This is a genomic window from Rahnella sp. RcJ3 (genome assembly GCF_009498575.1).
Classification (GTDB): Bacteria; Pseudomonadota; Gammaproteobacteria; order Enterobacterales; family Enterobacteriaceae; genus Rahnella; species Rahnella aceris.
In genome coordinates this window covers 458536-516206 of sequence record NZ_QSNX01000001.1, presented here as the reverse complement: position 1 = coordinate 516206, position 57671 = coordinate 458536, and the positions used below count along the sequence as shown (strand labels likewise).

The 57671-nt window shown below is 51.1% G+C and carries 56 protein-coding genes and 4 tRNA genes (2 of these 60 only partly in view); 30 read left to right on the top strand and 30 right to left on the bottom strand.

Going from position 1 to position 57671, the window contains the following annotated elements; genetic code table 11:
* The 3 genes from bssS to DXU84_RS25055 all read left to right on the top strand — a co-directional run.
* Nucleotides 1-125: the end of a biofilm formation regulator BssS gene (gene bssS / locus DXU84_RS02465; RefSeq protein WP_013576258.1), read on the top strand. 130 nt of this gene lie to the left of the window's left edge; only the last 125 of its 255 coding nucleotides appear in the window; its start codon lies off the left edge, out of view; it ends in the stop codon at nt 123-125.
* 144 nt (nt 126-269) lie between these two features.
* Entirely contained in the window at nt 270-1385 is a 1116-nt protein-coding gene (gene solA / locus DXU84_RS02460) for an N-methyl-L-tryptophan oxidase (RefSeq protein ID WP_126124998.1), read from the top strand.
* Nucleotides 1386-1948: 563 nt separating this feature from the next.
* The gene (locus DXU84_RS25055) at nt 1949-2254 is read left to right on the top strand and encodes a helix-turn-helix transcriptional regulator (RefSeq protein WP_228388934.1); all 306 of its coding nucleotides are present in this window, start codon (nt 1949-1951) and stop codon (nt 2252-2254) included.
* Nucleotides 2255-2533: 279 nt separating this feature from the next.
* On the opposite strand, the gene DXU84_RS02450 is transcribed toward DXU84_RS25055, so the two are convergent.
* From DXU84_RS02450 to DXU84_RS02440, 3 genes are read right to left on the bottom strand one after another with little or no spacing between them, the layout of a single operon-like run.
* Nucleotides 2534-3577 (bottom strand): AI-2E family transporter, encoded by a 1044-nt coding sequence (locus tag DXU84_RS02450; protein ID WP_131638052.1) that lies wholly within the window; start codon nt 3575-3577, stop codon nt 2534-2536.
* A gap of 29 nt (nt 3578-3606) precedes the next feature.
* The gene (locus DXU84_RS02445) at nt 3607-6702 is read right to left on the bottom strand and encodes an efflux RND transporter permease subunit (protein ID WP_153374697.1); all 3096 of its coding nucleotides are present in this window, start codon (nt 6700-6702) and stop codon (nt 3607-3609) included.
* A gap of 9 nt (nt 6703-6711) precedes the next feature.
* A complete protein-coding gene (locus tag DXU84_RS02440) occupies nt 6712-7854 on the bottom strand; it encodes an efflux RND transporter periplasmic adaptor subunit (RefSeq protein ID WP_153374695.1) in 1143 nt (380 codons plus the stop codon).
* A gap of 554 nt (nt 7855-8408) precedes the next feature.
* On the opposite strand from DXU84_RS02440, the gene DXU84_RS02435 reads away from it, so the two are divergent.
* Together DXU84_RS02435 and DXU84_RS02430 are read left to right on the top strand one after the other, a co-directional pair.
* A complete protein-coding gene (locus DXU84_RS02435) occupies nt 8409-8954 on the top strand; it encodes a cytochrome b (RefSeq protein WP_153374693.1) in 546 nt (181 codons plus the stop codon).
* 64 nt (nt 8955-9018) lie between these two features.
* Complete coding sequence (locus tag DXU84_RS02430) at nt 9019-9594, top strand: YceI family protein (RefSeq protein WP_015690191.1); 576 nt, start codon at nt 9019-9021, stop codon at nt 9592-9594.
* A gap of 67 nt (nt 9595-9661) precedes the next feature.
* Here the strand turns inward: DXU84_RS02430 and DXU84_RS02425 are convergent, their stop codons facing one another.
* The gene (locus DXU84_RS02425; protein ID WP_013576267.1) at nt 9662-10717 is read right to left on the bottom strand and encodes a rhodanese-related sulfurtransferase; all 1056 of its coding nucleotides are present in this window, start codon (nt 10715-10717) and stop codon (nt 9662-9664) included.
* A 228-nt stretch (nt 10718-10945) separates the two neighbouring features.
* Here DXU84_RS02425 and DXU84_RS02420 point away from each other — a divergent pair, with 228 nt between their 5' ends.
* The 4 genes from DXU84_RS02420 to mdtG all read left to right on the top strand — a co-directional run bounded on the left by DXU84_RS02420 (nt 10946) and on the right by mdtG (nt 15504).
* Nucleotides 10946-12043, top strand: coding sequence for an NADH:flavin oxidoreductase/NADH oxidase (locus DXU84_RS02420; protein ID WP_013576268.1), 1098 nt, complete (start codon nt 10946-10948; stop codon nt 12041-12043).
* 376 nt (nt 12044-12419) lie between these two features.
* Entirely contained in the window at nt 12420-13355 is a 936-nt protein-coding gene (locus DXU84_RS02415; protein ID WP_013576269.1) for a Kdo(2)-lipid IV(A) acyltransferase, read from the top strand.
* 211 nt (nt 13356-13566) lie between these two features.
* Entirely contained in the window at nt 13567-14001 is a 435-nt protein-coding gene (locus DXU84_RS02410; RefSeq protein ID WP_013576270.1) for a DoxX family protein, read from the top strand.
* Between the two features lie 264 nt (nt 14002-14265).
* Complete coding sequence (gene mdtG / locus DXU84_RS02405; protein WP_013576271.1) at nt 14266-15504, top strand: multidrug efflux MFS transporter MdtG; 1239 nt, start codon at nt 14266-14268, stop codon at nt 15502-15504.
* Between the two features lie 25 nt (nt 15505-15529).
* On the opposite strand, the gene DXU84_RS02400 is transcribed toward mdtG, so the two are convergent.
* Nucleotides 15530-15886, bottom strand: a complete 357-nt coding sequence (locus DXU84_RS02400; RefSeq protein WP_153374691.1) for a hypothetical protein — start codon at nt 15884-15886, stop codon at nt 15530-15532.
* A 130-nt stretch (nt 15887-16016) separates the two neighbouring features.
* The gene (locus DXU84_RS02395) at nt 16017-16415 is read right to left on the bottom strand and encodes a VOC family protein (protein ID WP_112151615.1); all 399 of its coding nucleotides are present in this window, start codon (nt 16413-16415) and stop codon (nt 16017-16019) included.
* Nucleotides 16416-16629: 214 nt separating this feature from the next.
* Between DXU84_RS02395 and DXU84_RS02390 the strand changes: the two genes are divergently transcribed.
* Complete coding sequence (locus DXU84_RS02390; RefSeq protein ID WP_013576274.1) at nt 16630-17037, top strand: MysB family protein; 408 nt, start codon at nt 16630-16632, stop codon at nt 17035-17037.
* Between the two features lie 6 nt (nt 17038-17043).
* On the opposite strand, the gene DXU84_RS02385 is transcribed toward DXU84_RS02390, so the two are convergent.
* The 3 genes from DXU84_RS02385 to DXU84_RS02375 all read right to left on the bottom strand — a co-directional run bounded on the left by DXU84_RS02385 (nt 17044) and on the right by DXU84_RS02375 (nt 21608).
* Nucleotides 17044-17289 carry a YceK/YidQ family lipoprotein gene (locus DXU84_RS02385; protein WP_013576275.1) on the bottom strand — a complete coding sequence of 82 codons (246 nt, stop codon included), beginning with the start codon at nt 17287-17289 and terminating at the stop codon, nt 17044-17046.
* A gap of 208 nt (nt 17290-17497) precedes the next feature.
* Nucleotides 17498-20080 carry a glucans biosynthesis glucosyltransferase MdoH gene (mdoH, locus tag DXU84_RS02380; protein WP_112151616.1) on the bottom strand — a complete coding sequence of 861 codons (2583 nt, stop codon included), beginning with the start codon at nt 20078-20080 and terminating at the stop codon, nt 17498-17500.
* On the bottom strand, nt 20073-21608 hold the full coding sequence (locus tag DXU84_RS02375; protein WP_013576277.1) for a glucan biosynthesis protein G: 1536 nt from the start codon (nt 21606-21608) through the stop codon (nt 20073-20075). Before DXU84_RS02375 ends, mdoH begins: the two co-directional genes overlap by 8 nt.
* 332 nt (nt 21609-21940) lie before the next feature.
* Between DXU84_RS02375 and mdoC the strand changes: the two genes are divergently transcribed.
* A complete protein-coding gene (gene mdoC, locus DXU84_RS02370; RefSeq protein WP_153374689.1) occupies nt 21941-23125 on the top strand; it encodes a glucans biosynthesis protein MdoC in 1185 nt (394 codons plus the stop codon).
* Nucleotides 23126-23208: 83 nt separating this feature from the next.
* Here the strand turns inward: mdoC and DXU84_RS02365 are convergent, their stop codons facing one another.
* Both DXU84_RS02365 and DXU84_RS02360 read right to left on the bottom strand, forming a co-directional pair.
* Nucleotides 23209-24243: an HlyD family secretion protein gene (locus DXU84_RS02365; protein WP_037037276.1), complete on the bottom strand. Its 1035-nt coding sequence runs from the start codon at nt 24241-24243 to the stop codon at nt 23209-23211.
* A gap of 58 nt (nt 24244-24301) precedes the next feature.
* Entirely contained in the window at nt 24302-25903 is a 1602-nt protein-coding gene (locus tag DXU84_RS02360; RefSeq protein ID WP_131638057.1) for an MFS transporter, read from the bottom strand.
* A 248-nt stretch (nt 25904-26151) separates the two neighbouring features.
* On the opposite strand from DXU84_RS02360, the gene DXU84_RS02355 reads away from it, so the two are divergent.
* Complete coding sequence (locus DXU84_RS02355; RefSeq protein ID WP_013576281.1) at nt 26152-26946, top strand: IclR family transcriptional regulator; 795 nt, start codon at nt 26152-26154, stop codon at nt 26944-26946.
* A 17-nt stretch (nt 26947-26963) separates the two neighbouring features.
* Nucleotides 26964-27410, top strand: a complete 447-nt coding sequence (locus tag DXU84_RS02350) for a universal stress protein (RefSeq protein ID WP_013576282.1) — start codon at nt 26964-26966, stop codon at nt 27408-27410.
* A gap of 77 nt (nt 27411-27487) precedes the next feature.
* Here the strand turns inward: DXU84_RS02350 and DXU84_RS02345 are convergent, their stop codons facing one another.
* From DXU84_RS02345 to DXU84_RS25300, 3 genes are all read right to left on the bottom strand, one after another.
* Nucleotides 27488-27772 (bottom strand): hypothetical protein, encoded by a 285-nt coding sequence (locus tag DXU84_RS02345; protein ID WP_015690197.1) that lies wholly within the window; start codon nt 27770-27772, stop codon nt 27488-27490.
* A 375-nt stretch (nt 27773-28147) separates the two neighbouring features.
* Nucleotides 28148-28510 (bottom strand): DUF2502 domain-containing protein, encoded by a 363-nt coding sequence (locus tag DXU84_RS02340; protein WP_013576284.1) that lies wholly within the window; start codon nt 28508-28510, stop codon nt 28148-28150.
* Between the two features lie 251 nt (nt 28511-28761).
* Entirely contained in the window at nt 28762-28893 is a 132-nt protein-coding gene (locus tag DXU84_RS25300; protein WP_013576285.1) for a hypothetical protein, read from the bottom strand.
* Between the two features lie 185 nt (nt 28894-29078).
* Here DXU84_RS25300 and DXU84_RS02335 point away from each other — a divergent pair, with 185 nt between their 5' ends.
* Nucleotides 29079-29291 (top strand): YccJ family protein, encoded by a 213-nt coding sequence (locus tag DXU84_RS02335; RefSeq protein WP_013576286.1) that lies wholly within the window; start codon nt 29079-29081, stop codon nt 29289-29291.
* A 76-nt stretch (nt 29292-29367) separates the two neighbouring features.
* Here the strand turns inward: DXU84_RS02335 and DXU84_RS02330 are convergent, their stop codons facing one another.
* The 3 genes from DXU84_RS02330 to DXU84_RS02320 all read right to left on the bottom strand — a co-directional run bounded on the left by DXU84_RS02330 (nt 29368) and on the right by DXU84_RS02320 (nt 30589).
* Nucleotides 29368-29631: a hypothetical protein gene (locus DXU84_RS02330; protein ID WP_015690199.1), complete on the bottom strand. Its 264-nt coding sequence runs from the start codon at nt 29629-29631 to the stop codon at nt 29368-29370.
* Between the two features lie 48 nt (nt 29632-29679).
* Nucleotides 29680-29955, bottom strand: coding sequence for a hypothetical protein (locus DXU84_RS02325; protein ID WP_013576288.1), 276 nt, complete (start codon nt 29953-29955; stop codon nt 29680-29682).
* Between the two features lie 124 nt (nt 29956-30079).
* A complete protein-coding gene (locus DXU84_RS02320; RefSeq protein ID WP_013576289.1) occupies nt 30080-30589 on the bottom strand; it encodes a YlaC family protein in 510 nt (169 codons plus the stop codon).
* 177 nt (nt 30590-30766) lie between these two features.
* Between DXU84_RS02320 and DXU84_RS02315 the strand changes: the two genes are divergently transcribed.
* A complete protein-coding gene (locus DXU84_RS02315) occupies nt 30767-31243 on the top strand; it encodes a GyrI-like domain-containing protein (RefSeq protein WP_013576290.1) in 477 nt (158 codons plus the stop codon).
* Between the two features lie 4 nt (nt 31244-31247).
* On the opposite strand, the gene deoR is transcribed toward DXU84_RS02315, so the two are convergent.
* Both deoR and DXU84_RS02305 read right to left on the bottom strand, forming a co-directional pair.
* Nucleotides 31248-32012: a DNA-binding transcriptional repressor DeoR gene (gene deoR, locus DXU84_RS02310; protein WP_112198566.1), complete on the bottom strand. Its 765-nt coding sequence runs from the start codon at nt 32010-32012 to the stop codon at nt 31248-31250.
* A gap of 84 nt (nt 32013-32096) precedes the next feature.
* Nucleotides 32097-32756 carry a metallophosphoesterase gene (locus DXU84_RS02305; protein WP_112151619.1) on the bottom strand — a complete coding sequence of 220 codons (660 nt, stop codon included), beginning with the start codon at nt 32754-32756 and terminating at the stop codon, nt 32097-32099.
* Nucleotides 32757-32979: 223 nt separating this feature from the next.
* Between DXU84_RS02305 and DXU84_RS02300 the strand changes: the two genes are divergently transcribed.
* On the top strand, nt 32980-33246 hold the full coding sequence (locus DXU84_RS02300) for a hypothetical protein (RefSeq protein WP_013576293.1): 267 nt from the start codon (nt 32980-32982) through the stop codon (nt 33244-33246).
* A 267-nt stretch (nt 33247-33513) separates the two neighbouring features.
* On the opposite strand, the gene DXU84_RS02295 is transcribed toward DXU84_RS02300, so the two are convergent.
* The 6 genes from DXU84_RS02295 to uvrY form a co-directional block, all read right to left on the bottom strand.
* Nucleotides 33514-33599, bottom strand: a tRNA-Leu gene (locus DXU84_RS02295).
* An 11-nt stretch (nt 33600-33610) separates the two neighbouring features.
* Nucleotides 33611-33684: transfer RNA gene (locus tag DXU84_RS02290), tRNA-Cys, on the bottom strand.
* A gap of 58 nt (nt 33685-33742) precedes the next feature.
* Nucleotides 33743-33818, bottom strand: a tRNA-Gly gene (locus DXU84_RS02285).
* A 148-nt stretch (nt 33819-33966) separates the two neighbouring features.
* Entirely contained in the window at nt 33967-34515 is a 549-nt protein-coding gene (gene pgsA / locus DXU84_RS02280; protein ID WP_013576294.1) for a CDP-diacylglycerol--glycerol-3-phosphate 3-phosphatidyltransferase, read from the bottom strand.
* A 56-nt stretch (nt 34516-34571) separates the two neighbouring features.
* Complete coding sequence (gene uvrC, locus DXU84_RS02275; RefSeq protein WP_013576295.1) at nt 34572-36407, bottom strand: excinuclease ABC subunit UvrC; 1836 nt, start codon at nt 36405-36407, stop codon at nt 34572-34574.
* Nucleotides 36400-37056, bottom strand: coding sequence for a UvrY/SirA/GacA family response regulator transcription factor (gene uvrY / locus DXU84_RS02270; protein ID WP_013576296.1), 657 nt, complete (start codon nt 37054-37056; stop codon nt 36400-36402). The genes uvrC and uvrY overlap by 8 nt, the downstream gene beginning before the upstream one ends.
* Before the next feature lie 739 nt (nt 37057-37795).
* On the opposite strand from uvrY, the gene DXU84_RS02265 reads away from it, so the two are divergent.
* From DXU84_RS02265 to DXU84_RS02260, 3 genes are read left to right on the top strand one after another with little or no spacing between them, the layout of a single operon-like run.
* Nucleotides 37796-38020, top strand: coding sequence for a DUF2594 family protein (locus tag DXU84_RS02265; protein ID WP_013576297.1), 225 nt, complete (start codon nt 37796-37798; stop codon nt 38018-38020).
* Nucleotides 38004-38303 (top strand): hypothetical protein, encoded by a 300-nt coding sequence (locus DXU84_RS24980; RefSeq protein WP_148271877.1) that lies wholly within the window; start codon nt 38004-38006, stop codon nt 38301-38303. The genes DXU84_RS02265 and DXU84_RS24980 overlap by 17 nt, the downstream gene beginning before the upstream one ends.
* A 3-nt stretch (nt 38304-38306) precedes the next feature.
* The gene (locus DXU84_RS02260; RefSeq protein ID WP_112151624.1) at nt 38307-39065 is read left to right on the top strand and encodes a helix-turn-helix transcriptional regulator; all 759 of its coding nucleotides are present in this window, start codon (nt 38307-38309) and stop codon (nt 39063-39065) included.
* Here the strand turns inward: DXU84_RS02260 and leuA are convergent.
* Both leuA and DXU84_RS02250 read right to left on the bottom strand, forming a co-directional pair.
* Entirely contained in the window at nt 39052-40722 is a 1671-nt protein-coding gene (gene leuA / locus DXU84_RS02255) for a 2-isopropylmalate synthase (RefSeq protein ID WP_013576300.1), read from the bottom strand. The genes DXU84_RS02260 and leuA overlap by 14 nt on opposite strands.
* A gap of 161 nt (nt 40723-40883) precedes the next feature.
* Nucleotides 40884-41303, bottom strand: a complete 420-nt coding sequence (locus DXU84_RS02250; RefSeq protein WP_013576301.1) for a hypothetical protein — start codon at nt 41301-41303, stop codon at nt 40884-40886.
* 227 nt (nt 41304-41530) lie between these two features.
* Here DXU84_RS02250 and DXU84_RS02245 point away from each other — a divergent pair, with 227 nt between their 5' ends.
* The gene (locus DXU84_RS02245) at nt 41531-41779 is read left to right on the top strand and encodes a hypothetical protein (RefSeq protein ID WP_013576302.1); all 249 of its coding nucleotides are present in this window, start codon (nt 41531-41533) and stop codon (nt 41777-41779) included.
* A gap of 255 nt (nt 41780-42034) precedes the next feature.
* Here the strand turns inward: DXU84_RS02245 and DXU84_RS02240 are convergent.
* Nucleotides 42035-42110: transfer RNA gene (locus DXU84_RS02240), tRNA-Lys, on the bottom strand.
* Between the two features lie 371 nt (nt 42111-42481).
* Between DXU84_RS02240 and cycA the strand changes: the two genes are divergently transcribed.
* Together cycA and DXU84_RS02230 are read left to right on the top strand one after the other, a co-directional pair.
* Nucleotides 42482-43876, top strand: coding sequence for a D-serine/D-alanine/glycine transporter (cycA, locus tag DXU84_RS02235; RefSeq protein ID WP_015690203.1), 1395 nt, complete (start codon nt 42482-42484; stop codon nt 43874-43876).
* 404 nt (nt 43877-44280) lie between these two features.
* The gene (locus DXU84_RS02230; RefSeq protein ID WP_228388932.1) at nt 44281-49011 is read left to right on the top strand and encodes a glucoamylase family protein; all 4731 of its coding nucleotides are present in this window, start codon (nt 44281-44283) and stop codon (nt 49009-49011) included.
* Between the two features lie 130 nt (nt 49012-49141).
* Here the strand turns inward: DXU84_RS02230 and DXU84_RS02225 are convergent, their stop codons facing one another.
* Nucleotides 49142-50131 (bottom strand): metal-dependent hydrolase, encoded by a 990-nt coding sequence (locus DXU84_RS02225; protein ID WP_013576305.1) that lies wholly within the window; start codon nt 50129-50131, stop codon nt 49142-49144.
* Between the two features lie 9 nt (nt 50132-50140).
* Nucleotides 50141-50830, bottom strand: coding sequence for an HTH-type transcriptional regulator RutR (gene rutR / locus DXU84_RS02220; RefSeq protein ID WP_013576306.1), 690 nt, complete (start codon nt 50828-50830; stop codon nt 50141-50143).
* Nucleotides 50831-51240: 410 nt separating this feature from the next.
* Here rutR and rutA point away from each other — a divergent pair, with 410 nt between their 5' ends.
* From rutA to DXU84_RS02180, 8 genes are all read left to right on the top strand, one after another.
* On the top strand, nt 51241-52332 hold the full coding sequence (gene rutA / locus DXU84_RS02215) for a pyrimidine utilization protein A (RefSeq protein ID WP_153374685.1): 1092 nt from the start codon (nt 51241-51243) through the stop codon (nt 52330-52332).
* Nucleotides 52329-53081, top strand: coding sequence for a pyrimidine utilization protein B (rutB, locus tag DXU84_RS02210; protein ID WP_015690206.1), 753 nt, complete (start codon nt 52329-52331; stop codon nt 53079-53081). The genes rutA and rutB overlap by 4 nt, the downstream gene beginning before the upstream one ends.
* Nucleotides 53082-53107: 26 nt before the next feature.
* Nucleotides 53108-53494, top strand: a complete 387-nt coding sequence (rutC, locus tag DXU84_RS02205) for a pyrimidine utilization protein C (RefSeq protein ID WP_112198068.1) — start codon at nt 53108-53110, stop codon at nt 53492-53494.
* 42 nt (nt 53495-53536) lie between these two features.
* Nucleotides 53537-54376: a pyrimidine utilization protein D gene (rutD, locus tag DXU84_RS02200; RefSeq protein WP_015690207.1), complete on the top strand. Its 840-nt coding sequence runs from the start codon at nt 53537-53539 to the stop codon at nt 54374-54376.
* Nucleotides 54361-54951: a malonic semialdehyde reductase gene (locus DXU84_RS02195; protein ID WP_013576311.1), complete on the top strand. Its 591-nt coding sequence runs from the start codon at nt 54361-54363 to the stop codon at nt 54949-54951. Before rutD ends, DXU84_RS02195 begins: the two co-directional genes overlap by 16 nt.
* Before the next feature lie 69 nt (nt 54952-55020).
* A complete protein-coding gene (rutF, locus tag DXU84_RS02190; RefSeq protein ID WP_153374752.1) occupies nt 55021-55533 on the top strand; it encodes an NADH-dependent FMN reductase RutF in 513 nt (170 codons plus the stop codon).
* Nucleotides 55534-55565: 32 nt separating this feature from the next.
* A complete protein-coding gene (rutG, locus tag DXU84_RS02185; RefSeq protein WP_015690210.1) occupies nt 55566-56912 on the top strand; it encodes a pyrimidine utilization transport protein G in 1347 nt (448 codons plus the stop codon).
* A gap of 254 nt (nt 56913-57166) precedes the next feature.
* A protein-coding gene (locus DXU84_RS02180) for a TIGR04028 family ABC transporter substrate-binding protein (protein WP_015690211.1) crosses the window boundary here: on the top strand, nt 57167-57671 show its 5' end (the start). 1136 nt of this gene lie beyond the right edge of the window; 505 of the gene's 1641 nt are visible here — the first part of the coding sequence; it begins with the start codon at nt 57167-57169; its stop codon lies off the right edge, out of view.

The window sequence follows — 57671 nt, the reverse complement described above, 5'->3', positions numbered from 1 at the left end:
CTCAGGTAGACAGAACCTTGTGGTTAACTACCGACGTTGCACGGCAACTCATTAACATTCTTGAAGCCGGCATCGAAAAGATAGAATCTAACGAGTACGAATACAGTGATCACCGAAAACACTAATCTTTACCTGCCAGTCTGAGGCACCAGCGATTTATCCTGGTGCCTTTTTCTTTGCCTCCGCGCTGCTTGCCTTCTTCGCCTTAAACTCTCTATCATGCCAGTAGCCAGTTTGTTAAAAATTCTCACCACAGGAACGTTTGAATTATGGATTACGATCTCATTATCGTGGGCAGCGGTTCGGTCGGTTCAGCCGCAGGCTACTACGCCACCCGTTCCGGCTTGAAAGTGCTGATGATAGATAGCGCAATGCCACCCCATCAGGCGGGCAGTCACCATGGCGAAACGCGCCTTATCCGCCACGCTTACGGCGAAGGTTCCCGTTATGTGCCAATGCTGCTGAGAGCTCAAACACTTTGGGATGAGCTGGCAGAACTGAGCAGCGATAAGATTTTCCATCGTAGCGGCGTCCTGAATATTGGTCCTGAAAACTCTGAATTTATCAGTAACGTTAAGAACAGCGCAGAAACCTACAATCTCGTCATACAATCCCTTAGTGCGGCTGAAATTCGCGAAAAGTGGCCTCTGTTCACGTTGCAGGACGGCTATTGCGGTGTATACGAACCCAACTCGGGTTTTCTGCAAAGTGAAATGGCGGTTGCGGCATACATTCGTCTCGCACGGGAAGCAGGCTGTGCGCAATTATTCAACTGTCCCGTTGAAAGTATTAACTGGCTGGATGATGGCATTGAAGTATCAACGATTGACGGAGTCTACCGCGGGGCCAAACTGGTGGTAACGGCGGGAACCTGGGTCACGAAAATCCTCCCGGAATTACCCGTGAAGCCTCTGCGTAAGGTGTTTGCCTGGTTCCATGCAGATGGCCGCTACAGTGAAGAAAACCATTTTCCAGCCTTTACGCTCGAAACTCTGCAAGGCGATCAGTACTACGGATTCCCCTCAGTGAAGGATGAACTTAAGTTAGGTAAACATAACGGTGGTCAATGGATAACGGAACCCGAGCAGCGTAAACCTTACGGCAGCGTCAGTCAGGATGGCACAGAGTCCTTCAATTTCTTCCGCCATTTCCTGCCGGGTGTAGGTGTCAGTTTGCGTGGTGCGTCATGCACTTATGACATGACGACTGATGAAGATTTCATTATTGATACCCTGCCGGGCAGAGAAAATACCTTAGTGATTTCGGGATTAAGTGGTCACGGTTTTAAATTCGCCAGCGTATTAGGGGAAATAGTTACTCACTTCGGTAACAATCATCCTATTCCTTTTGATCTCACCCCCTTTTCTCTTACGCGGTTCAATTAACGTAAAATAATTTCAACCCTCGTGAATATTTATCGAGGGTTATCATTTTATTAACGATACGATTTTTTCAATTTCAGTTTGAACAAGATCAATAGACTGGAATTTACGAATTGACAGCATTATAGAAAAGAATCTATGCTGGATACAGAAATCACAGGAGTGGTTTCGGCGCGTAATGTTACGCATGACAAGGACGTGGTATGAAAATTTGTATAATTGAACCCTGTGGTTTTACGCGTTTAGGAATTTTCTCTTATCTTATTGAAAATAACAGCCTCGATATTATCGACACTGTGAATATTTCTCACTCCCTCAATCTAATTCCTGAATTTCAACCTGATATTATTCTTGTGAATATGACAAACCATTGCCATAACGCAGAAGTATCTGAGGAATTAAAAGCTTTTTTTGAATTTCGTCAAAGCGCCCGAATATACTGCTACGTTGACGCCAGTTAACCGGATTCCGAAACACCGATTGCCGTTACCCGCGAAGTCTCTATTCTCAACAAGCAGGCACTCACCTCCCTCTTGCAGCAGATTGCAGCAGATCCCGAAGCATTTATGCCGATAAATAACTTCGGTTTGCCAAAAATGTTACTTAGCGATCAGGAAATTCTGGTAATGAGCTACTGGATGTCTGAGATGCCGAACTACCGCATTGCCAGAAAATTAAACATCAGCAGCCGTACGGTATATGTCCATAAACGACATCTGGCGCAGAAAATCAAAGTCCGTAACCGGCTGGAATTTTGTTTCATTTACAACCTGATTAAGTATTTATTCTGGCCCATTGATGATATTTCTGCGACGCCAATCAGCCGACAAATTAAAGACGACTTGCAGATGATTTACAAAACTTATAGCTAAACCTGCAAAAACCCTAAATGCCCTGATAATTCAGGGCATTTTATATCGTGATATTCTTCACCCATCTTTTTAAATATCTTGTTTGTATCCCTTCTCTCTCTCGCCAGGTTGCACTATGACGACAGAAGCCGACGATGGCCTTAATGTTAGCAGACTCACCAATGACAAGCATAATTTCTCGTCATGCGACTCCCACAAAAATCACAAACATCCTGCTTTCAGTGATTCGCTTAATGCATAAAAAATTGAAATGTTTGCTCATCATTTTGAAGAGAAAAGCTAACTTTTATGTTCTGGCGGACCATCACCCAGAAGCACGGCAATTTTGTGACCTGCCGCCGTAGGTTCAAGGGCTATCTTGAGCACAATCGTCAGCGGCACCGAAAGCAACATGCCGACCGGCCCCATCAGCCATCCCCAGAATATCAGCGACATAAAGACCACAAGCGTCGATAACCCCAATCCGCGCCCCAGAATTTTCGGATCAATAATGCTGCCGAAAATCAGATTGATGAGGATATAGCCCCCTGCCAGGATCAACCCTTCACTGAAACCGTTAAACAAAAATGCCTGAATGATCGGCGGAATAGCCGCGATAAAAGAACCAATATTGGGAATGTAATTCAGGGCGAAAGCCAGCATCCCCCACAGGAACGCAAAACGGATGCCGGTAACTGCCAGCAAGGCCCAAACTGCCAGCCCCGTCGCCACACTTATCAGCGTTTTGATCACCAGATAGCGTGTCACGCTGTCCAGGGCACGCTGAATATTAGCCATTCCTTTGCCCGGGTCCTCAGACATCTGCTCCACTTTGTAGGGCAGTTGCGGGACTTCAAGCAGCATGAATGCCACGGTCATCAGCAGTAAGAACAGACCGGCCATGGCGTTGGACAAATAGCTGATTAACTTACTGACCATATTCAGCGTCGCCGCCGGATCGATGTAACTGGCCAGTTGCTCGGGAGATAACGTCAGTTCGCTTTGCGGAAACCAGGCCTCAATATCACTGAGTTTGTCGACAATAAGTCCGCGATATTGTGGCAATGTGCGGGCAAATTCATTGAGCGTCACCAGCAGTTTGGTGGTCAGAAAAACCATCATGCAAATCACCAGCGTTGCCACCAGCAAAACAGCGAGTGCCCGGGGCACCCGCCATTTTTCCAGTAAGACAATCAGCGGATTCAATACGAAAGCCAGAAACAGCGCCAGAATAAAGGGCACGATGATATCTGCAGCAGATTTAATCCCCGCGAAGATCACTACCAGCATCGCCATCATTACAACAATTTTCAGACCCTGAGTTGTCACGATCGTTTTACGCAAGCCTTTCTCTCCTGAAGCTGGCCGGATCCTTAGCGAGATTTCACCCACTCACGCAGACGCTGGATATGCAGATACAGCGCCGGAATAAACAGGATCCCCACCGTCGTGGATAGCAACATACCACTGAACACCGTAACGCCGATGATATGCCGACTCATGGCACCTGCACCGGATGCCATGACCAGCGGTAACACCCCGAGAATGAACGAGATTGCCGTCATCATTACCGCGCGGAAACGCTGTTTCGCGCCGTCCTGTGCCGCTTCGCTAACGGATGCCCCCTCTTCTCTTCTGGCTTTTGAGAATTCAACAATCAGAATGGCATTTTTCGCCGCGAGGCCGATTAACAAGACCATACCAATCTGAGCATATACGTCGTTGCTCAGCCCCGCCATGTGCAGGCCGCCGATTGCACCAAACACCGCGAAAATCACAGAAATCATCACAACAAGAGGAATGCTCCAGCTTTCGTATTGCGCCACCAGAAACAGATACGCAAACAGCAGTGCCGCGGCATAGATAAGGATGGCCTGGCCACCAGCCTGAATTTCCTGCAATGACATGCCGGTCCATTCATAGCCGTAACCCGCAGGCAGCTTCTCGCTCAGGATATGTTCCATCTGCGCCATCGCCTCACCGGAACTGATGCCGGGTGCCGCCGAGCCGCTGATAGCCAGTGAAGGGAACTGATTATATTGCGTGATAAACGGTGCACCCAGCGACGGTGTCATTTCAACCATCTTCGCAAGGCTGACCAGTGAGCCGTTGTCGCTGCGTACCGTGAGTGTGGATATCTGGTCTGCGCGCTGGCGATCTTCCATTTCGTTTTGCATCTGCACATTGAACAGACGGTTATTGATGATGAAATCGCTGACGTTCACGCCACCAAGTGATGTCTGCAACGTACCGAAAATACGGCTGACCGGTACCTGTAACAGCGCCGCACGGTCACGATCCACGCTCAGGGCGATTTCCGGCACGGATGCACTAAAGGTAGTAAATACACGGCTCAGATTAGGATCCTGGTTAGCGGCCTGGATCAGCGCCTGTCCGGTGACAGCCAGTTCCTGTGGCGATTGCCCCTGTAACGCCTGCAAACGTAAATCCAGCCCTGAGGCCGTACCTAATCCGGAAATCGCGGGCGGATTTATTGCCATAATCATTGCAGATGGAATACCCGACATCGCCGGTTGCAGGCGACCAATCACCTGATCCACACTGTCGCGATCGCCCCACGGCTTGAGCAACACGATACCAAATGCGGCGTTTGGCGAACTCCCGCCACTCAGCAGGCTGAAGCCACTGATGGCGATCACATCCTCGACCGCCGGGTCTTTTTGCATAATCTGCTGCATCTGCCCGAGCACGGCATCGGTGCGGTTTAATGACGCCCCGTCGGGTAACTGCACATTCACGAAGAAGTAGCCCTGATCTTCATCCGGCAGGAAGGATTTTGGCAAACTGCTGTAGCCCCATACACAGGCTCCGCCGATCACCAGAACCGTTACAACGCTGGTGAACGCACTTTTACTGATGCCCCGTGCGGCTTTCACATAGACATCGCGAACAGCGTCCAGCCCCTGATTAAACCAGTGGAAAACACGGGCCGGCTTCGCAGGTCGCGGCTTGAGAAGGGTTGCGCACAGCGCAGAGGTCAGGGTCAGCGCGTTGATACTTGAAAGAACAACGGCCGCCGACAGAGTGACAGCAAACTGACGATACAGCGCACCGGTAATACCCGGCAGAACCGCAATGGGCACAAATACCGCCAGCAGAACCACAGTAGTGGCGATGACCGGCCCGGCAATTTGCTTCAGAGCTTTGCGGGTTGCGGCCACACGCCCGAGCGACGGATCCTCCATCATCAGGCGCTCAACGTTTTCCACCACCACGATGGCGTCATCGACCACTACCGTCAGCGCCAAAATAATGGCAAATAAGCTGAGGGTATTGGCGGAATAGCCAAAGGCATAAAGCACGGCAAACGTCCCCAGTAAAGACACCGGAATGGTCAGTGCGACGATGAATGTCGCCCGCATACTTTGCAGGAACAGATAAACAATCGACAGGACGACGACGAAGGTCAGTACCAGTGAAACGGCAATCTCATCAAGCGTAGCACTGACAAAACGAGTCGAGTCGAATTTGATTTCATAGGTAAGATCATCCGGGAAATTGCGTGCCTGACGCGACATTTCCTCCCGCACAGCATTCGCCACATTCAGCGCATTTGCCCCCGGTGCGGGATAGACTGACAGGAAGGCAGACGGCGTCTGATTCAGTGTCGCATTCACCTGATAATCCTGCGCACCCAGTTCAATACGCGCGACATCGCGCAAACGCACCGTACCGCCATGAGCATTTTTACGCACAATAATATTGCCGAACGCTTCCGGCGAACTCAGACGCCCCGCACCGCTGATGGTCAGGGTTTGCTGCTGCATTGACGGACTCGGTGACGCGCCAATCTGCCCGGCCGCCGCCTGCACATTCTGATTCTGAATAGCGGCGCTGATTTCCATACTGCTGACATCCAGCGCTTCCATTTTGCGCGGGTCCAGCCAGATACGCATGCTGTAATCACGGGAACCGAAAACCCGGACATCACCTACACCATCCACACGCGCCAGCGCATCACGCAACTGAATGCTGGCAAAGTTGCTGATAAACAGCATGTCATGGGTATTTTCCGGTGAAAGGAGGCTGATGCCCATCAGAATATTAGAAGCCTGTTTGCGCACCGACACGCCCGTGTTCAGCACTTCCGGCGGAAGACGTGAGCTGACCTGTGAAATACGGTTTTGTACTTCAACAGCCGCCGTATCCGGATCCGTACCGCTGGCGAACGTAATAGTCAGGGTGTAGCTGCCGTTATTGCCGCTATTCGACGACATATACAGCATGTTACTGACACCGTTAACCTGCGCCTCAATCGGCGCGGCAACGGATTCCGCTACGTCCCGTGCACTCGCACCGGGATAAATAGCACTGACTGACACCACGGGTGGCGTGATATCCGGATATTGCTCAACCGGAATGACCTTCAGGGCGACGGCACCGATCAGCGCCGTCACCAGCGCGATGACAACCGCAAAGCGGGGTCTTTTAATAAATTGCTGGAGCATCGTTATTCCTTAACGTTTCTTCGCGGCCATATCCGGGGCATCCGTAGCAGCCCGTGCATTCACTTCCATACCTGGCCGGATCCATTGCAGGCCTTCTGTCACAACTTTTTCTCCGCCCTGCAAACCCTCAATGACGAAATAGCCGTGTCCCGTTTGTGCACCAAGACGCACCGGGCGTGCTTCCACGCGCTGTCCGGCATTCACCAGCAAGACAAAGTGCCCTGCCGCATTTTGCTGCAAAGCCTGCGCAGGCAGTACCGGCAGAGAATGTCCGGAACGCGGCGCTGCGGCCACATTCACGGTGCCCCCCGGCAGCAAACGATGGTCTGGATTTGCCACAGTCAGCCTGACCGGCAAGGTCCCTGTTTGCGCATCAATACGATTGCCGAGGGATTCCAGCACGGGCGCTTTCATATAAGGTGAACCGTCCGATAAGCGCAGAGAAAGCGTCATGTTATCGGCAGAGAAAGCGTCTTCCAGCGTGCCACTGCTGTGGCTGGCACTGAGAACATCACGTTCATTCACTGAAATCACCACACGTACCGGATCGAGCTGCACGATTTCCGTGAGTGCACCGCTGGCCGGATTCACCAGACTGCCGGTATGAAAATGGCTCACGCCGATGCGCCCTGCAATGGGCGCCGTAATGCGGGTATAGCTTAGTTGCAGTTCCTGCGTTTTTAACGCCGCCTGCGCCTGCGCGACAGCCGCACGGGCGGTATCACGGGCAGCCAGCGCGGTATCGACATCAGACTGGCTGACGGTATGCGCATCACCGAGACGCTGTATGCGGTTCAGATGGGTTTGTGCATGGCGTGCGGTAGCATTGGCGCTGTCGAGCTGGGCTTTGGCCTGAGCGACAGCCGCCTGATGCAAGGCGGGATCGATTTCATACAAGACGTCGCCGGCATTCACAAACTGCCCCTCCTCAAAGGCCCGGCGGGCGATAAATCCTTCAGTCCGGCTGGTCACATTGACGGCCTGAACAGCTTCAAGACGCCCGAGATAGGTCCGGCTGACGCCATCAGGTTGAGTGGTGATGGTCTCAGTGGTCACTGTCGGCAAAGGCTGCGCCGCCACGCGGGTCAGGGGGAATAATAATGTTGTCAGCAGCACTGGCACTGCCATAAAACGGCTCATTGCAGGAAACATATGTCACTCTCCATGTGATGTCGGATGGTGCTCTTTTAATTCAGCTAAAGCGCCCACACCGGCAAACATCAAATATTAATCTATAAAAAAATTCCTAATCAGGATTATTGAGAATTATAAATATTGTCTGATATCACAAACTGATCTCGATCACCTCGAGAATCAACCTTTAACATATTTACGTTTTATTTAAGAAACATTTAGATTGATAGCCTGAATAACAAAACTTCATGTTCACATAAAATGACCGGCTAATGAAAAGCATCAACAAGGATTAATCACTCCTGAAATCATTATTTTTACTCAAATTTTTAGTATCAGGATTAACTTTACCTTCGATGACAAAACCTTACAGACCCCTGTCATCACTGAAATCGATATAATCAAAACCGCCGTAAGATAACAAAAGCAAAAGCACTGAAGGAAACCTTCCTGATACCATCAAAAATAATGAACAAGTTAAATTAATCGGTTAATTTGAAAATAATAGTTTGCCAATATGTTTCCAAATGTTTATTTTCCACAAACACCCTCTTCACTGAGAACATCATCTTATGCTGTGGAAAAATACACCTGCACGCTTTGGCCATATTTCAGTGTTAATTCACTGGCTCATCGCTGTGGCCGTTTATGGTTTATTTGCACTGGGATTATGGATGGTCGGATTGGGCTATTACGACACCTGGTATCACCGTGCACCGGAAATACATAAAAGTATCGGCATCCTGATTTTTGCTGCGATGGTATTTCGTCTTGCTTGGCGGTTTATTTCTCCGACACCTAAGCCGCTGGCAAGCTACAGCGTGAAAACGCGTATTGGCGCCTGGCTGGCTCATGTTCTGCTGTTCATCGGCCTGTTCGGCATTCTGATCAGCGGTTATCTGATTTCGACGGCTGAAGGTCAGCCTGTCAGTGTCTTCGGCTGGTTTGAGATCCCTGCCACACTGTCTGGACTGGAACAACAGGCCGATATCGCGGGCACGCTGCATCTGTGGATGGCGTGGGGCATTTTGATCATCTCAGGTTTTCACGCCCTTGCCGCGCTTAAACATCATTTCATCGATCGTGACAGCACCCTGACCCGCATGCTGGGGCGCTGATCCGGCTCACGGTCAGCTCTTTACTTATGTTGTTCATATTATGGATAAACGGAGAATAACCATGTTGAAAAAGACCACTCTGGGTTTAACCCTGGCGTCGCTGTTACTGGCGGCGGGTTCGGCAACGGCAGCCAGCTACAAGATCGACAAAGAAGGTCAGCACGCTTTTATTGAATTCCGTATCAAGCATTTAGGGTACAGCTGGCTGTACGGCAGCTTTAATGATTTCGATGGCGGATTCACTTTTGATGAGAAAGATCCCGCTGCGGATAAAGTGAATGTCACGATTAACACCACCAGCGTATTCACCAATCACGCCGAACGTGACAAACATTTGCGCAGCGCTGAATTCCTGAATGTTGGCAAACATCCGCAGGCCACATTCAAATCAACGTCAGTGAAGAAAGAAGGTGAAAATCTGGCAGTGACTGGCGATTTCACGCTGAACGGCGTCACCAAACCTTTAACGTTACAGGCTAAGTTGCTCGGTCAGGGCAAGGATCCATGGGGCGGTTATCGTGCAGGTTTTGAAGCGGCAGGGTCCATCGCGCTGAAGGATTATGGAATTACTACCGATCTCGGTCCGGCATCGCAGAATGTCGAGCTGATTATTTCGGTCGAGGGTGTGCAGGAGAAGTAATCCCCTTCCCTCAACGTATAAAGCCCTGAATCGCTGCCGCCATTCAGGGCTTTTTTATACACGCCGGTCAGTCGTTTTCAGGTGCCGGAATATGCATGGTGGTTTGCAATAAGCCTTTGGACTTATTGAATATTTTTATGCCATTCTCACGACCCGCGCGCAATGCACGTTGTTCTTCTACTGGCAGCTTCAGCTCTGTCATACAGATTTCGCTGCAACAGCCGTCAAATTTCGCCGCACACGTCGGGCACTGAATAAACAGCAGATGGCAGCCGTCGTTTTTGCAGTTGGTATGGTTATCGCAGGCCACACCGCACTGGTGACAGTGTGCAATCACGTCATCGGAAATACGCTCGCCCATACGTTCATCAAAGACAAAGTTTTTGCCTTTAAATTTTACCGGTAACCCCTGCTCTTTGGCACGGCGTGCATATTCGATAATACCGCCTTCCACGTGATAGACGTTTTTAAAACCGTTATGCAACATGTACGCGCTGGCTTTCTCACAGCGAATGCCGCCAGTGCAATACATCACGATTTTCTTGTCTTTGTCTTCTTTAAGCATATCAACGGCCATAGGCAGTTGATCGCGGAAAGTGTCAGACGGGACTTCAATCGCATTATCAAAATGCCCCACTTCGTATTCGTAGTGGTTGCGCATATCGACAAACAATGTGTCCGGATCGTCAATCATGGCGTTGACCTGTTCGGCTTTCAGGTACTCACCCACATTTGACGGGTCGAAAGAATCATCATCAATCCCGTCCGCGACAATGCGGTCACGCACTTTGAGACGCAACACCCAGAAGGATTTACCATCATCTTCCAGCGCGACATTCAGGCGGATCTGATCCAGCGCCGGATGGCTGGAAAACAGCACGGTTTTGAACGCTTCAAACTGGCTTTGCGGCACGCTGATTTGTGCGTTAATCCCTTCTTTTGCCACGTAAATACGGCCAAATACGTTAAGGCGTGTCAGGCTGACGTACAGGGCGTCACGAAAGGCTTTTGGATCTTCGAGCTGGAAATACTTATAAAAAGAAACCGTAGTGCGGGGCTCAGTTTCAGCCAACATGCGCGCACGCAGTTCCTCATTAGAAATACGGTTATGTAACACTGGCATGGTGTACGTTCCTGTCTTTCAGGGGAATTTAACTATTGATACCGAATAGCTACTTTTGAAGCGGCAAGATTATACATTAAAGCAACAATGAGGACATCTCCCGTTGCAAATTCGTCAGGAGAAAAACACCTGCTGTACATTGCCCATTTTTGAAATGCGATAACCTATTCTTAGTTGTTATCTATTCTTGTAGTCCATCACCACGCTGAATTTTAAGGGGCATGAAACATGAGTAAGCTTTTTGAACCGATTTCCTTAGGGAAGCTGACACTCGCTAACCGCATCGTGATCGCGCCAATGTGCCAGTATTCATCCGACGAAGGGAAAGCCACGTCCTGGCATCACGCGCATCTCGGGCAGTTATCCTTTTCAGGTGCGGGTTTGCTGATCCTGGAAGCGACCGCTGTCGAGGCCGTGGGGCGTATCTCGGCTCAGGATCTGGGCTTGTGGGACGATGCAACCGAAGCGGCCATGAAGGATTTAGTGACCGGCTTACGTGAAAACAGCGATATGCCACTTGGCCTGCAACTCGGACATGCGGGACGTAAAGCGTCGTGTGCTGCGCCGTGGCAAGGCGGAGCACAAATCGCCCAGTCAGCGGGTGGCTGGCAGACGATTGCGCCTTCCGCCGTCGCCTTCACCGAAGGCACTGAGGCCCCGCAGGCAATGTCGCTGGAGCGAATCGCTGAGCTGAAAAAAGCCTATGTCGATACAGTTCGTCGCGCCGACCGTCTGGGCTTTGATCTGCTGGAACTGCACGGCGCTCACGGTTATCTGCTGCACCAGTTCCTGTCACCACTTTCAAACCAGCGCACCGACCAGTACGGCGGCTCACTGGAAAACCGTATGCGCCTGCTGCTGGAGATCTTCGGGGAAATCCGTGCGGCATTCCCGGCAGAAAAACCGATTGGTGTGCGTATTTCCGCCACCGACTGGGTGGAGGGAGGCTGGGATCTGGAGCAATCCATTGAACTCGCCAAAGCGCTTGATGAACTGGGTTGCAGCTACATTCACGTCTCCAGCGGCGGTCTGAGTCCGCATCAGAAAATCACCGTCGGCCCGAACTATCAGGTGCCATTTGCTGATGGCATTAAGCGTTATGTGAAAATGCCGGTGATCGCTGTGGGTCTGATCACTGAACCGGAACAGGCGGAAGCCATTATCGGCACCGGACAGGCAGACATGATTGCTCTGGCACGCGGTATTTTGTATAACCCGCGCTGGCCCTGGCATGCAGCGGCAAAACTGGGGGAAAAAGTGGCCGCGCCGAAACAGTACTGGCGCAGCGAACCGCATAGCGTCAAAGGCCTTTTCCTGCCGGAATAATAACCAGATTTAAGATTAACGCGAAAGTCGCCAGAAAGGGGATTTTGCAAACGTGATCACGGGCGGCCCGACAGCCGCCCGTTTCATTGACAAAAAGACATTCTCTATTGATATTTGAATTGATGGTGAATGAATATGCCGGGACATTAATGAGAATTCGTTTTGTTTTTCATTCACTCAACCTATAAATAAATGAGGTATTAGTGCCGTGAATTTTCACCTCACATCAAAAAAATGCCACAATATGTCACTTTGCTGCAGAAGATAACGGACAACACATATTCCGGATGAATATGTGTGCGTGTTTCTGTGGCAGGCTGCTGCATTAGACAGAGCTTATAAACTTTCTACTTCGACTCACTGACGCAGAGATTCTATGACTCAGGTACCAACCTTTAATCGTTCGTTACTGCACCCTCGTTACTGGATCACCTGGATGGGTCTGGGACTGCTTTATGCACTGGTGTTACTGCCTTATCCGGTTATTTATCGCATCGGTACCGGGCTGGGTCGCTTCTCAATGCGCTTCCTGAAACGTCGCTATAAAATCGCCAGACGCAATATCGAATTGTGTTTCCCGGATATGCGCCCGGAACAGCGCGAAGATATGATTGTGAAAAATTTCGAATCCGTCGGCATGGGGTTGTTTGAAACCGGCATGGCGTGGTTCTGGCCAGACTGGCGCATCGAGCGCTGGTTTAAAGTCAGCGGTCTGGAACATATCCAGCATGCGCGTGATAACAAGCAAGGCGTTCTGCTGATCGGTGTACATTTCCTGACGCTGGAACTGGGTGCACGTATCTTTGGTATCCATAATCCTGGCGTGGGGGTTTACCGTCCTCACGATAACAAGCTGATGGATTGGATCCAGACCAAAGGCCGAATGCGCTCGAATAAAGGGATGCTGGATCGCAAAGATCTCAAAGGGATGATCCGCAGCCTCAAGCAAGGCGACATCATCTGGTACGCGCCTGATCATGACTACGGCCCGCGCGCCAGCGTATTTGTACCGTTCTTCGCGGTCGATAAAGCCGCCACCACCACCGGGACATATCTGCTGGCACGCATGGGCAAACCGGCAATTATTCCCTTCACTCCGCGTCGTCTGCCGAAAGGGGAAGGTTATGAGATGATTATTCACCCTCAGGTCGCTGACTTCCCGCTGGATGATGAAGTGGTTGCCGCCACGTATATGAATAAAGTGGTGGAAAACGAGATCTGTCAGGCGCCGGAGCAATATATGTGGCTGCACCGTCGCTTTAAAACACGCCCGCAAGGTGAGCCTTCGCTCTATAAAGCCCTTAGCGATTAATCACCCGGAACCGGTCCGGCAGCCGCAGGTCCGGTTTTTTTGATTTGCTTCATCAGTTTTTTTCACAGACTTCTTCAAACTTATCAGATTTGATCCCACCCGATTTAGGCCAATACTCTCTCCATAATTTCTGCATGTGATTACTCCGCTGATTTTGGAGCCGCGTGCCTCCCGCCTCTTAAAGGCATGTTACCTTTGCAAGGAACACATTATGTTGGCAAAACTGAACTCCGCTTTTACCCGTGCTGTTGATCATCAGAACTTTGGTAAACTTTTGTTGCGTCTGACTTTTGGTATTTTAGTTTTATTCCATGGTGTAGCAAAAATGGAAAATGGCGTGGGCTGGATTGCACAGATGTTACAGGCTGATGGCCTGCCGGGCTTTATTGCTTACGGTGCGTACATCGGTGAAGTGATTGCGCCGGTTCTGATTATTCTGGGCATCTTGACCCGCCCTGCCGCTCTGGTGCTGGCATTCAACATTTTAGTGGCAGTTTTCCTGGTCGTGGGTGGCAAATTTTTCACCGTTACTGAAGTCGGTGCATGGGGGCTGGAAGGTGAAGCTCTGTACTTCTTTGGTGGTCTGGTCATCATGTTCCTGGGCAGCGGCCGTTACTCTGTCATGAAGAACGAAGCCCTGCGCTAAAATCCGGTTTTAGTATTGCGTTTTTAATTCTTTGTCTGTCGCGGTCAGCCTCCTTGCTGACCGTTTTTTGGCTTTCATCTGCTCTCCCTCACTCCTCCAGACTTTTTGAACCTGTATTTCACTTCGCTTGTTACAGTTCGTTAACATCATTGAAGTGAATGATAATTAGGCGCATAATTATTAAGCCAATTGATTGTTACTTATGCTCTGCCTTGTTTCTTTGTGTCATTCCAGAGCGAATCTGACCTCTTTCTTCGGTATTTTATGACTTCGGCCTCTGAACCTGAAATCGCCCCAGATCCCATTAACTGGAAACGTAATCTGTTTGTCGCCTGGATCGGTTGCTTCCTGACCGGTGCCGCATTCAGTCTGATCATGCCCTTCCTGCCCCTTTACGTGGAAACCCTCGGCGTAACCGGTCATGAATCCCTGAATATGTGGTCGGGTCTGGTTTTCAGTATCACCTTCTTGTTTTCCGCCATCGCCTCCCCCTTCTGGGGCGGACTCGCGGACCGTAAAGGCCGCAAAATCATGCTGCTGCGATCCGCACTCGGCATGTCCATCGTCATGGTATTAATGGGCTTCGCGCAGAATATCTGGCAGTTCCTGATTCTTCGCGCGTTACTTGGCTTGCTGGGCGGATTTGTTCCCAATGCTAACGCGCTGATTGCCACACAAATCCCACGCAATAAAAGCGGCTGGGCGCTGGGTACGTTATCAACTGGCGGTGTCAGCGGTGCGCTGCTCGGGCCACTGGTCGGAGGGTTGCTGGCGGACAGCTATGGTTTGCGTCCGGTGTTCTTTATCACCGCGTCGGTGCTGTTTTTGTGTTTCATCATGACGCTTTATTTTATCCGTGAGCAGTTTGTCCCGGTGAGCAAAAAAGACATGCTGAACCGTAAGCAGGTCTTTGCCTCGCTGAAAAATCCTAAACTGGTGCTGTGTTTGTTTGTCACCACCATGATTATTCAGGTGGCGACGGGTTCGATTGCGCCGATCCTGACGCTTTACGTACGGGAGCTGGCCGGTAATACACAAAACCTGGCGTTTATCAGCGGCATGATTGCTTCGGTACCTGGCGTGGCCGCGCTGATGAGTGCACCGCGTTTAGGCAAACTCGGCGACCGGATTGGCCCCGAGCGGATCCTGGTGGCGATGATGGCGTTATCTGTGTTGTTGCTGATCCCGATGGCCCTGGTACAAACACCCCTGCAACTGGGTATTTTGCGTTTTCTGCTGGGTGCCTGCGATGGCGCATTGCTGCCGGCCGTTCAGACCCTGCTCATCTATAACTGCACTAATCAGGTAGCAGGACGGGTATTCAGCTACAACCAGTCGTTCCGTGATGTGGGCAATGTCACCGGTCCGTTACTGGGTGCGGCGGTCTCAGCCAGTTACGGCTTCCGGACGGTATTTTTTGTTACGGCGATGGTGGTGTTATTCAACGCGGGATATTCGTACTGGTGTCTGCAACGCCGGCCTCATCAGGCCATGATTGACTAAATTCCAGCCGACGAAGCAGCGAGGCTTATTGAGATTTTTCTGCCAGCGGCGGCACTGACATGTAATCCGGCACCTCGACGACGGCCAGACGCACTTCGTAATGCTTGCCTGCCGTTGTAGCCGGAAGTACCGACGTCAGTTTCTGAATAGTTTCAGTCGGGTTATCACTGGCTACGCTGGCACAGAACAGTTGCCCCGGATGGCAAAAGCCGACCATCATTGGCGGCGGTGGCAGCATGCCCTCGCCGTGGAAGGGTGGCAACCCGTGCGGCTGTTCTATCGGTGATTGGGGATGTGTATTTTCAGCCGCGGTACTGGCCACGCTGAATAATACGCCAAGGCCACACAGCGGCATGAGCAAAACGCGGGAAAGAGTCTTCATAACATTCACCTTATCTTGAGAAGTCTGAATCACTTTATGCCTCAAACGCTGCCCGTGTAGCCGGTTTGCTAAACTTTTACCCTCTCCCCTCACAGCCTTTGCAAAGCTGAAATTCCGCTGACATTCGCGCCTATGCCGTCCAGTCCCGCAAAGCCAGCACCACCCGATAACCGTCAATATCCTCGAAGGTTTTACCGCATTCATCCCAGTAGGGATTAAACGAAGGCACGACGATAAAACCGGCCTGCAGCATCCGTTCGCACTGCGTCAGCCACTGCTGATTATCAGGAATATAGAACACCAGGAGATTATCTTCGGTGGGCGCACGCCCCACGGAGGAACCGAGATGATGGGTAAACTCGAGATGATAATGATGATGCGGATGCCCGACCAGCACGCCATCAAACCCCTGGTGGTCACTAAAACTGCCGATGATGTCGAAACCCAGCCCCTGCGAATACATGCGGGCTACCTGCTCAAGATTGTCCGTCGGGCGCGCCACCCGTAATACTGATTGTCGTGAAACCATGTGCACTCCCGTTTTTTAAACCGCCGCAAAGTCGCCAGCGAGAAATTGAGAATAGCAGAAATAAATCCGACTGATTTAGTCTGAAAACTTGCATCCTGTCAGTTATAGACAACAATCATTTAATCAGGTTTTCCCCTGTCAGATGGCCGTTACTTGTTCATTAATAACGCTATTTGCTGCACAACCATTAACAGTTTCAACTCAGGAGACAACAATGAGCATGTATGCAACGCTTGAAGAAGCTATTGATGCCGCCCGCGAAGAATTCCTTGAAGCCGCGCAGGATAGGATCCATGACGACGAAGAGCCAGTTCCGGACCAGTTTAATCTGCAGAAATACATCATGCAGGATGGCGATGTGATGTGGCAGGCGGAATTCCTCAGCGGCGAAGGTGATTCCATCGATGCGCTGACGTTCCGTAGCGGTGCGGCGGCGCAGGCTATCTTTGACGAGGATTATGATCAGATAGAACTCGAAGAAGAATGGCAGGAAGAAGCCACGTTGTATGAATGGGATGAAGGTGAATACCAGCATGAACCGCCGCTGGATACTGAAGAAGGTAAAGCGGCAGCTGAAGAATGGGACGATGAAGACGAGTATCCGGGTCGTGATATTGATTAAGTTATTTTATTCGTAAGGCCCGTGGCGGGCGTCAACCGGCAGCATGAAAGTGTCGACAATCATCGACAGCGGAACATCGATGACGGTGACATAACGCCACGGACTGTCCCGCAAATCCCACTGCACACCGGGATAATACTGGTTGCCATGCCCCTGCCCCGGCACAGTCCGGCTGATAATACTGCCGCATCCGGTCAGTACCGTCGCCACTAACGCCAGCACGCATCCGCGAAAAATAACCCGATTAATCACTCACCCAACCTGTCGATTCAATTCAAAAGAGGCACATTCAGAAGCGCTGAACAGCGCTGTCAGCTTATCATGCACAGCGCCTGCCTTATGTTAAGGCGAGGTAAAATTCCTGCATGACCTGCTAAAGAGTAACCCGTCTTTCATCACAAAGAAAACGGGCAGTATGTTTTCACATACTGCCCGTTTTTTTATTCACTCCATGTCATTTTCAGGCGGGTTTAACTTCCAGCGTCTGAGTGACAGGGAATGCCTGCGCATTGCGAGGTAATTGCTGGTAGTAAGCACTCCAGGTCTGCTGATCAGGTTGCGTCCACACCGCAGAGTGTAAACGCGCCATCAGCACAGGATCGCTCAGCAGAATCAGACGATCCGCCTTGCCCAGATCCTTAGGACCGGTTTTCAGCGCATGCTCCAGGTGGGCACGACGGCCGTTTTCTACCGTTTCACGCAACAGGTGACGGGATGTTGCCATCGCCGTTGCCAGTGCGTTGAAGCCCGGATCGAAGACCGCATGCATAAAGCCATTTTGCAGCTTACGCGAACGGTTCAGCGCCAGGTATTCCTCGGTAGCCACCAGTTCACGCGGAGGATCGTATTCTTCCGGGATCAGGAACAGCTTGGCCTTCTTACTCTTAATCCCCAGCGTTGCACGGCTCGACAGCACAGAGACGATTGGCGACAGGATCAGGGAGAAGACGATTGGCGCAAGCCACCACAGGAAACGCAAGTCCAGCCACGCCATACCGGCAGCCCAGACCGCACCCAGCAACAACTGAGAACCATGGCGTTTAAAGGCTTCGCCCCACGGAGTATCGTCGTCATCACGCTGCGGTGAGTTCCAGACCACTTCCCAACCCAGGAACGCGCTGACCACGAAGACGGTGTGGAACAACATACGTACCGGCGCCAGTAATACTGAGAACAGCATTTCGAGGAACATGGAAATCAGCAGTCGGAATGCACCACCAAACTGTTTCGCCCCCTTCGCCCAAATCAGCACGATACTCAGCAGTTTTGGCAGGAACAGCAACACCATGGTGGTCGAGAACAAGGCTATCGCCAGTTCAGGACGCCACTGCGGCCACACAGGGAACAGCTGACGGGGTTGCAGGAAATACTGCGGTTCCATCAGTGTGTGCACGACCTGCAATGCGGTAGACAAAGCCAGGAACGTAAACCATAACGGCGCGGACAGATAAGACATCACGCCGGTCAGGAACACCGCACGGTGAACCGGATGCATCCCTTTCACCAGGAACAGGCGGAAGTTCATCAGGTTACCGTGGCACCAGCGACGGTCGCGTTTCAGCTCGTCGAGCAGGTTCGGTGGCAACTCTTCATAACTGCCCGGCAGATCATAAGCAATCCACACGCCCCAGCCCGCACGACGCATCAATGCCGCTTCCACAAAGTCATGAGACATGATGGAACCGGCGAAGGAACCTTCACCGGGCAATGGCGCAAGCGCACAATGCTCAATGAACGGTTTCACACGGATAATGGCGTTATGGCCCCAGTAGTGGGATTCGCCCAACTGCCAGAAATGCAGACCGGCGGTAAACAACGGACCGTAAACACGGGTCGCAAACTGCTGGCAACGTGCATACAGCGTATCCATGCCTGACGCTTTTGGCGCAGACTGGATAATACCGGCGTTCGGGTTGGCATCCATCAGACGGGCCAGGCCGGTCAGACATTCGCCACTCATGACGCTGTCAGCATCGAGAATAACCATATAGGCATATTCCCCGCCCCAGCGACGGCACCAGTCATCAATGTTACCGCTTTTACGTTTCACACGACGACGACGACGGCGATAGAAAATACGTCCGTGACCTTCAACGTCGCGGCACACTTCCATCCAGGCTTTTTGTTCCGCTACGCAGATATCCGGATCGTAACTGTCGCTCAGCACGTAGATATCAAACTGATCCAAATCACCTGTCGCTTTAACAGATTCATACGTTGCACGCAGACCCGCGAAAACGCGCTCCACGTCTTCGTTACAAATCGGCATGATCAACGCGGTACGGTTGTTCGGATTCAGCGGCTCATTACCTTTCGTCGAGGCGGTAATGCTGTATTTGTCCCGACCGATGAGCAATTGTAAAAAGCCCATCAATGCCGTCCAGAAACCGGCCGACACCCAACAGAACAGAATGGCGAACAGCACCAGGATCCCGGTCTGTAAGACGTAAGGCAGCAGTTGCAGAACCGACTGTTGCCAGTCCTGATTGAGCATATCGCTTGGGTCGATGAGCGCCCAGCCCTGATACGGCAGAATGGTTTTCATGTACCAGGTCGCGATCGCCGTCTGCACCAGCATCAGAACCAGCAGGATATAGCGACGCACGGAACCGGCGTGACGCCAGCGCTTTTCTGACTCGGGCATATCTGATGTGGTGTGACGCGAAACCGCGCTGCGCCCCATCATATTGTCCCAGAAACGCCCGACCGGGTTGGTGCGCCAGACATCAGGGAACATGCTGGAACGTTTAACCGGTGGCATGGCGCTGGCAATCGTACGCCCTTCGTTATCGACTTCGTCTAACGAGCCCTTTTCAAGGGCATCAGGCCAGCTTGCGCCGACGCGGGCTTTCACTGACACCAATGGCGCATCAGGATCGGCCGCAGCAGCTGTGGTCGAGGCATCACCGCCTAAACGGTGATGTACGGTAGCAAAAGCCTGCCCCGGCTCAGCGGGAAGCTGCTGAGAGAGCGCCGCTTTCTGTTCATCAGTAAGCGGCAAAGCTTCTACATAATCTTGAGTAGAGTGCATTGACTTATTCATTTGCAGGCAGCTGATAGCTCCAGGTTTCACTCAGAGTTTTGTCGCCATTGGCCAGAGAAGCGCGCATTTCGATCGCCTTCTTAGGATCCTTCACTTTCAGGCGCAGCGTCAGACGCCAGCCCTTCGTTACAGGATTATAGCGTACGGAGTTTTCAACCAGATCACCGTTGTCGCCCACGCTGACCTGAGACACGACTGGCGTGTCGCTCTTCAGCGCTTTCAGGTTTGGACCGACGAAGTCGACGAGGAAAGCAACGCTGCCATCTGGCTCACGGATCAGATTCGACTGTTTCACATCCCCGGTAGAGCGCATGGTGCGTTCAACCCACGCCAGATCAGGAGAATGCAATTTCTCTTCTTCACGGGTGAAATGTAAACGATAGTTCAGGCTGAGCGGTTTGCCTGCATCGGGTAACTGATCAGGGGTCCAGAAGGCGACGATATTATCGTTGGTTTCATCCGCCGTCGGGATTTCCACCAGTTCAACTTTCCCTTTACCCCAGTCACCTTTGGTCTCAACCCAACCGCTTGGACGCAGGTCATAACGATCGTCCAGGTCTTCGAAGTTAGAGAAACTGCGACCACGTTGCAGCAGCCCGAAGCCTTTCGGGTTCTCCATCGAGAACTGGCTGACGGCAAGGTGTTTCGGATTGTTCAGCGGACGCCAGATCCATTCACCGTTACCGGCGTGAATAGACAGTCCGTTGGAATCATGCAGCGCCGGACGGTAGTTCAGCACCGGCGAAGGCTGGTTTGCGCCAAACAGGAACATGCTGGTTAACGGAGCCACACCCAGTTTGCCGACTTTATCGCGCAGATAAACCTGAGACTGCACATCGACAGTGGCTTCTTTACCCGGATAAACGTCCAGACGATAAGCACCGGTCGCACGCGGGGAATCCAGCAAGGCGTAAATGACTAAATGCTTTTCATCCGGGTTAGGACGTTCGATCCAGAACTCACGAAAACGTGGGAACTCTTCGCCGGAAGCCAGCGCGGTGTCGATCGCCAGACCACGGGCAGACAAGCCATAAACCTGGCCTTTACCGATGACACGGAAGTAGCTGGCACCCAGCACACTCATAATCTCATCATCTTTGTCGGCTTTATTGATGGGATAAAGCACTTTGAAGCCGGCAAAACCGAGGTTTTTCACTGAGTCAGCGTCATGCTTGACGTTGCCAAAGTTGAAGTAGTCCGGGCTGTATTTGATTTCTTTGACTGAATCAGCCGTTACTTCGTTGATTTTCACCGGAGTGTCGAAGTACATACCCTGATGGTAAAACTCAAGCTTGAAAGGCGTATTCAGGTTTTTCCAGTACGCTTTGTCATGATTGAATTGAATTTGTTGGTAGTCTGCGAATTTGAGATCGCGGAACTGAGACGGAAGATTGCTTTTCGGCGCTTCGTAACCTTTATCGGCTAACGCCTTCGCTTGTTTGGCAACATCATCTATAGAAAAAGCCCAGGCAGATGAGGTGAACATGGTCATCAACACTGCGGCACTTAGCAAACGGACTTTGATCATACGTGACCCTATGGAAAAATTTTTATCCGACACCTTGTCTCCTTTACGCGCGCTTCATTCATTTACTGTAACTATTTTAAGGGAAGTGTCAGGTTTCCGACAACTTGAGCAGTCGATGGTTCATCCATTGATGAACCGTTTAAGCGCAACAGGGTACAAGGATATCAATTCGATGAAACTCCGGCTATGGAAACTTGTCCTATAACAAAGCATGTTTTAAGGTTAGAAACTAAACTAATGTCAACGATGGTCATTTTTGCTTACGTGCAAAATTAGCCTTAAAGACAAATTACGCTCTAAAATTAGGATGAGCTACTTACAACGGATACGTAATGACACAGCCAAAACCACAACGTGAGTTTTTCTTAGACTCCATCCGCGCATATTTGATGCTGCTGGGTATTCCTTTCCATATATCATTGATTTACTCCAGTCATATCTGGGCGGTAAACAGTGCAATACCCTCTGACGGCCTGACAATATTTAATGATGTTATTCACGCCTTCCGTATGCAGGTGTTCTTTGTTATCTCGGGCTATTTTTCTTATATGCTGTATGAGCGCTATGACCCGCAGCAGTGGCTGAAGGTGCGTCTGGATCGGGTTGCCATCCCGCTGGCGGCGGCCTTCCCGCTGATCACGATTCCGCAGCTCTATTTCCTGATGAAATTCACCAGCAAGTTTTCTGACTGGAATAATATGGATTTTTATCAGAGAATTAATGTGACTGTATGGGAACTGGTCTCGCATTTATGGTTCCTGTTAACCCTGGTTATTCTCACCAGCATTTGCTTTTACCTCTTCAAATTTATTAAAGAAATTAAGAATAGTCGTATTCAAATAATAAAAAGCCGTACAAATAGCTTAGGAAAAATCTCAATTATATTTCTTTTTATCGGTTTAATTTACGCGGCATTTAACAGAAGCCTGTATCTTTTTGCACCAAATTTACTTTCCAACGGCGCGTTTAATTTCATCGTCATGCAAACGTTGTTTTATCTGCCGTTTTTCATCCTGGGTGCACTTGCTTATAAATTCTCCTGGCTGAAAGAACTGTTTCTGAAACCGTCCGCGACTGCCGGGGTAGTCAGCATTTTCCTGTTCGCCGCTTACATGTTCAATCAACATGTCAATACGCCACAGCTGTACTCAATGGAAATCGATGCCATCATCACTACCCTGCTCGGGTTCCTGATGGTCAATGTGGTGTTTTCATTCAGCCATTATTTACTGAATTTCCAGGCGCCATGGATCACCTATCTGGTGAACTCATCCTTGTTTATCTATCTGATCCACCATCCTTTAACGCTGATTTACGGTGCGTTCATTACACCGAAAATTCACAGCGACTGGCTGGGATTCTGGCTGGGGCTGGTGTTTGTATTCGGTATCGCCTTTTTGCTGTATGAAGTGCATAAGCGCATCCCGATCCTGCGGTTCCTGTTCTCTGGCAAACCCCAGCATCCGGCTAAAAAGAATTCAACCGACGCGAATCCGCCGCAAAATCAGGCTTCCTGATACGCGGACATTGACCCCATACAAAGTCAGCGACATGAAAAAGGCGATCTCCGGAGTCGCCTTTTTGTTTCAAAATTTGTTATTCAGCGCGATGTGATATCAATTGTCGGGATCACAGACATCCCGACTTTCAGACGCTTCGCATCGGGCTGATTACTGTCGAGCACAATTTTAACCGCCAGACGCTGTACAACTTTAGTGTAATTGCCGGTCGCATTGTCCGGCGAAATAGGCGAAAACGTCACGCCGGTGGCAGGCGAAATGCTGTCCACCTTCCCTTTGAGGGTCACACCCGGCAACGCATCCACCTTAATCTCAACCGGCTGATGCGGCTGCACATCACCCAGTTGTGTCTCAAGGTAGTTCGCCACAATGTAAGCGTTTTTCAGCGGCACCACGGCCAGAACGCGTGCTCCTGCAGCCACATATCCGCCGATACGCAACGAGCGCTGCCCGACCACGCCATCCACCGGCGCCGTAATTTCGGTATAAGAAAGATTCAGCTTCGCCTGTGCCAGCGCCGTTGCGGCTGAATCGATTGCAGCTTTCGCTTCTGCCTGTTCCGCTTTCAGCACATCAACCTGCTTTTCAGCGCCAAGTGCTGCGGCCATATCACTCTGCTGCGCAGCCAGTTTTGAACGTAAATTGGCATCAGACTCATCACGTGCATCGGCCGTGCCGGAGCCATTTTGCAGCAGGCGTTTATAACGGTCAGCACTCTGACGCGCATAAGCAATACTGGCCGCATCAGCATTAACCAGTGCCCGGGCCTGCAAGATAGTCTGTTGTTGTTTCGCCAGTTGCGCGGTCAGGCTGAGCATCTGCGCATTAGCGGTTTCCAGATTTGCTTCTGCCGTCAGTACCGCATTGCGGTAATCACGATCGTCGATTCGGGCAAGTACATCACCGGCTTTCACCATCTGGTTATCCTGCACGTAAACATCCGCAATCGTGCCGGAAATCCGCGGCGCGACCAGCGTGGAATCTGCAGAAACAAAGGCATCGTCAGTAACGGGTAGAGTACTCTTGCCGAGTATCCACAAGGCGATGACAACCAGAAATATCACTACCACAGCGGCACACAGCCAGCTCAGGCGGACAGGTGAGGTTTTTATCATGATGTTGTTCTCTCGTACTTTTCAGAGTGGAATACCACGGTTAATAGTGATGCGATACTCAGGGACGTTTAACCAGAGACTGAGGCGGATATGTGCGTTTAGGCAAAATGGCGACCAGCAATATCAGGGAGAGTGCCAGCCCGATGATCACCATGTAAGCGTCCGATATTCCCAGCACCAGCGCCTGCTGTCTCACCCCTTGAGAAAACCGGGTGAGTATTTCTGTCGAAATCGCTGCGCCGCCGCTGTTCAGCGGGGCCAGAAAGCTGCTGTCGCCACCATATGGCTGGGAGAGCAGATAGCTCACGCTACCGGCGTGATTGAGCAAAACATTGGAATGGAATTGCTCGCGGTGGCTGACAAAGACAGCCAGCAAAGAACCGCCCATCACGCTGCCCAAACCGCGGGTGGTGTTAAACATCGCGGAGGCAAAAGGCCCTTCCGGTGGCTGTACAACACTGGTTGCACTCATCAGGATCGGCAGGACCGCCATCGGTTGTCCGAAAGCCTGCATAATCTGGATCAGATAGAAATTATCGCGCGCCCAGGCACCGGTAAGATGTGTTCCCCAGTAACAGGAAAAGCCCACCAACCCTAATCCGCAGACAAGCACCCAGCGGCTGTCTATCCAGCGCATGGTCAGCACAAAAGCGATCAACGGGGCGAGTAATAGCTGCGGTAAACCGATAGTCAGCGCCAGCGGTCCGACCTGTATGGCACGAAATCCGCCAACCTGCTCCATATAACTGGCGGGTAACGCGGAGCCCGATAAGAAGAGAAACATCAGAGCGAACAACGTGATTAAGCCGTGCGTCAGATTATGTCTTCTCAGCATTTGTAATTTGAACAATGGCAACGGGTGATACCATTCGTTGACCAGGAAAACCGTCAGCAAGCCAAGCGCCGTGAAAAACATCAGCGTAATCAGCGGCGAACTGAACCAGTCGAGGCGTTCTCCCTGCTGCAAGGCCAGCACCAGCAGCGTTACTCCGCCCGTGCCAGTCAGCATGCCAACGACATCCATTTGCCGGAAACGCTCAAAACGCGGCGGATCCTGCGGCAGCCCGTGGGCAATCATCGCTACCGCCAGCAGACACGGTGGGATCACCTGCCAGAACACCCACTCCCAGCCGACATAATCGGTCCAGATGGCCGCCAGTGAAGTCGCCATATTTGGCCCGAAAGTCGCCGTCAGCGCATAAGCACTCAGCCCGTATAACTTGTATTGCGGCGGCATAAAACGCAGGGCGGACGTCATCAGTAACGGCGGCAAAGCACCACCGAACACGCCCTGAACTGCGCGCAGTGCAATGAATACCGGCAGATTTGGGGTGTACGGCAAAACAGCGGCAATAAGAACAAAACCCAGCGTGACGAACACGGTGAAACGACGCAGTGAAAAGGTCATGGCAAACCACGGTGCCAGCATCATTGCGGAGACTTCCGCCGCCTGATAGGCACCAATCAGCCATGAGCCCTCATCTGTGCTGATGCTGAGTGCGCCACGAACATCGGCAAGCGCAATGTCAGTAACACGGTCGTTAAGGCCAGAACACAATGAGGCGATTAAAACCCCCAGTAACCCGATAACCAGCCTTAACGTAAAAGGGGGCGGCACGGGCAGTGCAGCAACAGGCGCCATTGTGATTGTCTGATTCATCGTTAACTCCACCGCTTTATCATGGCGGCGATAGGAAGAAGGCAGGTTTTGTGTCGCAGAAGTGCAAAATAAGCGACCTGCATCACAAATATTTCGATGCATTGCACCACATTGTGATACACACGGAAATACTATAATACGGTGCACTGTATTGCAATGTGATTAAAAATTGTTTTTCACCCGTTGAGCCATTACATTGACCACTCAGGTTTATGGACAGGATCACGCACGGAGATAAAGGAGAAATCATGGCTCAGGACAATCCGGCAGACGAAGAACGCAGCGGTGGGATTCAGGTGATCTCGCGGGCGGCCACCATACTCAATTCGCTGGGAAAACATCCGCAGGGAATGAGTCTCGGTGCCATTGCCAATGAAGTGGATTTACCACGTTCGACTGTGCAGCGCATCGTCGCCGCACTGGCCGAAGAAGGGCTGGTTCGCTCAGAAGGTAGCGGAGGCGTACGGCTTGGCCCGACGCTTCTGAAACTCGTTTCAACGGTCCATACCGATGTCATCGCCATCGCCTCCCCATTTCTGCGTCAGCTTTGCGACAACACACAGGAAACGGTGTCGCTCGGGCGGGCAAGTGGTCGGCAGATCGCCAATATTCACAGCATTGTGGCCGAACGGGAACTGCGCGTGGTGCCGCGCGTCGGCCTGAATCTGCCCATTTACAGCACATCGAGCGGCCGTGCCCTGCTGTCGCTAAAAACCGATGAAGAGATCCGCATTATTGTCGGGGATGTGCTGGAGCCCGCCACGGAAAATACCGTGCGTACCCTTGACTCACTGCTGGAAAAAATCGCCAGTGTGCGGGAAAGCGGAATTGCGATGGAAGAGGGAGAAACGGTAAACGGCGTTACCACGCTGGCTATCGCAATAGATACAATTTTAGGCCGTTACTCGGTATCGGTACTTTTCCCTACTGCCCGGCGGGCGGCCAAAGAGTCGCAAATCCGTGAAGCGTTGCTGGAATGCAAACATGCCCTGATTGGCGAAATTGGTAAATTGGATGAAACCCAGGTATCCGGTGGAAAATAATAAAGAAAGGAATTGCCGTGTTTGATGTCATTTTGTTAGCCGTAGACGGCTCAAAGCAATCCCTTCTCGTGATTGATCTCGCCCGCCAGCTGGCAAAGGGACGAGCTTCAACGGTTTTCGTCACCTGCTGCATTGACGAGTCTTACGCACTGGAAAATAACGGCGATGTTCCCGGTGAAATTGTCAGCTACCCGCCAGCAGAAGAAGAGCAAAACACCGCACGCGCCGTGGTCGGGCATGCGCTGGAAATTTTGTCGCAAGCAGGGATCAATGCGAAAGGCAATCTGATCGTCGGTCCGGCCGGAGAAGCGCTGGTGGCTGAAGCTGAAAGAATCAATGCCTCGGTGATTGTCATCGGCCACCGTCAGCTTTCAGCGTTTGGACGGATGATGAAAGGCTCAGTCAGTGCGGAAGTGATCGCGGCCGCCCCCTGCCCGGTTATGGTTGAAGTTCGCGGTAATTAATATTTCTGATGCCAGACGACAAAAAGCGCCCTCAGGTGCTTTTTCAGACGGATAAAGAACAGCAATAACGAAGCGGATTATTTAATGTTTATCAGTCCCATGGATTTTGCCCAATCTGAGATGTGATCCCGATAAAAGAAAGTGATGTCCAGTTCCAGTGAACATTCCTTTGATGGCGTCACACTGCCTAAACACGGATATTCCAGCGGACGATATTCAAAAAGGAAATCATCCATTTCCTCATCAGTCATCAACTTATCGCCTTCTATTTTATCCTGATAGAAATAGGCATCCAGCATCCAGGCGCGGTATTCAAAATCATTTTTAATCAATTGCATAGGAATAATCTCGCTAAATGACATGTTACATATCTGACAGGGCTTTCCCCTGTATGACGGCCTGTTTCATCAGATATGTGTCGTATTCGAGCCATCCATTGCCGATTTCATAACAAGAAATTAACATATTAATGACCGTTAGCAAGCTGCAATTACTCTTAAAAAAGTTTTTTCCAAACTCACCTGCGCTCAATAGAATGAAAAAACATCTTTATATAATTCAAATAAATGAATCACATTATTTGCATTCATAAAGTAATTAATTAGGAGAGAATTATTAATAGCGGGGGGAGAGAATGTGGAAGGAACAGAACTGACATTGGGGATGCTTTTGCATCGCCACTGCCAACCCTGTTCCCAAAATCTTTAACGTCTGCCCTTCAACTCATCAAACTTTCGTTACCAGCGGCCCGGAGGCGGACCTTCGCGCCAGTGTCCCGGAGGGCCATCACGCCAGTGCCCAGGAGGGCCATCGCGCCAGTAGCCGGGTGGCGGGCCTTCATGCCAGTGCTCATGATGCCAGTAGCGTGGCGGCGGCGGGGCCGGTTCGTAATAAACCCAGTGCCCGCGGCCTTCATCACGATAATGCTGGTCCCACCAACCCGGTGGACGCCAGTCACCACCATCCCAATAGTATCCGCGGTCGTCACGGTCTCCGATATGCAGTGACAACCCTGGCATATTAACGCCAAGCTCGACGTTCGCCTGTGCGACAGCTGGCAAAGTTAGCAAAACGGCGAGAACTAAAATTAGTTTTTTCATTGTGAACCTCACGACCTGCTTATCAGGTGGTGTCAAAGTACCCCCAGCTATCTTCCTGTTCTATAGGAATTTATCCCAAAAAAAAAACCTTAACGTAACCCTTACATTTGCGTCAATCCACCACCTCGTCCAACCAGGCGCAACGCTATGGCTGCAAAGGAAATTCAGTTCAACATTGCAAAGCCGTTATAAATGACAGATACAAAAAAACCGCCGAAGCGGTTTTCTTTTTGCTGCTTTGTTGTGCAAAATCAGATTTTGCAGCCTTCGCAGTCACTTTCGTCCTGAACGGCTTCAGGCACTTCTGCTGCTTTTTCAGCTGCTTTCACTTCGGCAGTTTCCAGTGCAGCATCAATGTCAAAATCAAAAATATCGTCGCTCATTATCATCACCTTAAATGTTCAAAATCGCGTTCAGTATAAACGACAGCCCCTGCCAGGCGCCGGTTTTTTTGTGCCCTGCTGCCGCCGCATTTGCATAAAGTGCATCGGGAAACCATAGTTATGGTGAATGCAACGGTGTAACAGAGACACCTTTATGAATATGAAATAAACACGAGGAGAACCGGATGACGACGTCAAACATCAAAGCGTGGGCAAATACCCGTGAAACCTCTCACGAAATCGCCGAGGCCATTTTCGAACTGGCGAATAACGACGAGACGCTGGCACAGAAAATCTGGGAAGAAGGTAACGACGAAGTATTGCCTATCGCGTTCGCCAAGACCAAAGAAGACCATTTGTTCTGGGGCGAAGAGAAAATTGATCGGCAAAATGTCTGATAGCCACAGCGTGAACGGCTGACGCTCAGCCCTGAGTCAGACTTAGGGCTGAATCTGCATTAAACCGGCCTGGCAGTTAGCTGTCGAAGCCAAATCCCATTTTATGCGCCCACTCAAAGATTTGCTCTTTGTAGAAAAAACGCGGCTCACACACCCCCGGTTCGCCTGGTGTCTGGATCATCACAGCCACGCACGGATAAGCCACCGGACGGGCGTCAAAGATAAAGTCATCCACTTCCTGATCGGCAAACTCAGAGGTTTCGCCTACCGCACTCGCCTGGAATATTTCATCCATTATCCACTGACGGTATTCAAATTCGTTGCTGATAAATTTCATCATTTACCTCTGCCTGGCTTTTACTCTGCTTGCGGTCATTGCCGGGTTAAATCAATGGTGTAAGGCGTCGCCGCCACAGCAAGGGCACACTTCGGCGCGCGTTACCGACATTTGCGCACTGCCGTCGCAGTCCCATTCTACTCTCAACGGTTTGCCGTTATCGTGTACGACTTTGATGAAACGATCAAAATGTGCAGCCTGCCCGGTCATCGTTTCGGTGACTAACAGTTCATCGCCAGCATAAATACGTGCAGTAGCTTGCGTGTCCTGCTTTTCGCCCGAAATGATTTTGTGCAGATGGTGAATGGTAAGTTTGATTCGTTCCACTGTCGCTCCTGTCACGGCTCAACATCATTTTCTCGTTTAAACACATTCACGAAAATGATGCCCAGCCGCTATTTTATCAGAGCATGCAGGGTAACGTCATGGCCTGATGCCATGTTTAGAGGGGTTAAGAGTGAGCTAACTGTGCTGTTCCGGTGCTATCTGGCAAATGGCGTTCCAGCCGGGCCAGATCGTAAACATCATAGAAATCCACAAAACCTTTATGTCGGACAATGGATTCAATGCGGTTTTTGATGTGCTCGCTGACATCAGGGGCGCTGAGTATTTGCTTCACGGCATCAGCAGAAAGCTCGCGGCTGAAATACCATTCGCCGTTATAACAAACGCGTAAATCAAGCACCCCGATATCTTCGTAGCGATAAACTGGCTTAATTTCCAGCAACAGCATCGCGGACATAAAGATCAGGAAAGCCGTAAATCCGATAAACCAGCCGAGCCCCATATAAGGTGAAACGTACATGACGATGCCCACGGCGATATACCCGACCAGCATAGCCAGACATAACCAGGGATGGTTTATAAAGAACTCAGCATTGATCCGCGCTTTACCATCGCGCCCTTCCTGACGATTGATGCGATCAATTTCACTGTTTAATACGTTTTTGATTACGTCCATCTCATACCTCATTGCGTCACGACTATAATGCAATCTGATTACATAATTTTATCACGACAACTGTTATAGCGCGTAGAGCAGTTCACCGGTGTTAATGGGTAAACTGTTATAGTTTGGCATTTGCACCTTACTCAACATGGAACCCGTTCAATGCATGTCAGATAAAAGGAGATCATCGTGGCATTATTAATTGTAGAGAGACCGGCCAAAAAGCTGGTGAGCTACCGGGTGGTTGGCCCCTATCAGGAGTCAATCCACAGTGGTTTTCAGCAACTGATGAAATGGGCTGCACGGCATCATCAGCCGCAAAACGAATGGCTGACGTGGTTTCATGATAATCCTGACACCACACCGGCAGAAGCTTTACGTGCTGATCCGTCGGTGTGTGTAGCCGATAATTTTATTCTCGATGATGCAGAAGGACTGGCGTTGCAAACGCTGCCGGGAGGCACGTATGCGGCGTATCACACCACGATCACAGACGGCAATTTTGAAAAGGCCTGGCGGGAATTCTACAGCCAGCTGCTGGCCAGTACGAGCTATCGCCCGGACGGAAAAGCGTGCTTTGAGCACTATCTCAGCGACGGCTCCAAAAATGGCATCTGGGAAGTGGTTTTTTATCAGTCGGTCGAAAAAATCCCGGCAATCCGCTGAAGTGTTAAACCAGCAGCGGAATGTCGGAGAGCTCGCAGAAATCGACATAAGCCTGTGGTGGTTCAGCGTCGCTGACCACCACATTAAAACGCGCAAGCGGCGCGATGGCTGCGGGCCTGACCTGATCAAATTTGCTGCTGTCAGCGACGAGAATGCTCTGCGCTGAGCGTTCTATGGCCTGATGTTTCATCAGTAATTCATCAAAATTAAAGCAGGTCACACCGTGTTCAATACTGACGCCCGCAGCGGAAATAAAGGCTTTCGCCGGGCGGATAAAGTCGAGTTCACTGCTGCGCCCGATAGGCGTAAAAATACTGTTACTGGATTTAAACGCACCGCCGCACAAGATGACTTCACAGTGAGGTTTATCCTGCAGCGCCAGAAACGTATTGAGCGAGTAACAAATGGCCGTAAATACCCGGTTATCGGCAATGCTTTCAATCACATAAGGCATTGTCGTGCCACAGTCAAAAAATACCGTATCGTTATCCTGAATAAGACTGGCTGCGCGGGCAGCGAGACGTTGTTTCTCTGCAACATGGCGGGTTTTCTGTTCACTGATAAAGTAGTGCGTCGCCGGATTATTCTTCGGATCAATCACAATATAACCGCCGAGTAAAATTACCGGTGCGGGTGCTGCGCTGAGATCACGGCGGACAGTCATTTCCGAAACATTGAGCAGTAAAGACGCTTCTTTAAGGTGAATTTTGTCGGTCTTTTTTAATGCCAGCAACAGACGCTGAATCCTGTCTTCACGCTTATTTTCCATGATGTTATCCCGTGCCTTCCCGGTTCGCAGCCGCTCACTATACCGTTGCCCGTCAGTCACCGCAAACCCCGGTAACGCCTGACATTACTGCAGCTGAATAAGCGTCAGATAACCGCCAAATACAGCGCCCGTATCAATATAAAACTGATTGGCAAACTGCATTGCATGTTCAACCGGCGTGTGACCGAAATAAAATTCATCAGCGCCAGCTATCGGTTGAAAGCGACCCGCCAGCGCAGAATTCACACGTTCACGATCCCAGATAACCTCATCACCATCCATTAGCTTATCGAACACATATTCATTGGAAAGGTAATCAGCATGGGCCACCACGATACGCCTGCCCTCACGGTTCGTCAGTTCGAGAATATGTGGCAGCGTGTCAGCCTGTAAAATCAGCGCTTTCGCCTCTTCTTGTTTGTCGTGTTCAAGAGCATAAAACCAGTCGCCGCCATTACGTAACCAGCGCGGGATATTCTCTTCGTTTATGGCATCAATCGCCATCTGCTCGTGATTTCCGCGTACACAAGCAAACCAGGATTCATTGAGCAGTTGCAAACAACCGACACTGTCAGGCCCGCGATCGGCAAGATCCCCCACAGATAACAGCAGATCGCGGTGGGGATCGAAAGACACTTTCGCCAGCTTTTCCCCAAGCAAACTCAGGCAACCATGCAAATCGCCAACAATATAAATGTGTCTGTATATTGAACAATCAATACGCTGGTACAGAGCAGGAGTCATACTTCGCCAAAATCCATAATCAGGATGAATACCTTAAGTGTAATGCAAGATGATAATGAGGAAAGCGGAGAAAATCGGGAGAAGACTTTACTCTCTCATCAGCGGCTTATGCGCTCTCTACACTGAGTTGACGCTGAAATCCACTGATAATTAAATTATCGTTAAGTAACTGACGCCTTTTTGTGCTAGACTACTGCCCGCTCTAAGTAAAACCGGAGGTTTTATGAGTTCCACAGTTTTAAGCGCTCAAGACGAGTGTCCGTTATGTCAAAGCAGGAATAAGACGTCGGTTAATATGTCGGCGAAAATTGTTACTGTGACCTGCACTTCGTGTGGCCGCTACAGTATCTTCCGCAAAACCATGGAAGAGATTTCAATCGACAGGAAGAAACGCGTTGCCCTGCAGGCGTTTTTCACCAGCCAGCCTAACTACCATTTGCCGCTATCAATCAGGGCATTGAGCAACACTGATTCATCGGGTGAATTCTGACCCTAAAAACGCCCCTCGGGGCTGTTTTAATTCCTGATTTTCTTCATCCCTTTTACTCAACAACCGACATTGTGTTCAGAGCACCTCATTCTGGCTGAGGTCGCGTGCGCGAAGGATGTTATTGAAGAAACACTTAAGGCCCCTGTTGCAGGTGGCCTTTTTTATTGCATCTGGATTACGCGAATTTCAGGCATAAAAAAACCACCCGAAGGTGGCTATAACGACATTACTACTTTATTGCTTTTGATTATTCAGCTAATTTTCCCATGGTACCCGGGACGAGACTTGAACTCGTACAGCCATAAGCCGAGGGATTTTAAATCCCTTGTGTCTACCGATTCCACCACCCGGGCTCCGGGAAAATTGGAGGCGCGTTCCGGAGTCGAACCGGACTAGGCGGATTTGCAATCCGCTACATAACCGCTTTGTTAACGCGCCTTAAATCTTACTACTTGTCTTGCACTTAAACCAATTCACGAACCAGTTTAAGAAAATTTGGAGCGGGAAACGAGACTCGAACTCGCGACCCCGACCTTGGCAAGGTCGTGCTCTACCAACTGAGCTATTCCCGCTTTAATCAGAACGTACTGATTTTTTTAACTAATCTTCTGGCACAAGACTGGCTGCCTTCCGATGCGTTGCATTCTACTGACCTGACGGATTGAGTCAATAAAATTATCTGCTTCATGCGTTCGTTTGACGTTTTTTACGGCAGTTTGATCAGGGTTCCAGCAAATCATGGCGCGCAGCGTTGAGATATTGGAACATTGACCAGAAAGTCAGCACTGCAGCAATATAAAGTGCAACCACGCCAACCCAGACCACAATAGCATCAGGACGCCACAACAGCGCGACCAGCGACAGCATCTGCGCCGTGGTTTTCACTTTCCCGATCCATGAAACCGCCACACTGCTGCGTTTTCCAATCTCAGCCATCCACTCACGTAGCGCGGAAATAATGATCTCGCGGGCAATCATGGTCGCAGCCGGTAACGTAATCCACCAGGAGTGAAAATATTCAGCCACCAGCACCAGCGCGATCGCCACCATCACTTTATCGGCTACCGGATCAAGGAATGCACCGAAACGCGTCGTTTGCTTCCAGCGGCGTGCCAGATAGCCATCAAACCAGTCGGTCACGGCAGCAAAAACGAAAATCAACGCACAGACCATTGATGCCCATGGATAAGGCAGATAAAAGGCCAGCACGAAGAACGGTATCAGTACAACGCGGAACAGGGTGAGGCACGTAGGTATATTAAATTGCATAGCGAAGGTAACTGTTTGTCCGGTGTGGATATTATGAGTATGTTGCTACATTGCCCTTAGTGTTTCAACGCATTATGAATCTTTTCTGCCAATGCGATAGAAATACCCGGTACCTGTGCAATTTCCTCTACGCTGGCATTCAGTAATGGCTGAATGCCTCCCATGTATTTCAGTAAAACCTGACGCCGCTTCGGCCCGACGCCTTCAATTTCTTCCAGCGCACTGGTCGTACGGACTTTCGCACGTCTCTGCCGGTGGCCGGTAATCGCATGGTTATGCGAGTCATCACGAATATGCTGGATGACATGCAACGCTGGCGAATCAGCGGGTAACGCAATCCCCTCACCTTCCGGCACAAAGAACAGCGTTTCGAGCCCGGCCTTACGATCCGCACCTTTCGCGATACCAATCAGTAAAGGTTTGGATTTGTCCCACTCCACATTCAGCGAATGAAACACATCCAGCGCCATGCCGAGTTGCCCTTTGCCGCCATCAATAAAGATAACGTCAGGAATTTTATTGTCATCGAGCGTCTTACCATAGCGACGCTGCAATACCTGCGCCATCGCCGCGTAATCATCGCCGGGCGTAATGCCGGTAATGTTGTAGCGTCGGTATTCAGAACGCACCGGGCCATTGCCGTCAAAAACCACGCAGGAAGCGACTGTCTGCTCGCCCATAGTATGGCTGATGTCGAAGCATTCCATACGGTTAATTTCCGCAAGATTCAGTGTTTTTGCCAGTTCAGACAGCCGCTGATGGATTGTCGACTGCTGAGCCAGTTTGGTCGTCAGTGCAGCAGAGGCATTGGTGCGCGCCAGTTTCAGATAACGGGCACGGTCGCCCCGCGGCTTACTCTGGATTTGCACTTTGCGCCCGGCCAGTTCGCTGAGCGAATCGGCCAGCAGATCTTTTTCCGCCAGACTGAAATCCAGCAGAATTTCGCCGGGCAGTGTCCGTTGCTGACTGCCCTGCAAATAGAATTGTCCAACGAAGGTCTGCACCACTTCGCCCAGATCGGTGCCGCCTGGTACTTTCGGGAAATAACTGCGGCTGCCCAGCACTTTGCCCTGACGGATAAACAGAACGTGCAGACATGCCATACCTGACTCGAAGCCCACGCCGATCACATCCAGATCTTCGCTGTTACCCGACACGAACTGACGCTCTGTCACGCGGCGTACAGCCTGAATTTGATCTCTTATCCGCCCGGCATCTTCGAAGCGCAGCGCTTTACTGGCTTCTTCCATGCGGTTTACGAGCTGTGTGACGACCTGCTGGTCTTTACCGGACAGGAAAAGGCGAACGTATTCCACCTGATCTTTATAATCTTCCTCACTCACCAGCCCTTTGACACACGGCCCCAGACAGCGACCAATCTGATATTGCAGACAAGGGCGCGAACGGTTGCTGTATACGCTGTTTTCACACTGGCGGATCGGGAAAAGTTTTTGCAGCAGCGCCAGTGTTTCGCGCACGGCATAGGAATTAGGAAAAGGCCCGAAATACTCGCCTTTGGCGTGCTTAGCACCGCGGTGAACTGAAAGTCTTGGATGATTATCCGCGCTGAGGAAGATCAGCGGATACGACTTATCATCGCGTAACAATACGTTATAACGCGGCTGATAAAGTTTGATGTAATTATGTTCGAGGAGCAGCGCTTCGGTTTCCGTGTGGGTCACCGTCACATCGATTTGCGCGATGTTTTTGACCAGCGTTTCGGTTTTGCGGCTGGAAACCTGGACGCGAAAATAACTCGAAAGACGTTTTTTGAGGTCTTTGGCTTTACCTACGTAGATTACGGTGCCGCTGGCGTCATACATTCTGTAGACGCCAGGCTGGCTGGTGACCGTTTTCAAAAAGGCTTTTGGGTCGAAACGCTCATCACTCACTGCCTGATAAAGTCTCCGTATTGAACAAACCGTGCCGGATTGCCAGATGTGTTAACTCAACATCACCGCTGATATTTAATTTACTAAACATCCGATAACGATAACTGTTAACTGTCTTCGGGCTCAAGTTCAGCTGTTCAGAAATTTCATTGACCTTTTGTCCCTTAGTGATCATCAGCATGATCTGCAGTTCACGCTCGGATAAGGAATCAAAAGGCGTTTCAGATTGTGGTTCAATCTGGCTCAGTGCCATTTGCTGAGCAATGTCGGAGGCAATATAACGCTGACCCGAATCAACCAGACGGATAGCATTGACCACTTCCTGTGGAGCTGCGCCTTTGCTCAGGTAACCGGAAGCCCCCGCCTGCATCACTTTGGCCGGTAGCGGGTTTTCAGTATAGATCGTTAACATGATGATCTTGATATCTGGCGAAAAGCGGACAATTTTCTTGGTCGCTTCAAGCCCGCCAATACCTGGCATGTTCATATCCATCAGGACAATATCAACGTCATTGGTCCGACACCATTTGACGGCATCTTCACCGCATTGCGCCTCACCAACAACTTTGATGCCTTTGATATCTTCAAGAATGCGTCGGATCCCTGCGCGCACCAGTTCGTGGTCATCAACAAGAAGAACGCTTATCAAAGAGAATTCTCCAAAAAATAAGGGCAACACACCGTCAGGGACTTCACGCTTGTCTTACGTAAACCTACGTATCGAACATTAAAAATTTGCTCTCAGACAGCTTATAAATGAAGAGAAGGTGGCAAATAAGAGGCCAATATCAACTAACTCGCCCCACTACCGCTCATCGGTAGTATTTTTAAAGCAGAAAGACACAGTTATTTATTATAGCCCGCGTATTTTACTCTATCAGACGTTCCTGACCAAGGAATGTCTGCAAAAAACTACTTTGCTGAATGTAAATGAGAAGTACCACCAACTGTATTAATAAATTATTAAAAATACGTGTCTAATCAAAGATCAAGCAGAAAAATCTGCGGTCTCTTTTAAGCGGTAAGTAAATAACTCCAGGCCCTTACTCATATCTGAAACTCTCTTTACGCCATGCTGGCTATTTAAGCGTCAGCACTGTCACTTCATATATCTATGATATATCCAATTATTATTTGCGATCGCACGAATTGATGATGGCTTATATGAATAAGTCTGCACATAAAGATGAAAAATTCTCAATCCCCCATTATGTTTAGTATTCTTTACTCATTGTCCGGAAACACTATATGCAGACGCTTAACCTCCCGTTTTAAGCGGCCATTCTGGCCCTGCCCTAAAACGTGCCAACTATGCTAAAATGCGGCCACTTTTCACCTGTTCAGAATTCGGTGCGCTGCCTGACAGCTTGCCTGAGGGGATACAAATAATGAGTAATTGCGATTTTACGACTGAAGCAAACGTTGAAACACTGGCAGCAGAAGTTGCCTGCCTGAAAGCCACCCTGACCCTGATCCTCAAAGCGATTGGCCAGGCTGATGCAGGTAAAGTGATGCTGAACATGGAGCGTTTTGTCGCGCAGATGGAAGACGAACAACAGGCTGCCGTGTTCAAAAATTCCCTGCAGCAAATCAAGTTTGCTTACCGTCAGTAATGCTATTTCAGAGTCTGTCACCCTGACAGGCTCTGCCTCTCTCCGCCCGGTTATTCCCCGCAATGTCTGCTATAATCATGCCCTGCATTCATTCAATGAGAACATAAGCATGAGCGACGAAAAGAATAAAGAAAACAAAAGCAAAGCCGACGAAGTCCATGTCAGTGACGGGCTGGGAGAACTGTTTGAAGTTTCTGAACAACTGACGGAACAAGAAATTGAAAAAGCGGCAGAAGAAGCCAAACAAGCCGTAGAAGACGCAAAAAAACAGAAAAATCATTGATCAATGCATCACAACTTCCTTGCCCCGCATCAGGTGCTTGCGCCTCTGGCTATTGATTATCAACATGGTGACAGCGAGCCAGCCCACAGTCACAACTGCTCACAACTGATTCATACGCTATCCGGTATTGTAGAAGTGCATACGTCGCTCGGCACCTGGATGGTGCCGCCCGGGCGCGGGGTCTGGCTGCCTGCAGAGGTTGAACACAGTCTGCGTTTTATCGGCGGTGTAAAGGCCCGCACGCTGTTTGTCGATCCCCTCGCCCGTGCTGACTTACCTGCGCAATGTCAGGTAGTGCAGATTTCTCCGCTGCTGCGTGAACTGATTTTGGCCTCGCTGACTATTCCGGCCGATTATCTGCCCGGCGGGCGCGATGAACGCATCATGGAATTATTGCTTGATGAACTGCGTCTGTTGCCGACACTGCCTCTTTATCTGCCGGAACCCAACGAGCCGGAGCTGAGCGGGCTTTGCCAGCAAATTCGTGCAGATCTTTGTTCAACGTGGGAACTGGAAGATGTCGCGCAACGTCTGAATATCAGCAGCCGAACGCTCTCACGCCGTTTCCAGCGTGAAACGGGATTACGTTTCAGTGACTGGGTTCGCCAGGCAAAATTGCTCGAAGCACTGAACCAGCTTGCCGTTGGCGTTTCAGTTATTGATGTGGCGCTGGCACTCGGCTACGACAGCCCGAGTGCCTTCAGTGCGATGTTTCGCCGGTCGCTTGGCGTCTCACCCAGCGAATATTTTAATCAGTCATAATGGCGCTGGCTGCATTGAACAGTGCCTGCAATGAAGCACTGGACACATCGCTGTCAATCCCCACGCCATAACACGTTTCGCCCAACCTCCCCCGACAGCTCAGATACGCCACCGCGCGACTGTGGCTCTGATGTCCCAGCGTATGTTCATGATAATCGCCGATTTCCAGGAGCACATCGTAACTGCGACGCAATGCATCCGCTGCACCGGACAGCAAACCGTTACCGCTACCCGTAATATGTTGTTCTTCATTACGATAGCGGATCCGCGCACTGAAATGGCAGACGTTTTGCTCATCGCTGCGGATGTCATAACTGAGCAATTTCACCACGGGCAGATCGGTTAACCCGTAACGCTGCCGGAACAGTCGCCAGATATCGCTGGTGCTCATTTCCTTGCCATGCGTATCGGTTTCACGCTGCACCGCTTTACTGAAATCAATTTGCAAACCGCGCGGCAATTTCAGCCCGTGATTCTGTTCCAGCAACCAGGCCGCCCCGCTTTTCCCGGACTGGCTGTTCACGCGGATCACCGCTTCATAACTGCAACCGACATCCGCAGGATCTAACGGCAGATACGGCACGCGCCAGACCGTGCTCTCTGATGTTTTCTGTGCAGCAAACCCTTTTTTGATGGCGTCCTGATGCGAGCCCGAAAATGCCGTAAACACCAGTTCACCGGCATACGGATGGCGCGGATGCACCGGTAACTGGTTACATTCCTCCACCGCCTCGACAATCGTCTGCAAATTGCTGAAATCCAGCTGCGGCGAGATGCCCTGCGTGTAAAGGTTCAGCGCCAGCGTCACAATATCCACGTTGCCGGTGCGTTCACCGTTACCAAAAAGACATCCTTCCACACGGTCGGCACCGGCCAGCATCGCCAGCTCAGCACAGGCCACACCGGTTCCGCGGTCATTGTGCGGATGAACGCTGATGGAAACCTGTTCGCGGTGGCTGAAATGACGGCAGAACCATTCAATCTGATCGGCATAAACATTCGGTGTGCTGACTTCTACTGTTGCCGGTAAATTAATGATCATCGGCCTTTCATTGCCCGGTTTCCAGACATCCGCCACGGCTTCACACACTTCCAGCGCAAACTCCAGTTCAGTGAAGCAGAAGGTTTCCGGTGAATACTCAAACGTCCATTCAGTTTGCGAATATTGCCCGCACAACTGACGAATTTGCTGAGCGCCGCGAACCGCCAGCTCGCGCGTTGCGGCCTGATCCTGATTAAATACCACTTCACGGAACACAGGCGCAGTGGCGTTATATAAATGCACAATGGCACGCGGCACATCTTTGAGTGCCTCAAATGTTCGGGCAATCAGATCCGGCCGCGAAGGCGTCAGCACCTGAATCACCACATCATCCGGGATGAGCTTCTCTTCAATCAGGCTGCGGACAAAATCAAAATCGGTTTGTGAAGCCGAGGGAAACGCCACCTCAATCTGCTTAAAACCACACTTCACCAGCAAATCAAAAAACTGACGCTTACGGGCATTATCCATGGGTTCTGCAAGCGCCTGATTGCCGTCACGCAAATCACTTGAACACCATTGCGGCGCTTTACAGAGCACATTTCCTGGCCACTGGCGATCGGGTAAATTCACCTGCGGGAAGGGGCGATATTTTTGCGACGGGTCGTTTAACATACGATTCTCCTTTTATCATTGGGCAGCGGTTATGTTCCGTTAAATCCATAGTACGCAAACGATAACTTCCTGCGCCTGACTAACTGACAGTCACCCTCGCAAAACGGACAAAAAGAAAATGATCATAAAAAAACCCGCATTCTGCGGGTTTATTCATTTTGTTATTTATTGCCGCTGCCTTCCGGCCGGATATTGTAGGTTCCGAAGAAGCTGCGATCCGTTTCCAGACTGATACTTTTACCATTCGCATCAACGGTAATCGAACCTGATGTCTTAGTCAGCGCGCAGGCAATGCGAACATCAATAGTGCGCATCCCGTTCGGCACATTCAAATCCACGTACTGATTAAAATGCAGGGAAGCCACGGTTTGTCCGTCTAAAAACACTATCAGCGGACAGGTTTTCTCAAACGGCACGACTGACCACTGATCTAAACGGTGTAAACGGATGTGGGTCTGCCCTGCCGGCGCTGCCGAGCTGGCGTTAGCGAAAGATGACTTGACCTGCAGCGTCGGTTCATAAGGATTGGCCGCACACCCGGCTAAAAATAAAGCAGCCAAGGCCACCAGTGTTTTTTTCATCGTTATCTCCCTGAGTTTATGCACGAATGATAGCAGTGTGCGCGCAGCGGGCAACAAAAAACCGGTGGGAGCGGGTACGGAGTGTCCGCAAGCGTAAAAAAGTCATCTAAATCTGTGACGTTAGTACAAAAAAACATCACCCGAATTGCTAATAGTCCTCCACTGGTATTTGATATTCTTGTTAGGATTTATCCGATCAGTTGTTCAACTCAGTTTCAGGAATCACTATGTACAGCTACACATTAATCGCCCCCGCAGGGATCGTTAAAGCCTACGAAGACGAATTCCGCGACAAAGGGATTGAGTTACTGGTTGCCAAACAGAATCGTTCGGAGACGGTCGTCTTGCGCAGTGACCGGTTCACCGAAGAAAGCACATTTATCACGCACGTTCATCTGCTGATCTTCAGCCTGTGCATGCGTGTACAAAAACAACTCAAAAATGGCAATGCACCCAATACCACCATTATGTATTGATGCATTCCTGCACTTAACACTGTTTTGGCCTCAAACCGGGGCCTGACAGCTATTCCCTGTATTTCTTCCTTCCGCTCATCTTTATATGCCATAAAAATATTCCTGCCAGATTGCGTAAATAAACGACAAACCGTTGAGGTTTATTTCCCGACAGGCGATGACTTTATTAGCAGTGCATAAAACAGAGGAACTGACGGATTAAAGAAGAAGGGAAATAAAAGCAGAAGGAGCTTAATGCATTGATTAATCATTTGTTGGTGGGTCGTGGCGGGTTCGAACCGCCGACCAATTGATTAAGAGTCAACTGCTCTACCGACTGAGCTAACGACCCAACGGGACGGATTATTCTCCTCTGCAAGGATGATGTCAAACGCTTACCCTCACTTTTTTGCCGTTATTTTCATTAATATTTGTGAAGCTCATCACTCTTAAAAACGCTATTATTCCCACCGTCTCTGAAGAGACTTGATTAATTAACACTCAGTTATCCGCGATGTAAAAATTACGATACATTTTTTCCGTTGGCATTTTTCATGCCAGTTATAATAAATGCGCACTTAACATTACTATTACAACGTTCACGCACGCTGTCGTTCCGGTCGTGGTGACCAAAGGGCCACTCAGAGTTCAAAAAATTGACGTAAATGAATGCGATATGGCGGAGTTCATACGCAAAAAGCAAAAAACAGGAATCAATACAACATGCAAGAAGAGTCAAAAATCCTCGTCCAGCCTGGGGAAGAGAACGCTGAAGGTTTGCGGCGAAATCTTTCCAACCGTCATATCCAGCTCATTGCCATTGGCGGCGCGATCGGTACCGGCCTGTTTATGGGCTCAGGCAAAACCATCAGCCTCGCCGGTCCGTCCATCATCTTCGTCTACATGATCATCGGCTTTATGCTGTTTTTCGTCATGCGCGCGATGGGCGAACTGTTACTGTCCAACCTCGAATACAAATCTTTCAGTGACTTTGCCGCCGACCTGCTGGGCCCGTGGGCCGGGTATTTCACCGGCTGGACCTACTGGTTCTGCTGGGTGGTCACCGGCATCGCCGACGTCGTCGCTATCACCGCTTACGCACAGTTCTGGTTCCCCGGACTGTCGCAATGGGTCGCATCCCTGCTCTGCGTGCTGGTGCTGCTGAGCCTCAATCTCGCTACTGTGAAAATGTTCGGTGAGATGGAATTCTGGTTCGCGATGATCAAAATCGTCGCCATCGTCGGGCTGATTATCGCCGGGCTGGTGATGGTGCTGACGCACTTCCAGACGCCGACCGGCACCGTCGCGTCCTTCAGCAATCTGTGGAATGATGGCGGGTTCTTCCCGAAAGGCGTGAGCGGTTTCTTTGCCGGTTTCCAGATAGCGGTGTTCGCGTTTGTCGGTATCGAACTGGTGGGCACCACCGCCGCCGAAACTAAAGATCCGCAGAAATCCCTGCCGCGCGCCATCAACGCCATTCCGCTGCGCATCATCATGTTCTATGTGTTCTCACTGATCATGATTATGTCGGTGACACCCTGGAGCCATGTGGTGGCGGATAAAAGCCCGTTCGTTGAACTGTTCGTACTTGCCGGTCTTCCGGCTGCGGCGAGCATTATCAACTTTGTAGTGCTGACTTCGGCGGCGTCTTCCGCCAACAGTGGCGTATTCTCCACCAGTCGCATGTTGTTCGGTCTGGCACAGGAAGGCAATGCGCCGAAAGCGTTCGGCAAGCTCTCTTCCCGCGCTGTACCGTCGAACGGCCTGACATTTTCCTGCATCTGCCTGCTCGGCGGTGTGGTGCTGATTTACCTGATCCCGAATGTGGTGACGGTCTTCACGCTGGTCACGACCGTTTCGGCGATTCTGTTTATGTTCGTCTGGACCATCATCCTCTGCTCTTATCTGGTCTACCGCCGTCAACGTCCGCAACTGCACGAAGCTTCAATCTACAAAATGCCGCTCGGCAAACTGATGTGCTGGGTCTGTATGGCATTCTTTGCTTTTGTTCTGGTACTGCTGACCTTGCAGGATGATACCCGTCAGGCGTTACTCGTCACGCCGCTGTGGTTTGTGATTCTGGCGATTGGCTACGGGTTGCGCAGACGCCAGTCCTGATTGCACGAATATACTGCCAAAGGTATTTGGTAATCACAGTGTCCTGAATTACTGAGGAGCATAAAAATCCTCCTCAGTAATTCTCTCTCATTAATTATTAATCTCTTTTTTATTATAAAGGCGCTGCAAATCCCTTGCGGTACTTTCATTTAAATATTTAAATCATAAACATTCACTAAAAAATATAATTTCCTCTGCGTGATTATTTATGATACACGCCCGCCTCATACCTTAGTTAGCATTAAATTGAATTTAATGTCGATTAGCGTGAGGTCTATATTATGTGTTCTGCAAAGCAAGATGTACAACCAGAAATTATCATTCAGGATAATGACCCCTCTATTATTTATACCGGAAACTGGACCCGATATACCGGACGAGCATACAGCGATGATGGTGCAAGTATGGCGCTGTATGATAACGGTAAGTATTTTGAATACACATTTACCGGTTCAGGCATTGGGTATTACAGCGAAGGAAATACCGATCAGGGCGAAATAGATTTTTATCTTGATGGCGTGTTACACGGTACGGCAACAACCAAAACTTCAACGCGCCAGTACAGCGATCTTATTTATTATATTACCGACATATCGCCCGGAGAACATACTTTTAAAGGGGTGAAAAAAAACGGATCCTGGATGCTGCTTGATCAGCTTAAAGTGTATAACGATGCCGCGCTTACCGCTGAAGTAGAGCAATTTTTGGGCGCAGGCAGTGAAGGGACAGCACGACTTCAGTTCAATCAATCGCTGGATAGCCAAAGCGGAACTGAACCGGGAAATTATCAGTTGAACAACGGAGCAAGCGTTGTCTCCGTCACTTTAAGCAATGACCGAAAGACTGCTGACCTCACCATTACCGGGCTGACCACGCAAACGGATTACACACTCACGTTGAGCCAAATCAGCAACCAGATTCTGACCACCACCGTTCAAAACCAGACCTTTACGCTAAACTACACTGCACTTCCTGCGGAACAGGTTTATGACGACCCGGTCGCCGACATTGTATATGCCGGTAAGTGGACGCACAGCACGAACCGTACACAAAGTATCTTTTATCACACCACCTCGTATACCCAGAGTAATAACTCTGCGACCTTTACACTAAACTTTATTGGTACCGGTATTTCTTATATTGCCGAAAGCAGTAGCGATCAGGGTGATGTTGAAATTTATATTGATGGTGTGTCTCAGGGCAGAATAAGCACCTGGTCTTCCACCCATCTGGACAGCCATATTCTGTATCAAAAGGTGGATTTACCGTTTGGTTCACACACGATTCAGGGAATTAAACGTTCGGGGTCTTATGCACATCTGGATGCATTAAAAGTCTACAATGCCGGTGATCTTGAAATTGTTGAAACCACTACCGACAGTAATAACAATATTCTGGTGACGTTTAACCAGGCTCTGGATTCAACGAGTGCGTTAACTCTCACTAACTCTGTGCTGGATAATAGTGGCGTTATTCAAAGTGTCGCGCTGAATGATTTAAAAACCACACTGACACTTAATGTGCCTGACTTACAAACTGGAATTCCCTATACCCTGACTTTCCACGGATTTAAAAATGAGATCCTGACGAAAGATTTTGCCGATATTCAGGCCACGTTTACTTACAACCAGGGCATGAAGTATTACTACACCTTTGATGATGAAACTGACGGGGCTTTCTTAGAGACCATTAATAACCAACGTAGTGCAATAAGCCAGGGGCAAGCCCCCTCGCTGGTGACGGCAAAGCTTAACAATGGTATCGATTTTGCCAGCGGGCAACCGGGTTATATTGATTTAGGCGTGCTGGATTGTTTGCAATATTCCGCCTTTACCGTGGAAGCCTGGATATACCCGCGTTCAACAGCGATGAGTATGATCGTCAGCCAGGATACGCGCAATAACAACAACCAGCGCTGGCAGCTTTATACCCAGGACAATCAGCTGGTTTGCACGATGTCGAATGATACCAACAGCACCTCATTTACTTTAAAAACCAAGTCTTTTATTCCGCTGAATGCCTGGACCCACGTCGCCATTTTGCGCCAGGGTGATGAATATGCCCTGGCCGTTAACGGCAATATGGCGATGACAGGCGGCAGTAACGTGGTGCAAACGAACGTCACCACTTCGGTGAAAGTGGGCGGACGGCTGGATACCAACGGCGCGGTGACGGATGCTTTCGACGGTATCATTGATGAAGTTAAATTCTTTGATTCACAGATAAGCCCGCAAACGTTGAGCGGGCATTATCGTCAACTGGCCGACACGAACTTCAACCTTCAGGCGAGTAACGGCACGCTGAAAGCTGCGTTTGTTCACCCGCAATCTGTCGAGCCTGTGCTGAGTGATTTCCGGACACACCTCAAAGTGAACAGTGAAATGCGCGTGGGTTTGCCAATAACTGGTTTTGTGTGGGATGCGGCAAGCAATACGGCAACACTCTCTTTCACGCCACTCGAACTTGCGGCGGTTGAACAAAATATCATCTTCACCGTGCGTTATCGGGAGTTGCCTGTCGATGCGGATTTCTCGCTGGAACCGACCACGATAGCTGCCCCTTCCCTCTCGTCACTGGTGTTAAACGGTTCGTTACTGACGCGCGAAATTTTACGCCCGGATTATCTTTTTACTGACCCCGGCGGTTTTGCAGAAAATGGCAGTGAATACCTGTGGGAAGTGGCGGGCAGTACGACTGGCCCATTCAGTACCATCAACGGGTTGCATACCCGCACAATGATGCTGTTGCCTGAGCACAACGGGAAATACATTCGTGTCACGGTTACACCGCGCAATGAACGCCTGTGCTTTGGTGAGTCACAATCTGTGATTGTCGGGCCTGTCGTTGCGCGAAGTGGCAACCCGCGAACCGACTGGTTCCGCAATGCGCACTACGGCGTATCGCACCATTTCCTGCCTAACTATCTCAATCTCTCATCGGATATTCCGCAAGATGAGAAATGGCAGCCGGGCGAAAGCTGGGACGATTTCCTCAGTACTTTTGACGTGCAGGCTTATGCCAAAGCCGTCAGCGAAACGGGGGCGGGATTTGTTCTGCTGACGATGGATCAACATGCCGGATATAACCTTGGCCCGAATAAAACTCATGACGCCATTCTGGATATTGAACCTGGCGTGCGCAGCGCCATTCGTGATTTGCCGCTGGAAATGGCTCAGGAACTGGCGAAATACGATATCAAACTGATGTTGTACATGATGGGTTACGCGCCTGCTAAAGCCAGCCTGGTCTATTACGATGATGACGCGAATCAGCACTCGCCGGATCGCTGGGGTGACATGCTGGTCCCGCATCTGTACGAATGCTCCCCGTTTGACAACGTTATCACGTCAGAAACCACGCGCATGAATTACGCGGTGGTAAGAGAGTTTGGTGAACGCTACGGTGATTTGTTAGCAGGCTGGTGGTTCGATGGCATGTGGAATAACTACACCGACATGAGCCAGCCCTACAATATCAATGACGTGGTGGACGGCTCGCGGGCGGGGAATCCGGACCGAATTGTCACCGGGATTGGTGTTCATACCCTGACTTACACGGATTACTCAGCGGGTGAATCCTACGGCTCGAAAAATGCCGAAGGCAACTATGTGATGACTGACCTGCCGGACACACGCTGGGACAGCAACGACGGCTATCATCAGTGGTTCCGCTGGATAGCACTCGGTAACCAGGCGGTGAATGCGGGCTGGGGCGCGATGGGTTCAAGCGATACCGGTAAACATTACGACACCGACGCGCTCGCCCAATGGGTGAAAGACGTAGCTGCCCGTGATGGCGTGGCCTGTATGGATATTCGCATCAACCGTTTCGGAGAACTGGACCCGATTGTTTCTCAACAACTTGCGGCCGTCAACGCGGCAGTTTATCCGTCCCTCGATGACGAGCAGTTGCTTGATAAAGTACAGCAAACCACGCTGCGCTATTTCTGGGACTACGCACACCCGACCAGCGGTCTGGCTTTTGAGCGGTTATATCGCAACAGCGATGCCGGGCCTGATGAACCCATTGCGATTGGGGGGAGCGGTTTTGGCATCATGGGGATTTTAGTGGCGATTGAGCGCGGTTTCGTCAGTCGTGAGGATGGGTACGACCGCATTAACAAAATGGTCGATTTCCTTGGCGGGCCGACCACGCGCTACAAAGGGGCCTGGCCGCACTGGATTAACGGCAGTACGGGCGCGACCATTCCGTTTGGTTCCGATGATAACGGTGCCGATCTGGTGGAAACGTCGTATATGGCGCAGGGCTTGTTAACAGCGCGTCAGTATTTTAACGACACTGCGCTGACGGACAAAATCAACGCCCTCTGGCATGACATTGACTGGAACTACTTCACCAATAACAGCAACAGCCTGTACTGGCATATCGATAAAGATTTGCAGTTCACCATGGGGATGAAAATCACCGGCTGGAATGAGGCGATGATAACCTATCTTTTGGCTATCGCTTCTCCGACGCATGCCATCGACCCGGCACTCTGGAAAAGTGGCTGGTCACAGGGAAGTTATAACAACAAAAACAAAGTCTATTACGACATCACGTTGCCGATCGGCCCGACGATGGGCGGCCCGATGTTCTTTATGCACTACTCGTTCCTCGGTTTTGATCCGCGTAACCTGCGGGACAGTGCCAATAACGTGAATTATTTCCAGCAGGGTGAAGCGCAAAGCCAGATCCAGCAGGCTTACAGTATCGATAATCCTGGCGGATTTAACGGCTATGCAGAAAATTACTGGGGACTGACATCGGGTTACGGGCCTGCAGGTTATGCAAGTCATGATCCAACGTCTGATGACGGCACGATTACCCTTACCGCTGCACTATGTGACTTACCTTACTTACCTGAAGCGTCGATGGCAGCGCTGCGCCATTTTTATGACGACCTGGGAAATGCGCTGTGGACAGAGAAATGCGGGTTTATTGATGGTGTTAATCTTTCCAAAAACTGGTATTCCGATGGATATCTGGCCATCGACCAGGGGCCAATCATTGGCATGATTGAAAACCATCGTAGTGGATTGTTATGGCGCTATTTTATGACCTGCCCTGAAATTCAGCAGGCCTTATCTCTTATCGGTTTTGTCGATGATGACATTCCGCCACGTGAGAGTTAATTAACGGTCGGATCTCCGGTGTTTGTCTGCGAGAGTCAATGCAGGCAAACACTTCCCACCGTTATGACAACACTTTGATGCTAACACCTCAGTCCGGGGAGCCCACGGGCTCCTTTTGCTTTATTGCAGATTACTCCACTTCCAGCGCCTGTCTGAACTGATCCCACATTTTCACCGCCGACGGTCTGGCTGATGCCACTTTCACCGGCAGTTCTGGCGGTGCACCGGCTTTCATCTCGCCGAGATCGAACACAAAGGTGTAATCCGGTTCCTGCCCCATACGTAAATCGCTGACCAGAATATGACCGCCCTGCTCTTTTACGCTGAAAAAGCCGTGGCTGAACCAGGCGACACGCGCCAGAAAGGCATTATCTTTGTGTGCTTCATACAACGCTTCACCGCGCGGATAGAAGCGGAAACGGATCGGCGAATCCGGATGCAGCAGCGAGGTAAACCCTTCGCCGTAACTGTCTTTACTCATCACCACCACACGCCACACCAGCGAATTGAGCGGGGTCGGCGTGACCAGAATCTGTGTGCTTTCGATGTTCTGGCGTTGTAATTCCTCGCCCACATGCCGCGTCACCTGATGTTGCTCGAAGGCGGTACAGGCCAGATATAAACAACTCACGCCCAGCAACACGTTATTCCACATGATCCCACGCTGTTGCTCGCGGTACAGCGCCAGCCCGACGCCGATGATCAGCGGTAAGGTATAAAGCGGATCGACGATGAAAATGCTGCCGACCGCAAACGGATAGTTTGTGAATGGCAATCCAAGCTGCGTGCCGTACACCGTCATCAGATCCAGCAACGGATGAGTGATCAGTGCCAGCCAGACCGCGCCCCACCAGCGTTTGAAATGCTGCCCGCCGCTGAGCAATTTTGCCATCAGCCAGGCAATCAGCGGCGAAACCAGCGTCAGATAAAACAGCGCATGGCTTTCGGTGCGATGCAGGGTCATATTGCTGATGGCGTCACCGTGATCGTAAAACACATCCAGATCGGGCAAGGTTCCGCATACCGCGCCAGCCAGTGCAGATTTCCACACCGGCACCCGTTTGCCCATCACCGCAATGCCGACCGCAGCGCCAAGAACTAATTGTGAAACCGAATCCATTCTGCCCTCTCAGACCCGAAGCTGAATGCCTTCGGTAATAATGCGCTGCACGTTACTCACCGTTTGTTCAAAGAACTCAGGATCACTGAGCGTTTTGCCGGTGATGGCTTCGACCTGCACGCCGAAATCGGCGTAATGCTGCGTGGTCGCCCACAGCATAAATATCAGTTGCATCGGGTCAACAGGTGCGATCAGTTCTGCTTTAATCCAGCCGCGTATCACATCCGATTTATCTTCCACCAGCGTTTTCAGGCTACCGCCCAGTTCCTGTTTCAGCAGCGGCGCGCCCTGCACCATCTCCAGACAAAACAGCTTTGATGCCTGCGGGTGATCGCGCGAAACGCACAGCTTCAGGCGGATATATTCCCGGATAGCTTCCAGCGGATGTTGATCCGACTGCAACGCTTTCAGCGGCGCCAGCCAGATATCCAGCAACCCTTTGAGCACCGCGATATACAAATCTTCTTTCGACGGGAAGTAATACAGCAGATTGGTTTTGGACACGTCGGCGCGCTCGGCAACCTGATCCAGACTGGTGCCATGCATGCCGTACAACGAAAAGAACTCCAGCGCCGCCGCCATGATATTGCTGCGTTTGGCGGCGACGGCCCGCGAGCGTCGCGTCGGCGCTTTCGCCGCCGTCTGGCGGGATTTTTTCTCTCCGGCGTGAGGCAACGGAGGTTCAACCAATGGCTTCACAATGTCTCCCTGAGACAAACAGCAAGACGGAAATCATAACAAATGGAGGTACAAGCGACTATCGCTAAGCCTGTCGATGATGAAAGTAACACCAAAGACAATAAACATTAACCACAAAGAGTTATCCGCTTAACAAATTTGCACCATTTTTGTTCAATCCTGCCTGATAGATGTGCAGTTATTTTTGACCAGATGGTCTGAAACAGACCATTTGCTCCACCTGAAAACGAAACACATTTTTAACTCATTGATAACACTGCGCATTCTAAAAGTGGCATCACGTTTGCAATAGCTTTCCCGTCAGGAGATTTCAGCACGGTGCAATTCGGAACCCGCAGGACGCACTCAAGCCGCGCAGAGATTTTCGCAAGCCCTTGTTTTGGTAATTTTATTTTCAACCGAGGTGAGCTATGAAAATCGGTGTATTCATTCCTATCGGCAACAACGGCTGGTTAATTTCAGAAACTGCGCCGCAGTACAAACCGACCTTCGAACTGAACAAAACCATCGTGCAGAAAGCGGAGCATTATCATTTTGATTTCGCGCTGTCGATGATCAAACTGCGCGGCTTCGGTGGCAAAACCGAATTCTGGGAACACAATATGGAGTCGTTCACGCTGATGGCCGGTCTGGCTGCCGTGACCTCCCGCATCCAGCTTTACGCCACCGCCGCCACGCTGGTGATGCCTCCGGCGATTGTGGCGCGCATGGCCGCCACCATTGATTCCATTTCCAACGGACGTTTCGGCGTGAACGTCGTCACCGGCTGGCAGAAACCGGAATACGAGCAAATGGGCATGTGGCCGGGCGATGACTATTTCAGCCGCCGCTATGATTACCTGACCGAATACGTCAGCGTGCTGCGCGACCTGTGGGGCACCGGTCACTGCACACTCGACGGCGAATTCTTCAAAATGGACGACTGCCGTGTCAGTCCGCGCCCGCAGAGCGAAATGAAAGTGATCTGCGCCGGACAAAGCGATGCGGGTATGGCGTTCTCCGCCAAACATGCCGATTTCAACTTCTGCTTCGGCAAAGGCGTTAACACACCGACCGCCTTTGCACCGACCGCCGCACGCATGAAAACGGCGGCCGAAGCCGAAGGGCGCGACGTTTCTTCTTATGTCCTGTTTATGGTGATTGCCGACGAAACCGACGCTGCTGCCCGTGCCAAATGGGATTTGTATAAATCCGGTGCTGACGCCGAGGCGCTCGCGTGGCTCACCGACCAGAGCAGCAAAGACACCAAATCCGGCGCTGATACCAACGTCCGCCAGATGGCTGACCCGACTTCGGCGGTCAATATCAACATGGGCACGCTGGTCGGTTCTTACGCCAGCGTTGCCAGAATGCTTGACGAAATCGACACCGTGCCCGGCGCAGGCGGCGTACTGCTGACCTTTGACGATTTTGTCGAAGGCATCGAAAACTTTGGCCGTTATATCCACCCACTCATGAAAACCCGCCAGCACATCGGCACTGAGCAGAAAGAGGTCGCATGATGAACGTTGTTGAGAATCAAACTGTGGTCCGCCGCGAGCCCCACAACACCGGCGAGGAAACGATCCTCACAGCACGTCCTGAAGCCATTGCGTTTACGCCGCAGCAAACGGCGCTGATTGTGGTGGATATGCAAAACGCCTACGCCTCACAGGGCGGTTATCTGGATCTGGCGGGGTTTGATGTCTCCGCCACCGCGCCGGTGATTGCCAATATCAAAGTGGCGATTGCCGCTGCCCGCGCCGCCGGAATCAAAGTGATTTTCTTCCAGAACGGCTGGGACAACCAGTACGTCGAAGCTGGCGGTGCCGGTTCGCCTAACTTTCATAAATCCAATGCGCTGAAAACCATGCGTAAACGCCCGGAACTGATGGGCAAACTGCTGGCGAAAGGTGACTGGGATTATGACCTGGTGGATGAACTGCAGCCGCAGCCCGGCGACATTGTCCTGCCCAAACCACGCTACAGCGGCTTCTTCAATACTCAGCTCGACAGCCTGCTGCGCAGCTACGGTATTCACCATCTGGTGTTCACCGGCATTGCCACTAACGTCTGCGTGGAATCTACGCTGCGTGACGGCTTCTTCCTCGAATATTTCGGTGTGGTACTGGAAGACGCCACCCATCAGGCCGGGCCGGAATTCGCGCAAAAAGCGGCGATTTATAATATCGAAACCTTCTTTGGCTGGGTCTCCAGCGTACGTAATTTCTGCGACGCCGTGGGTTACAAAACTGAACAAAACGCGGCCTGACCGCTTTCTGAAAAGGACAATTAACCATGCCTAAAAGCGCCATTATTCCGGCTGGCAGCGGCGTTCCGCTGGCACCTTTTGTTCCGGGCACCCTCGCCGATGGCGTGGTGTATGTTTCCGGCACGTTGCCGTTTGATAAAGACAACAACGTCGTGCATGTCGGTGATGCCGCGGCGCAAACCCGCCACGTACTGGAGATCATCAAAAATGTGATCGAAACCGCAGGCGGCACAATGGATGACGTCACCATGAACTCAATTTTCATCACCGACTGGGCGAACTACGGTGCAGTAAATCAGGTTTACGCCGAATACTTCCCGGGCGAAAAACCGGCACGGTTCTGCATTCAGTGCGGGCTGGTGAAACCGGATGCGCTGATCGAAATCGCCTCGATTGCCCATATCGGCAAATGATGCGTGCGATGGAACCTGTCCTGAACTCCCTGAGGTAACAGCATGTATTACAAGGTACTGGGTAAGAAAAATGCTGATGCAGAAACCGTCGTGCTTTCCTCCGGCCTCGGCGGTTCCGGTGGTTTCTGGCAGCCGCAACTGGCCATGCTCGCGGAGCATTTCCGCGTGGTGGTCTATGACCAGCACGGTACCGGCGTCAGTCAGGGCACGGTGCCCGCCGGTTACCGGATGGAAGACATGGCCGACGAACTGGCGGGCATGCTCAACGGGCTGGATATCAGCCGCTGTCATCTGGTCGGTCATGCGCTCGGCGGCATTATCGGCCTGCATCTTGCCCTGCGTTATCCGGCGTTGTTGCAAAGTCTGGTGGTGATTAACGGCTGGACGAAGCTCGACAGCCAGACGCGGCGCTGCTTTGAAGTGCGGCAGAATTTACTGCTCAACAGCGGGGTCGATGCCTACGTGCAGGCGCAGCCGCTGTTTCTGTATCCGGGTGACTGGCTTTCTGAACATGACGCGTTATTGCAGGAAGAGCGCCAGCATCAGGTGGCGCATTTTCAGGGGATGGAAAACCTGCTGCACCGTTTGCAGGCGCTGATGAATTCAGACCTGACGGCGTCGCTTGGACAAGTGATCACCCCGACGCTGGCTTTCAGTTGTAAAGACGATTTGCTGGTGCCGTGGTCGCGTTCGGTCGATCTCGCTTCCCGTCTGCCTAACGGCGAACACACGCAAATGCTGTACGGCGGCCACGCCATGAGCGTGACCGATCCGGAAACCTTTAACCCGATTTTACTGGACTGGCTGCTGCGGCACTCATCGCAAGCGTCCGCTACGCCGTCCGGTCACCTGCCCACGGAGACATCATGGCCGAAGCATTAACCGCCACCGCGCTGGCAACCTTATTCACCGAAGCCCGCACGCACAACGGCTGGCTGGATAAACCGGTCACCGGTGAACAACTGAAAACGATTTACCAACTGGCGCGCATGGGGCCGACCTCGGCCAACTGCAGCCCGCTGCGCATCGTGTTTATTCAGAGTCCGGAGGCGAAAGAAAAACTGGCTCCGGCGCTTTCGGGCGGCAATCTGAAAAAAACCATGACTGCGCCGGTGACGGCGATCATTGCCTGGGATCCGGAATTTTACGAACTGCTGCCGGAACTGTATCCCTCCGGCGATGCCCGTTCGTGGTTCACCTCCAGCCCGCAACTGGCGCACGACACGGCATTTCGCAACAGCAGCTTGCAGGCCGCGTACCTGATCATGGCCTGCCGCTCCCTCGGGCTGGATACCGGGCCGATGTCCGGTTTTGACAACGCCAGAGTCGATGAAACATTTCTGGCGCAGGAAGGCTGGAAATCTAATTTCCTGATCAACATCGGTTACGGCGATCACAGCAAAGTGTATCCGCGTGCACCGCGCCTTGATTTCGACCGCGCCTGCCGCGTGCTGTAAGCATCAATGAAAAAATTTGAGGACACGACCATGCCATCAACCCTGAACGCCACACTGCCTGTTCCCGATATGCCAGTCGTCGAGAAACACGCTGCCGTTGAAAAACAAGAGTACCGCGATGCTATGGCGCGCCTCGGCTCAGCCGTCAACATCATCACCACCGACGGCCCCGGCGGACGTGCAGGTTTCACCGCCTCCGCCGTATGCAGCGTCACCGATTCGCCGCCGACATTGCTGGTCTGCCTGAACCGCTCAGCGTCGGTGTATCCGGTCTTCAAAGAGAATCAGGTGCTGTGCGTTAACACGCTGGCTGATTGCCATGAGTCACTGTCCAATTTATTCGGTGGAAAAACGCCGACGGAGCAACGTTTTGAAGCCGCCGAGTGGGAACGCCTCGCCACCGGCTCACCGATCCTCACCGACGCGCTGGTGTCGTTTGACTGCAAAGTCACGCAAATCACCAGCGTCGGCACCCACGACATTTTGTTTTGTGAAGCCGTTGCGTTACGACGCAACGACGACAGCCACGGACTGGTGTATTTCGACCGACGCTATCACCCGCTGATGCGTCAGATAGCCTGATAACTCAATCCTCAACTTAGTAAGGGTCGTGCATGGCAAATACCTGGTTTCCACAATGGCGTAAAAGAGAAGGCAATCTGGATGGCGCGGTGATCGCACCGGATGAACGATTGCCGTTCGGATCGACAGTAATCATGGGGCTGCAACATACGGTGGCGATGTTTGGTGCCACCGTGTTAATGCCATTGCTGATGGGTTTTGATGCCAACATGGCGATTTTGATGTCGGGCATCGGCACCCTGCTGTTCTTCCTGGTGGTCGGCGGACGCGTACCCAGTTATCTCGGTTCCAGCGCCGCGTTTGTCGGGCTGGTGATCGCCGTGACCGGCTACAGCGGCCATGGTGCGAACCCGAATATCGGCGTGGCGCTGGGGGGCATTATTGCCTGCGGCGTGATTTATACATTGATCGGTTTTGTGGTGATGGCAGCCGGTACGCGCTGGATTGAACGTCTGATGCCGCCGGTCGTCACCGGTGCGGTGGTGATGGCAATTGGTCTGAACCTCGCGCCGATTGCCATTAACAGCGTGTCGGCCTCGTCATTTGACAGCTGGATGGCGGTAATGACCGTGCTGTGTATCGGCTCGGTGGCGGTGTTCACCCGCGGCCTGGTGCAGCGCCTGTTATTGTTGCTCGGTCTGGTGGCGGCGTACCTGATTTACATGGTCATTACCAACGGCCTCGGGCTGGGCGCACCGGTAGATTTCAGCGCCGTGGCACAGGCGCCGTGGTTTGGCATCCCGGCCATCACCACGCCGGTGTTCAGTTCTCACGCCATGCTGATGATTGCGCCAGTGGCGGTGATTCTGGTGGCGGAAAACCTGGGCCACATTAAAGCCGTGGCCGGTATGACCGGCAAAAATCTCGACCCGTACATGGGCCGCGCGTTTGTCGGTGACGGTCTGGCAACCTTACTTTCCGCCTCGGCGGGCGGCACCGGTGTCACGACTTATGCCGAAAACATCGGCGTGATGGCGGTCACCAAGATTTACTCCACGCTGATTTTTGTTGCTGCGGCGATTGTTGCCATTGTGTTGGGCTTCTCGCCCAAGTTTGGTGCACTGATCCACACCATTCCGGGGCCGGTACTCGGCGGCGCATCGATTGTGGTGTTCGGACTGATTGCTGTGGCAGGTGCCCGCATCTGGGTACAAAACCAGGTGGATCTGGGACTTAACGGAAATTTGATCATGGTGGCAGTCACGCTGGTACTGGGCGCAGGCAACTTTACCCTGAGCCTGGGCGGCTTCAGCATGGGCGGCATCGGCACAGCCACGTTTGGTGCCATTTTACTCAATGCCTTCCTGAGTCGCAGCAAACAGGCAAAAATTCAGCCTGAAATAAAAGCTGGCACAGAAGCTGCATTAAAAGATCACTGACGACCTCAGTTTCTCCTTAGCTCATCATTTTTGATGATCGCCAGCGGTTAGCCGGTCCACCCGTCCGGATTAGCCGCTGGTTTTTTTCTTTCTGCCTCCCGCACATTTTCCCTAATGCCGTTTCCAGCTAACGATTGCAAAATTCCTTCGTTCACCTCCCTCTTAAATTGGTTTGTTATGGGCTCAGCACTTTGGTTCTAAGCACGCCAAAGTCATCACCTGTCACCATGACCAATAAGAAAAAGGGTTTAACGATGAAGAACATTCGCCGGATTAACGCGGTGACCCGCGCACTGGCTTTAGGGGCACTTCTCACCAGCACGTTTTCTGCCATCGCCGCCGACGGCACACCGGTTCAGGGCGGCACGCTGATTTATCTTGAACAGCAGGCGCACACCAACCTGTATCCGCCCGCAGGTGGCTTCTACCCGAACGGCGGCATACTCAATCAGATCACCGACAAACTGACTTACCAGAATCCGAAGACGCTGGAGATTGAACCCTGGATTGCTGAATCCTGGTCATTCAACGCAGATAAAACCGAATACACCTTTAAACTGCGTCCGGGCGTGACCTTCTCCGACGGCACGCCGCTCGATGCCAACGCGGTCGCCAAAAACTTTGATACTTACGGTCTGGGCAACAAAGAGCATCACCTGCCGGTCTCCGAAGTCATCAACAATTATGACCACAGCGAAGTGGTTGATCCGCTGACCGTGAAGTTCTATTTCAAAAAATCCTCGCCGGGATTCCTGCAGG

Excerpts from the sequence above, each read along its gene's own strand:
- solA (WP_126124998.1), top strand. The coding sequence starts at position 270 with ATGGATTACGATCTCATTATCGTGGGCAGCGGTTCGGTCGGTTCAGCC.
- DXU84_RS25055 (WP_228388934.1), top strand. The coding sequence starts at position 1,949 with ATGCCGATAAATAACTTCGGTTTGCCAAAAATGTTACTTAGCGATCAG.
- DXU84_RS02445 (WP_153374697.1), bottom strand. The coding sequence starts at position 6,702 with ATGCTCCAGCAATTTATTAAAAGACCCCGCTTTGCGGTTGTCATCGCG.
- DXU84_RS02440 (WP_153374695.1), bottom strand. The coding sequence starts at position 7,854 with ATGTTTCCTGCAATGAGCCGTTTTATGGCAGTGCCAGTGCTGCTGACA.
- DXU84_RS02435 (WP_153374693.1), top strand. The coding sequence starts at position 8,409 with ATGCTGTGGAAAAATACACCTGCACGCTTTGGCCATATTTCAGTGTTA.
- DXU84_RS02425 (WP_013576267.1), bottom strand. The coding sequence starts at position 10,717 with ATGCCAGTGTTACATAACCGTATTTCTAATGAGGAACTGCGTGCGCGC.
- DXU84_RS02420 (WP_013576268.1), top strand. The coding sequence starts at position 10,946 with ATGAGTAAGCTTTTTGAACCGATTTCCTTAGGGAAGCTGACACTCGCT.
- DXU84_RS02415 (WP_013576269.1), top strand. The coding sequence starts at position 12,420 with ATGACTCAGGTACCAACCTTTAATCGTTCGTTACTGCACCCTCGTTAC.
- DXU84_RS02410 (WP_013576270.1), top strand. The coding sequence starts at position 13,567 with ATGTTGGCAAAACTGAACTCCGCTTTTACCCGTGCTGTTGATCATCAG.
- mdtG (WP_013576271.1), top strand. The coding sequence starts at position 14,266 with ATGACTTCGGCCTCTGAACCTGAAATCGCCCCAGATCCCATTAACTGG.
- DXU84_RS02400 (WP_153374691.1), bottom strand. The coding sequence starts at position 15,886 with ATGAAGACTCTTTCCCGCGTTTTGCTCATGCCGCTGTGTGGCCTTGGC.
- DXU84_RS02395 (WP_112151615.1), bottom strand. The coding sequence starts at position 16,415 with ATGGTTTCACGACAATCAGTATTACGGGTGGCGCGCCCGACGGACAAT.
- DXU84_RS02390 (WP_013576274.1), top strand. The coding sequence starts at position 16,630 with ATGAGCATGTATGCAACGCTTGAAGAAGCTATTGATGCCGCCCGCGAA.
- mdoH (WP_112151616.1), bottom strand. The coding sequence starts at position 20,080 with ATGAATAAGTCAATGCACTCTACTCAAGATTATGTAGAAGCTTTGCCG.
- DXU84_RS02375 (WP_013576277.1), bottom strand. The coding sequence starts at position 21,608 with ATGATCAAAGTCCGTTTGCTAAGTGCCGCAGTGTTGATGACCATGTTC.
- mdoC (WP_153374689.1), top strand. The coding sequence starts at position 21,941 with ATGACACAGCCAAAACCACAACGTGAGTTTTTCTTAGACTCCATCCGC.
- DXU84_RS02365 (WP_037037276.1), bottom strand. The coding sequence starts at position 24,243 with ATGATAAAAACCTCACCTGTCCGCCTGAGCTGGCTGTGTGCCGCTGTG.
- DXU84_RS02360 (WP_131638057.1), bottom strand. The coding sequence starts at position 25,903 with ATGAATCAGACAATCACAATGGCGCCTGTTGCTGCACTGCCCGTGCCG.
- DXU84_RS02355 (WP_013576281.1), top strand. The coding sequence starts at position 26,152 with ATGGCTCAGGACAATCCGGCAGACGAAGAACGCAGCGGTGGGATTCAG.
- DXU84_RS02345 (WP_015690197.1), bottom strand. The coding sequence starts at position 27,772 with ATGTCATTTAGCGAGATTATTCCTATGCAATTGATTAAAAATGATTTT.
- DXU84_RS02340 (WP_013576284.1), bottom strand. The coding sequence starts at position 28,510 with ATGAAAAAACTAATTTTAGTTCTCGCCGTTTTGCTAACTTTGCCAGCT.
- DXU84_RS25300 (WP_013576285.1), bottom strand. The coding sequence starts at position 28,893 with ATGAGCGACGATATTTTTGATTTTGACATTGATGCTGCACTGGAAACT.
- DXU84_RS02335 (WP_013576286.1), top strand. The coding sequence starts at position 29,079 with ATGACGACGTCAAACATCAAAGCGTGGGCAAATACCCGTGAAACCTCT.
- DXU84_RS02330 (WP_015690199.1), bottom strand. The coding sequence starts at position 29,631 with ATGATGAAATTTATCAGCAACGAATTTGAATACCGTCAGTGGATAATG.
- DXU84_RS02320 (WP_013576289.1), bottom strand. The coding sequence starts at position 30,589 with ATGGACGTAATCAAAAACGTATTAAACAGTGAAATTGATCGCATCAAT.
- deoR (WP_112198566.1), bottom strand. The coding sequence starts at position 32,012 with ATGGAAAATAAGCGTGAAGACAGGATTCAGCGTCTGTTGCTGGCATTA.
- DXU84_RS02305 (WP_112151619.1), bottom strand. The coding sequence starts at position 32,756 with ATGACTCCTGCTCTGTACCAGCGTATTGATTGTTCAATATACAGACAC.
- DXU84_RS02300 (WP_013576293.1), top strand. The coding sequence starts at position 32,980 with ATGAGTTCCACAGTTTTAAGCGCTCAAGACGAGTGTCCGTTATGTCAA.
- pgsA (WP_013576294.1), bottom strand. The coding sequence starts at position 34,515 with ATGCAATTTAATATACCTACGTGCCTCACCCTGTTCCGCGTTGTACTG.
- DXU84_RS02265 (WP_013576297.1), top strand. The coding sequence starts at position 37,796 with ATGAGTAATTGCGATTTTACGACTGAAGCAAACGTTGAAACACTGGCA.
- DXU84_RS02260 (WP_112151624.1), top strand. The coding sequence starts at position 38,307 with ATGCATCACAACTTCCTTGCCCCGCATCAGGTGCTTGCGCCTCTGGCT.
- leuA (WP_013576300.1), bottom strand. The coding sequence starts at position 40,722 with ATGTTAAACGACCCGTCGCAAAAATATCGCCCCTTCCCGCAGGTGAAT.
- DXU84_RS02250 (WP_013576301.1), bottom strand. The coding sequence starts at position 41,303 with ATGAAAAAAACACTGGTGGCCTTGGCTGCTTTATTTTTAGCCGGGTGT.
- DXU84_RS02245 (WP_013576302.1), top strand. The coding sequence starts at position 41,531 with ATGTACAGCTACACATTAATCGCCCCCGCAGGGATCGTTAAAGCCTAC.
- cycA (WP_015690203.1), top strand. The coding sequence starts at position 42,482 with ATGCAAGAAGAGTCAAAAATCCTCGTCCAGCCTGGGGAAGAGAACGCT.
- DXU84_RS02230 (WP_228388932.1), top strand. The coding sequence starts at position 44,281 with ATGGCGCTGTATGATAACGGTAAGTATTTTGAATACACATTTACCGGT.
- DXU84_RS02225 (WP_013576305.1), bottom strand. The coding sequence starts at position 50,131 with ATGGATTCGGTTTCACAATTAGTTCTTGGCGCTGCGGTCGGCATTGCG.
- rutA (WP_153374685.1), top strand. The coding sequence starts at position 51,241 with ATGAAAATCGGTGTATTCATTCCTATCGGCAACAACGGCTGGTTAATT.
- rutB (WP_015690206.1), top strand. The coding sequence starts at position 52,329 with ATGATGAACGTTGTTGAGAATCAAACTGTGGTCCGCCGCGAGCCCCAC.
- rutC (WP_112198068.1), top strand. The coding sequence starts at position 53,108 with ATGCCTAAAAGCGCCATTATTCCGGCTGGCAGCGGCGTTCCGCTGGCA.
- rutD (WP_015690207.1), top strand. The coding sequence starts at position 53,537 with ATGTATTACAAGGTACTGGGTAAGAAAAATGCTGATGCAGAAACCGTC.
- DXU84_RS02195 (WP_013576311.1), top strand. The coding sequence starts at position 54,361 with ATGGCCGAAGCATTAACCGCCACCGCGCTGGCAACCTTATTCACCGAA.
- rutF (WP_153374752.1), top strand. The coding sequence starts at position 55,021 with ATGCCAGTCGTCGAGAAACACGCTGCCGTTGAAAAACAAGAGTACCGC.
- rutG (WP_015690210.1), top strand. The coding sequence starts at position 55,566 with ATGGCAAATACCTGGTTTCCACAATGGCGTAAAAGAGAAGGCAATCTG.